This is a genomic window from Borborobacter xinjiangensis, assembly GCF_047739745.1.
GTDB lineage: Bacteria > Pseudomonadota > Alphaproteobacteria > Rhizobiales > Rhizobiaceae > Pseudaminobacter.
In genome coordinates this window covers 332,975-390,645 of record NZ_JBLLVA010000002.1, presented here as the reverse complement: position 1 = coordinate 390,645, position 57,671 = coordinate 332,975, and the positions used below count along the sequence as shown (strand labels likewise).

Here is a 57,671-nt window from a genome sequence, read left to right as displayed (position 1 = left end):
GGCAAGCGGCAAATGCCGGCGTGCCGGTTGTCCTGCATGAGATGCGACCCGTTCGCGGCACCGATGCGCACAAGACCGACGGGCTTGCCGAACTGGTCTGCTCCAATTCATTTCGTTCCGATGATGCCAAAGCCAATGCGGTTGGGCTTCTCCACGCCGAAATGCGCCTTGCAGGCTCGCTTATCATGAGCGCAGCGGACGCCAACCAGGTGCCGGCGGGCGGCGCGCTGGCCGTCGATCGCGATGGCTTTTCTGCTGCCGTCACCGCGCGGCTCGAAGCGCATCCGCTTGTCACCATCGTCCGGGAGGAACTGACCGGCCTGCCCCCGAGGGAATGGCGCCAGGCCATCCTCGCTACCGGTCCGCTCACCGCGCCTTCTCTCGCCGACGCAATCGCGCATGAAACCGGCGCGGACGCGCTGGCATTCTTCGACGCAATCGCACCGGTCGTGCATTTCGACACGATCGACATGAATATCTGCTGGTTTCAGTCGCGATACGACAAGATCGGCCCGGGTGGCACCGGCAAGGACTATATCAACTGTCCGATGGACAAGGCCCAGTACGAAGCATTTGTGCAGGCCCTTATCGACGGTGGCAAGACTGAGTTCAAGCAATGGGAAGGCACGCCCTATTTCGACGGCTGCCTGCCTGTCGAGATCATGGCGGAGCGTGGCGTCGAGACGCTGCGGCACGGGCCGATGAAACCGATGGGCCTGACGAATGCGCACAATCCGTCAGTGAAGGCTTACGCAGTCGTTCAGTTGCGTCAGGACAATGCGCTGGGCACGCTCTACAATATGGTCGGCTTCCAGACCAAGCTGAAGCATGCCGAGCAAGTGCGCATCTTCCGGATGATTCCCGGATTGGAGAACGCCGATTTCGCACGGCTGGGTGGTCTGCATCGCAATACCTACATCAATTCGCCGACGCTGCTCGACGGAACACTTCAGCTTAGAAGCCGAAAGGGGTTGCGTTTTGCCGGCCAGATCACCGGTTGCGAGGGTTATGTCGAATCCGCAGCGATCGGTTTACTGGCGGGGCGCTTTGCCGCGGCTGAACTTCTGGGGCAGGAAGCGGTTCCACCGCCAATGACCACCGCTTTTGGTGCGCTCCTCAACCACATTACCGGTGGCCACATCGTATCGGAGGATGAGCCGGGAAAGCGTTCCTTCCAGCCGATGAACATCAATTTCGGCTTGTTTCCCTCGGTCGAGACGCCGAAATCCGAAGGAAAGCGGTTGCGCGGAAAAGACAAGATCGTTGCCAAACGCCATGCGATAACCGCCCGGGCACTGGGTGATTGCCGGGCATGGCTCGGCGCCTTGCATGAAATCCAGGCGGCGGAATAGTCAGGATCGATCGGCTCGGACCGGGCGCTGCTCCCAGCCTCTCGAAGCATGCCGAAACAGAACCCACTGCCGAATGACGGCCGGAAGCTCAGGCGTCCTCGTGAACGCACCCGCTCGTGCTAGCGCTATTCTCTTCAGATAGGGTCCGGTTAGCGCCGTCGGCAGATATGCCGGGCGCAGAGTGGCCGGCAAGTTAAAGGCGTCCTTCTCGAACGCGGCGAGATGCTCCTGCGCCAGCGCAATCATCGCACCGACGAGTTGCGCCGCCCCTGCTCCTGCCTCGCCCTTCGAATATTCTTCCGGCGAGGAGCCGACGGCGGTGAGTATTTCTCTCGGAATGTAGCATTGGCCGCGCGACCGATGGATGGGCAGCAGTCTGAGCAGGCCGGTTATGGCTTGCGCGCATCCGGCATGGCCCGCAAGGTTCGCGAATTCGGGGGCGGCCTCCGCCTCCAGAATCAACGAGGCGAGCTGGATCAGAGCCGCAGCCGTTTCGCCGCAGTAGCCTTCCAGATCGTTTCGCGATGGCATCGGATCATCGTAGAGATCGAAAATCCGCGCATCGAGGTAGTTGAGGAAGGCCTCCTGCGGCAAATGGCAGGCGGTAATCGTCTCGATCACCGCCTCTGCGACCGGATGACCGGCGGCTGCCTGCCGAGTGCCAGCGGAAATCACGTCGCGCCACCATTGCAGCCGCACCTCACCCGGCAGGGCCTCGCGGATGCGGTCGCGTACTCCGGCGATCTCGGCATTGAACGCATAAAGAGCAAAGAGCGCTGCCCGCTTTTCTTCCGGCGCGTAGAGAACCGAAAGATAGCGGTCGCGGTCGGCGGCGCGAACCGCCTCCATGACAATCGTAGCGTTGTCGTCCATGTCAGTCGACGGCGATCAGGGCCGCAGCGACCGCGCGGTCTTCGGCAAGAAGGACATTGTAGGTTCGCACCGCCGCTCCCGTCGACATCGGGTCAGACGAAATTCCGGCATCTTTCAACGCCTTGCGAAGCGACTGCGGCAAGGGACGCAGTTCCTTTCCCGTGCCGACAAGCAGAATTTCGATGTCGCCCGCTTCCGCCAGCACCCGGTCGAAATCCGGTACGTCCAGCGCCGAAGGGTCCGCCGGCTTCCAGCCATGAATGCCGGACGGCAGGCAAAGGATCGAGCCCTTGTGCGACATATCGGCAAAACGAAAGCCGCCGTTGCCATAGGCGTCGACCGGAGCGCGACCGGGAAAATGCGCGTCGTGGATGACGATCCCGGCCGCCATGTGCAGTCTACGACTTCGACGGCTGCGCCGAGGTCGGCACCGTCGCATCGGTGTTCTTGTCGAACATGTCCGGCCGAAGCTTGAACAGGATCAGCAGCGGCCCGGCCACGAATATCGACGAATAGGTACCGACGATCACGCCGAACAGCATGGCGAGCATGAACGAGCTGATGACTTCCCCGCCGAACAGATAGAGTGCAACGAGTGCAAACAGCGTCGTCAAGCCAGTCAGGAATGTCCGCGACAGCGTCTGGTTCAGCGAAAGATTGAGCAGATCGACGATCGACATCTTCTTGTATCGTCGCAAATTCTCACGCACGCGGTCGTAGATGACGACCGTGTCGTTGATTGAATAGCCGACCACCGTAAGAACCGCCGCGATGCTGGACAGGTTGAATTCGAGACCGACGATCACATAAAGCCCAACCATCATGATCACGTCGTGCAGCGTCGAAATAATCGCGCCAAGCGCGAACTGCCATTCGAAACGGAACCAGATGTAGATCAGCATGGCCAGCATTGAGGCGATGACGCCGAGCGTGCCGGACATCGCCAGTTCGGCCGACACGGTCGGGCCCACAACTTCCACGCGGCGGAATTCATAATCCGCGTCCAGCGCCCCGCGCACCTTCTCGATAACCGTCTGTTCGGCGTTGTCGCCGCCTTCGGCCTGCCCCTCGACGCGGATCATCAGTTCGCGGCCATCGCCGAACTCCTGAACCTGCACATCGCCGATATTGACCTCGCTCAATCGGGCGCGAACGTCGCCGGCGTCCGCCGGGCCGTTCTTGGCCTGCACCTCGATCATCGAGCCGCCCTTGAAGTCGATGCCGTAGTTCATGTCGACGGTGACGAAGAGCACCGCGATCAGCACCGAGGCAGCCCCCGAGAGCGCAAAGGCCAGCTTGCGCCAGCGCATGATGTTGAGCTTGGGGTCGAGCGGCAGATAGTGAACGAAACCAGCCGGCAGGTCTGTCGGGCGCGAGCGCTTCAGCCATATGGCAATCAGCCAGCGCGTCAGGGTAAAGGCGGTGAAAACCGTGGTGATGATACCGATGGCGAGCGTAACGGCAAAGCCCCTGATCGGCCCGGTACCCATATAGAACAGGATCACGGCGGCGATCAGCGTCGTCAGGTTGGCGTCGACGACGGTAGCCAATGCGCGCTGGAAGCCCGAATCGAGCGACTGCACCAGGGATCGTCCTTGCGCTCGCTCCTCGCGAACACGCTCAAAGATGATGACGTTGGAATCGACCGCCATGCCCATCGTCAGCACGATGCCGGCGATGCCTGGCAGCGTGAGCGTGGCGCCGAGCGCAGTGAGGATCGCGATGATCATCGACACGTTGGCGGCAAGCCCGATGCTCGCCAGCACGCCGAGCCGGCCATAGGCGAGCAGCATGAAGGCGAAAACCAGCGCGGCGGCAATCGCCGAGGCGAATGCACCGGCGGAAATCGAATCCGCGCCAAGGCTTGGGCCCACCGTGCGTTCTTCAATGATGGTCAGATCGGCCGGCAGCGCGCCGGCACGCAAAAGCACAGCCAGATCGTTGGCGCTCTCGGTGGTGAAATTGCCGGAAATCTGCCCGGTGCCGCCGATGATCGGCTCTCGGATCTGGGGCGCGGAAATCACCTGGTTGTCGAGAATGATGGCAAAGAGCCGCCCGACATTCTGCTGGGTAGCCTGGCCGAACCGGGCCGCCCCTTTGGCGTCGAAGCGGAATGAAACGACGGGTTCGCTGGTCTGCTGGTTGAAGGTCGCCTGGGCGTCGACCAGGTTCTCGCCGGCGACGATGACGCGGTCCTCGATCAGGTACGGCACAGGCGGGTCGTCCTGCGAATAAAGGACCGAAGTTCCGACCGGCGGCCTGCCCTCGATCGCCTCCTGCACCGGCACGCTCTGATCGACCATCTGGAAGGTCAGCTTCGCCGTCTGGCCGAGAATATCCTTCAGCCGCTGCGGGTCCTGGAGACCGGGCACCTGCACGAGAATGCGGTCGGCGCCCTGGCGCTGGATGATCGGTTCGGTCGTGCCGAGTTCGTTGACGCGCCGCCCCACCACTTCGATCGACTGGGTGACCGCGGTGCTGACGCGATAATCGATGCCCTCCTCGGTCAGCGTATAACGCAGCAATCCCGGTTCCGGCTCGGCCAAGGTCGTTTCGATCACCGAGCCTGCGCCGAACAGGCTGGAAGAGACCGGCGCCGTCAACGAGGCAAGCGCAGTCTTGGCCTTGTCGACTTCGTTTGCCTCGCGAATACGAACCTGAATGGTCTTGCCGCTGCCGGTCAGCCCGGTATAGCCGATCTTGGCGTCCCTCAGCAGCGTGCGGATATCGTCACGCGTGGTCGCCAGACGTTCGTTGATAAGGTCCTGCCGATCGATCGCCAGCAGGATGTGCGAGCCACCCTGCAGGTCGAGCCCGAGCGTCATGGCGCGGTTGGGAAGCCAATCGGGCAGCGCATCGCGCGTCGATTGCGAAAGCAGATTGGGGAACGAGAACAGTACCCCCAAAGCGACGATCGCCCAGATCGTTATGGTTTTCCAGCGCGAAAAATAAAGCATGGCGTCTCGTCGCTTCAGCGGAGCCCGCAGGCTCCGCGGAAAAAGTTCTATTTCTTTGTGTTCTGGTTGGCGACCGGCTCGCCCTTCACACGCACATCGGCGATCGTGGAACGCAACGCCGTCACCTTCAAGCCGTTGCCGAGATCGATCTCGAGTTCATTGTCGTCGATGACCTTGGTCACCTTGCCGACGAAGCCGCCGCCGGTGACCACCGTATCGCCACGACGCACTGCCGCCAGCATCTCGCCGCGCTTCTTCAGCTGCGTGCGTTGTGGCCGGATGATGAGAAAATACATTATCACGAAAATCAGTACGAACGGCAGAATGCTTATCAGCATGTCCGGACTGGTGCCCGTCGCTTGTGCGTATGCCGGTGTCACAAACATCAAAAACTCCTGAAATGGCGGAAGAGGTCTGCGTAGAGACCGTGAAGTTGGGCGGAATATAGTCGGTAAAGCCTCCTTTGCAACTGCGCAAGCGGCTTCCTTGGCTGCTTTTCCGCCCGGTTTGCGCGTGTTAGAGCGATCGCACGGATAATTGTGACGAATGCGGAATACCCGATGACCGAAAAGACGATCGAAACCCTTACCCGGAAACTCGATCTGCTGATCGATGCAATCAGCCGTTTGGCTCCTCCAATGCCGCCCCGCACCGACCTCAACCTGGCGGATTGCTTCGTGTGGGCTGCCGATCCGGGCATGCTTGAGCCGGTTCGCCACGTCAATCGCGTCGACATCGGGCTGATCCGTGGCGTCGATCGGGTGCGCGACATTCTGCGTGACAATACGGAGCGATTCGCGGCCGGCCTGCCCGCCAACAACGTGCTGTTGTGGGGCGCGCGGGGCATGGGCAAATCGTCATTGGTGAAAGCTGTTCATGCCTCGATCAATCACCAGCGGAAAGTCGAAGCGCCGCTGAAGCTCATCGAAATCCACCGCGAGGACATCAACACCCTGCCGAAGTTGATGGCTATCCTCAAGGCCGCCCCCTTTCGCTTCATTCTGTTTTGCGACGACCTTTCGTTCGACAATGACGATACCTCGTATAAATCCCTGAAGGCAGCGCTCGAAGGCGGCGTCGAAGGCCGGCCGGCAAATGTGATATTCTATGCCACGTCGAACCGCAGGCACCTTCTGCCCCGCGATATGATCGAGAACGAACGCTCAACCGCGATCAATCCATCCGAGGCGGTGGAGGAAAAAGTCTCACTTTCCGATCGTTTCGGCCTATGGCTAGGCTTTCACAAATGCTCGCAGGATGAATATCTGGACATGATCGACGGCTATGTGCGTTATCACCGACTGGCCATCGAGCCCGACACCTTGCGCGCTGAAGCGTTGGAATGGGCCACAACCCGCGGCAGCCGCTCTGGACGCGTCGCGTGGCAATTCATCCAGGACTTGGCGGGAAGGCTCGGCCAGCCGCTGAAAGAATAATGGTGAATGGTGAATGGTGAATGGTGAATGGTCGCACGACCATCACCATTCGCAAGAGGATGTTCTCTTCGCAGCTCGCCGTTCGCCACTACTCCAGATAGGTCGTGGGGTTTACCGGCGAGGAATTCTTGCGAACTTCGAAATGCAGCTTCGGAGAATCGGTGCTGCCGCTCATGCCCGAACGGGCGATCTCCTGCCCTCGCTTGACCTTCTCGCCGCGACTGACTTTCAACTCGCTGGCGTGGCCGTAGACTGTCACCAGACCGTTCTCGTGCCGCACCAGAACGGTATTGCCAAATTCCTTCAGTCCGTCACCGGCATAGATGACGACACCGTTTTCGGCCGCCTTGACCGGCGTGCCTTCCGGCACCTGGATGTCGATACCGTCATTCGACTTGCCGCCACCCTTGCCGTAAGCAGAAATGATGCGGCCACGAACCGGCCAGCGCATACGGTCGATCCCTGTCGAATTCGGGGTCGCGGCGGTGTTTTCCTGTTCGGCCTGTTCGATAACCTTGGTGGCCTTCCTCGGAGGCGTGTAGGCAGCGACCTTTTCGGCCTGCGGCGCCGGCTGTGTCTGCTGAGCCGGTTGCGCCGGCCCGGTCGCACCGGTCACGACAGGGTCTGACCCGGCGGCGGCGACAGTGGCAGCATTTCCTGAGGGGATTTGCAGTGTTTGCCCGATGCGAACCACGCCGTCCTGCAAACCATTTGCCGATTTGAGAGCCGCAACGGAAACTCCGGTGTTCCTGGCGATCCGCGTCAGCGTATCGCCGGCCTGAACCTTGTACGTGCCGGGAGCCGACGACCCTTGAACGCCCGGCTTTCCACCTTCCGTCTTCGGCGCCTGGGGCAGCACCGCTACATTGGCGTTCGGAGCTGTTGCAGGCACCGGCACCTTGTTGGCCGGCACATCGTAGCGTGTGCCGGTCGAGGATTTCGCATCGGCGACATTCGGGTTGCTGTCGGGCGCCGAAACCGGAGCCCTGCTGGAATAGACATAGGTCGGGATGATGACCTTCTGGCCGGCCTGCAAGCCGCTCTGCTCCGACAGACCGTTGACCTTCATCAGCACATTGGCCGGCACGCCGAAGCGCCGCGAAAGATTGTAGACCGTCTCGCCTTCCTTGGCGGTAATCTGCGTGCCTCCGGCGCGAGACCATCCTTCCGGATCGTTTTCGAGGCTTGCCATTGCCGGCTGCGGCGGGCGGGAAACCGTTCCGGTCACCGTCTGATCGAGACGATTTGCGGCAGCAACAGGTGCAAGTGCCGGTGCGGGTTCGGCGCTCCTGGAAGAGGCGGAAGAAACGGGCGCCAGTGCTGGCGCGGGCTCGTTGACCGGGGGCAGCGGCTGAGATGAAACGGGCGGAAGCGCGTTGCGGCTCACGGGAGTGGTTTGTGCCCTTTCCACCGGCGCGGCCGCAACCTGCGTATCACCCGGATAAGGTTGCTGCTGCTTGATGATCTGGCGTTGATTGGGCGTCGAGGCCGTGAAGAGGTCGTCGATGCCGCCACCGCCGAATCGCGTAGCCTGGGCACTGCACCCGGCCATCGTACCGGCGGCGATGAATATCATGGCGCTACGCGCCAGAGCACGTTTGTTCTTTGTCAAAATACTGAAACGCATCGCAATAACCCGCGTACACCCGCTACAAACTAGGGGTAATTAAAGCGCGTTAATGTTACTGGTCGGTTAAGGACGGGGATTTGCTTGCGCCTGATTGCAAGGCGTTTGAGCCGCGGCTTCGCGGAATTTTAGATGACGGCCGCCACGCCTCGCGCCATCGGCTGGAAGCGCACGGGACCGAGGTCCTCGCGCTCGAACCGGCTGCCGAGCTTGGTAAGCTTTGCCATCACCTGTTCGCCCTCGTCGGGACCGATCGGCGCGATCATGATGCCGCCGCTGGAGAGCTGATCGACGAAAACGCGCGGAAGGCCGTCGAATGACGCCCACACGACGATACGATCGAACGGCCCCTCGCCCGCAAGCCCGTTCGAACCGTCGGCCTGGCGAACGAACGCGTTGGTGATTCCGAGCGCCTCAAGACGCTGGCGCGCCAGTTCCGTCAATGTCTTGAAGCGCTCCACGGTGACGACGCGCGCGGCGAGCCTTGCCATTACCGCAGCCGTGTAACCGGAGCCCGTGCCGATTTCGAGCACGCGGCTTCCGGGTTCTATGGCGAGCGCGGCGATGACCGCAGCCTGCAGATCGGCGCCCTCTATCGTCTCGCCACATTCGATCGGCAGCATGCGCTCGGACCATGCCATCGCATTCCACTGAGCGGGAATGAAGGCGCGGCGCGGTGTCGCCTCGAATGCGGCGATCATGTCCTTGGGGATTATGCCGCGACCGCGCAGCCTCAGCAAAAATGCGGCAAAGCCTTCGCGGTCATCGACCGAAATATTCATGCAAGCGCCTTGGTCAGTTGGTCCCGAAGTTCATGAGCGGTCAGATCGAGCTTCAGCGGCGTGACAGAAATGAATTTGCTGCGGACCGCGTGAAGATCGCTGCCCTCTCTCAGTTCTTCCGTTTCGCGGCTGAAGCGCAGCCAGTAATATGGAAAGCCACGTCCGTCGGCCCGCTCGTCGATCCACAGGCCATGCGTCAGCCTGCCCTGACGGGTCACAAGAGTGTCCTCCACTTCTTCGGGCGGACAGTTCGGGAAATTGACGTTCAGGAACACGCCGTCAGGCAGATCTATCTTCAGCAGCCGCTCAAGCAACTCGGGCGCCAGCGTCTCGACAGTTTCCCACGAAACCAGCCGCGCGGCCCCCTTCACGTTGTAAGCCTGGCTGATCGCGATGGAGCGGATGCCGAGCAACGTGCCTTCCATGGCGCCGGCGATCGTGCCGGAATAGGTCACGTCGTCGGCGACGTTTGATCCGGAATTGACGCCGGAAAGGACAAGGTCCGGCGCGCCAGGAAGAACCTTCCGCACCCCCATGATAACGCAATCGGTCGGGGTGCCGCGCACGGCAAAGTGACGTTCATCGATCTGGCGAAGACGCAGCGGCTCCGACAATGACAGCGAATGCGAGAATCCCGACTGGTCGGTCTCGGGCGCGACCACCCAGACGTCGTCTGAAATGGTTCGGGCTATGCGTTCGAGAACAGCAAGACCTTCGGCATGGATACCATCGTCATTGGTCAACAGAATCCGCACATCGCCTCACTTGCGCTCGATCTTTTCCAGTCCGCCCATGTAAGGCCGCAACACTTCCGGAATGGTTACGCTGCCGTCCTCGTTCTGGTAGTTTTCCATAACGGCAATCAGCGCCCGACCCACCGCGACGCCCGAGCCGTTCAGCGTGTGGACGAAACGCGTTTGCTTGCCGGCATCGGGCCTATAACGGGCATCCATGCGCCGCGCCTGGAAATCGCCGCAGACCGAGCAGGACGAGATCTCGCGATAGGCATTCTGGCCTGGCAGCCAGACCTCGATGTCGTAGGTCTTGCGGGAGCCAAAACCCATATCCCCGGTGCACAGCGTGATGGTGCGGAACGGCAGGTCCAGACGTTTCAGCACCTCCTCGGCGCATTGGGTCATGCGCTCATGCTCGGCAAGCGAGCTCTCCGCATCGGTGATCGAAACCAGCTCGACCTTGTAGAACTGGTGCTGACGCAGCATTCCGCGCGTATCGCGTCCGGCCGATCCTGCCTCCGAGCGGAAGCAGGGCGTCAGCGCCGTCATGCGCAGCGGCAGGTCTTGTAGGGAGAGGATTTCTTCGCGCACCATATTGGTCAGCGAAACCTCCGCCGTCGGAATGAGCCCCAGCCGGCTCTCACCATGTGGGACGAAGAACAAATCCTCCTCGAACTTCGGCAGATTTCCCGTACCGAACAATGCTTCGTCGCGCACCAATAACGGCGGCTGCATTTCCGTGTAGCCGTGCTCGGTCGTGTGAAGGTCGAGCATGAACTGCCCGAGCGCACGTTCAAGCCTGGCCAACTGGCCCTTCAGTACGGTGAACCGGCTGCCGGACAGCTTCGCGGCCCGCTCGAAATCCATCAGGCCGAGCGCCTCGCCGATCTCGAAATGCTCCCTGGTCCAGTTCGAGCGCGGCGGAACGGTTCCGAACTTGCGCTTCTCGACATTGTCCTTTTCGTCGGCACCGACCGGGACATCGTCAAGCGGTATGTTGGGGATGACGGCAAGCGCGTCATCCAGCGCCTTGTCGAGCTCGCGCTCGCGCGCCTCGCCGTTCTGGATGAAGCTCTTGATCTCGGCCACTTCGCCCTTCAGCGTTTCGGCCAGCGCTGAATCTCCGGCGCGCATCGCGTTGCCGATTTCCCTGGAGGCGGCGTTGCGGCGCTCCTGCTTGACCTGAAGTTCGCCAAGATGAGCCCGACGTTCCTCATCTTTCAAAACGAGATCGTCTACGGTCGCCTGGGCCGATGCGGCCGAGTGCCCGCGCTTAACCAACGCTTCGACGAGTGAATTCGGATTCTCACGAATCCATTTGATATCAAGCATGAAAAAAGTCCGGTCGTGATGAGAGTACACTAACGGCCGCCGTGGCGGATCGAAAGGTGGTCAGCCGGCGGCATCTCCTTCGCCGGCACCCTGAGCGCGTTCGGCAGCCGCTACGGCGGCTTCCTTCCTTTCGCGTGCCAGGCGCTCCTTTTCGCGGTTCCGTTCGATCATCCGGGCGGTCCAGATTGAAATCTCGTAGAGAAGGATCGTGGGAAGGGCAAGACCGATCTGGCTGACCGGGTCGGGCGGAGTAAGCACCGCCGCGACCACGAAGGCAATGACGATCGCCCATTTGCGCTTGTCGACAAGCGCCTGCGACGACAGCAGCCCGACACGCGCCATCAAGGTCGTCACCACCGGCAATTGGAATACCAGGCCGAACGAGAAGATCAGCGTCATGATAAGGCTGAGATATTCCGAAACCTTGGGCAGCAGGGAAATCTGCACCTGGTCGCCGCCACCGGACTGCTGCATGGCGAGGAAGAACCACATCACCATGGGCGTGAAGAAGAAATAGACCAGCGAGGCGCCGAGCAGGAACAGGATCGGCGACGCGATCAGGAACGGCAAGAATGCGTTCCGCTCATTCTTGTAGAGACCCGGCGCGACGAATTTGTAGATCTGCGCGGCGATCAGCGGAAAGGCGATGACCAGGCCGCCAAACATCGCCAGCTTGATCTGCGTGAAGAAGAATTCCTGCGGTGCGGTGTAGATAAGCTCGACCTTTTGCGGATCGAGCCCTGCCCAGTTCGTCGCCCATTTGAACGGTATGACGAGCAGGTTGAACAATTGCTTGGCGAAGAAGAAGCAGACCAGAAAGGCGACGAAAAAGCCGCCGATTGCCCACATCAGGCGCGTACGCAGCTCGATCAGATGTTCGATCAGCGGCGCCGAGGATTTCTCGATTTCGTCGTCCTCTTGGCTCACTTCGGCGTTCCCGCTGCTTTCCGGGCCGCTGCCTTCTTAGGTTTCGCGGCGGCCGCCGGCTTTGCGGCAGACTTTGGCGCCGGCGCAGCCTTTGGCTTCGAGGCGGATGCCTGGGCTTTCGTGTCCACGGCCGCAACGTTGGTTGGCACGTCGGCAATCGCTGGTGTCGGTTCGGCCGCCGCCGGAAAGGTCGGGGCGGCGGGCATGGCTTCCGGCCCGGCAACGCCCGGCATCGCCGTGGCCCCATTTTTGAGCGGATCGGCCGCCACAGGCACCTTTGGCTGCGTCGCGGTTTCAAGTCCGGCGCGAACGTCGGCCGCCGCCTTTTCGAACGGGTTGAGCTGTTTCTTGATCTCGGCTGTCGGATTCAGGCTGCGCAACTCGTTTACCGACTTCTTGACGTCGTCGAGATCCGCTTCCTTAAGCGCCTCATTGAACTGCTTCTGGAAATCGCCGGCCATCACGCGCAGCTTCGCCGTCGTCTTGCCGAAGGTGCGCAACATGCGCGGCAAATCCTTCGGCCCCACGACCACGATCATGACGACCGCGATCACAAGCATTTCGGTCCAGCCGATATCGAACATGGCGATCCTTACTGACTAGCGGGGAAACAGCTCAGCTCTTGCTGGCCTTTTCCTTCGCCGCCTGCACGGTCTCGTCGGGCCGGTGCTCCACGGTCTTGCTGTCGACAGGCCTCGCCTCTTCGGCGTCCTCGTCCGACATGCCCTTCTTGAAGCTCTTGATGCCCTTGGCCATGTCGCCCATCAGTTCCGGGATTTTGCCGCGGCCGAACAGGAGCAGCACCACAACCAGAACGATGAGCCAGTGCCAAATCGAAAAGGAACCCATTGTAACTCTCTTTCGAATTATTTCCCGAGACTGATCTATGCGCTTTCGCGCGGCGTTTCAAACATAAGTACATCAGACTGTCGCAATGACAGCCAGATGTCACGCGCTTTGGCAGACAGGGCGCCTGCGCGCACGCGAGCGCGCACGGGCGTCTCGGCACCCGATACAGCAAGTTCCAGCAATTCCACAACGCCAAGATACCGGCGGGAGAGAATTCGCGCCTCGATTTGCCCTTCGCTTTCGCTGACTTCGAAGCCGGTCAGGCGCACAGCCACGGTCGCGCGGGCGCCCTCCTGCGATCCGCTCACCGGTATCTTTCCAACAGGTGTGTCGACCGCCTGAGCTTTCACCCGTCCGTGGAACACGTTCAACTCCGAGAAGAAAGCCGCCACGAACAGATTTGTTGGAGCCAGATAAAGGTCCTCGGCGCGCCCCACCTGCACCAGTTCGCCATCCTTGAGAAGCGCGATCCGGTCAGCCATGCGCATTGCCTCTTCCGCATCGTGCGTCACCACGATCGCGGTCGCCCGGCTTTCGCGCAGTATGGCCAGCGTTTCAGCCCGCACAGTGTCCTTCAGGCGCGAGTCGAGGCCGGAAAACGGCTCGTCCATCAGCAGCACCGCCGGACGCGGCGCCAGCGCACGCGCCAGAGCGACACGTTGCTGCTCGCCGCCTGAAAGCACATGCGGATAGGAAGCGGCATAGTGATCGAGCCCGACACGCGACAACGCGATCATCGCTTCACGGCTCGCCTCGTCGCCCGAAAGCGCGGTGAGGCCGAAGCGCACATTGTCGAGGATGGTCAGGTGCGGAAACAGCGCGAAATCCTGGAAAACCAGACCGATCGAGCGCTTCTCCGGCGGCAGGAATACCGAAGGCCCGGCAATCTCGCGGTCGTTCAGCAGCACGCGGCCGCTGGACTGGCTTTCAATACCGGCGGCGACCCTCAAAAGTGTCGTCTTGCCCGATCCCGAAGGCCCAAGCAGGCAAAGAACCTCGCCAGGCTCGGCGGCAAGCGTTATGCCGCGCAGCGTCTCGACACCCGCGCCGAATGCGTGGCGAATATCCTCGAACGCCAGACGCGCCGCAAAAGTGACGCCTGCGGTCACCCGGCTTGCCGTCTGCACATCTCCGTTCTTCACCTGGAAAGAGCCTCGCGGGTTCGAATTCCTGTCACGGTTGGGGCGCACCCTGCCCTCGTCAATCATCCGTGATGCGAGGTGTCAACAGTCCGAGTTCCTCAAGGTCGATATCGTTTAGCGGGTCCTCGTCGTCGCCGAGCAGATCGGGATCGGAAGGCGGTAGCGGAATCGAAAAATTCGAGGGCATCCGGACCGACAGCAGACCGGCCCCCTTCAATTCCTCGATGCCTGGCAAGTCGCGGATTTCCTCCAGCGAGAAATGGTCGAGGAAGATGTCGGTGGTGCCGTAGGTGACCGGCCGCCCCGGCGTGCGCCGTCTACCGCGCATGCGCACCCATTCGGTTTCCAGCAGCGTGTCGAGCGTTCCCTTGGACGTTTCCACTCCGCGGATTTCCTCGATTTCAGCGCGCGTTACCGGCTGATGATAGGCTATTATGGCAAGCACTTCGAGCGCGGCGCGCGACAGCTTCTTCGGCTGCACCGCATTGCGGCTCATCAGGAAGGCCAGATCACCGGCGGTGCGAAATGCCCAGGCATTGCCGATACGCACCAGATTGACGCCACGGCGCGCATAGTTTTGCCGAAGTTCAGCGAGTGCAGACGCAATGTCGGCGCCCTCCGGCAGGCGCGCGGCAAGCGCCTTTTCCGAAACCGGTTCGGCGCTGGCGAAGATGATCGCCTCGGCCATCCGGACGGTCTCGGAAAGATGCAGGCGCGCCGCCGGTTTTTTTTCGGCGAGGCTTTCGCCGGCGTTTCCGGCTGCGAACGGAACCACCGTTGCATTCGCGCTGTCATTCATGACGCACCTCGACGGTTTTCAAGGCCGCGGCCCGGCTGCGCAGGTAAAGCGGGGCGAAGGCTTCCTGCTGGCGCACGTCCATGCGGCCCTCACGCACCAGTTCCAGCGTCGCCGCGAAGGAACTGGCGATCGCCGTCGCACGCTCCTCCGGCGTGGACAGGTAGCTGATGAGGAACTGGTCCAGCGCGGTCCAATCGGCGAACTCGCCGACCATGCGGGTAAGTATCTCGCGCGCGTCCTTGAGCGACCAGACGCCGCGCTTGGCGATCTGCACATTGGTGACAGCCTGCCGCTGCCGCTGGATGGCGTAAGCCGTCAACAGGTCGTAGAGCGAGGCGGAATATTCGTTGCGCTTCTCCACGACCACGAGTTCGGGCATGCCGCGCGCAAACACATCGCGCCCCAGCCGGCTGCGATTGACGAGCCTGCTCGCCGCATCGCGCATTGCTTCCAGGCGCTTCAGGCGGAACTGCAGCACCGCGGCCAGCTCCTCGCCGCTCTCGCCTTCATCGCCAGGCTGCTTGGGGATCAGCAGCTTGGATTTCAGGAAAGCCAGCCACGCCGCCATGACGAGATAGTCGGCGGCGAGTTCCAGCCGCACGGCACGCGCGTTGTCGATGAACTCCAGATATTGCTCGGCAAGTGCCAGGATCGAGATGCGCGACAGGTCGACCTTCTGATTGCGCGCCAGGTGCAGCAGCAGATCAAGCGGTCCTTCGAAGCCGGCGACATCGATCAACAGCGACGGCTCGCTGAGCCCCCGCGAGTCATCGCCATCCGCCCAAAGGCGGTCCATCGGCGTGGCCTTCCCGGTCCGGCTCTCCAGTGCTTCCGCCAATCCGCTGCCTTCTCCTAGAGATCGACCTAAGCGGCCGCCTCGAAATAGTTTGCGAACTCCGCGCGGACTTCTGCCTCCTCGGCTTCATCGCGCTCCTTCACATAGATCAGCGCGAGTTCGGCGCGATCCAGCGCCTTGCCTTCGAGCACGGTGGTACGCGAGGCAATGCCCGCCATTTCCTCCATTACACCATTGCAGTGAAGAACCAGATCGCAGCCGGCCGCAAGAATCGAAGCCGCTTTCGACGGGAAATCCCCAGAAAGCGCCTTCATAGAGGTATCGTCGCTGACCAAAAGCCCATCGAAGCCGATCTCGCCGCGCACGATTTCCTCGATGACCTTCGCTGAAGTCGTGGCCGGATGGTCCGGATCGATAGCGGAATAGACGACATGCGCGGTCATCGCAATCGGCAGGTGATTGAGCGCCTTGAACGGGGCGAAGTCATGCGCTCGCAACTCTTCCATCGGTGTGTTGACGGTCGGCAGTTCGAAATGCGTGTCGGCAAGAGCCCGGCCATGGCCCGGAATATGCTTCATTACCGGCAGCACGCCCCCGGACAACAAGCCCTCCGCGGCCGCCTTGCCAAGCGCGGCAACGCTTTCGGGATCGGTGCCGTAGGCGCGCGAGCCGATGACGTCGCTGGCGCCTTCGACCGGTACATCGAGCATCGGCAGGCAGTCCGCAGTGATTCCAAGACGCAGAAGGTCGAAGGCGTGGAGCCGCGCGAGAAGCCATGCGGCGCGCAGCCCGGCATCGCGGTCGTTTCGGTAAAGCGCGCCCAGCTCGGCGCCAGCCGGATAATTGGGTGCGATCGGCGGCCGCAACCGCTGCACGCGCCCGCCCTCCTGATCGATGAACACGGGCGCTTGGGGTCGACCGACGCTGTCGCGCATGGAAGCGACCAGATCGCGTATCTGCTCTGGCTCGCCGATATTGCGTGCAAAGAGGATGAAGCCCCACGGCCGCTCATCAGCATAGAAGCGGATTTCGTCTGGAGTGAGCGTTTTCCCCGCACAGCCGAGGATCATGGATTTTGATTCGGTCATGACAGACAGATTAGAGCAAGGGAACGCTTGATGGAATCGGGTTCGCCGAGCCAAACGGCAAAGCCGGCGCGGTGGTGTGCGCCGGCTTTGTTCTACCCTGTTGCGAGTGCTATTTCGAGACGAAACAGTTGCCGCCAGCCGCCTTATAGCTTTCGCAAAGCTTGATCGCATCGTTGCGCGTTTCGGCCGGCACGCGAACCCGCCAGAACGTACCCTTGCCGGCGATCTCGGCCTTGACGATGTTTGCTGGATGCCCGTTCAGCACGCTGCCATAGCGACGCAGCAGGTCCTGATAGGATGACTGGGCGGCAGCTTCGCTGGGCTGCGAGGCAATCTGCATCGACCAGGCACCTCCAGCCGCGGCCGGAGCCAAAGCTGCGATCTTGTCGGCCTTTACTTCACCGACGATATCGACCGGCTGATCGGAAGGCCGGTTCGGCGCGACAGCTACGGACGACGGAGTCGTCGTCGACTGCGGATTCGCCGTCGCGGGAGCACCCGGTGCAGCGCCGGCCTCAGCCGGAACGGGCTCGCCGGCCGGCTGGGCTGCCGGTGTCGCCGAAGCGGCTTCGCCAGCTAGCGGAGGGACAGCGGCAGCGGCCGTGTCAACCACGCTTTCGGATGCGGTCGTTGCCGGGTCGATCTGGGAAGCCTGCTCGGTTGCGGCCGGAGCCGGATCCTCGCGCGGAACCAGCGTGCCATCGGACCTCACGACCATGGTACGGACCTTACGCGGCGCAACGGCCACGATCTCGGAGTTGGAATCGCCGGTTTCCCTCAGCACTTGCTCAATCCGATCTTCGGATTTGGCCGAAGGCGCCGGGGCATCCACTCCATCGTCGAACCCGGGCGCAGCCGCCAGATCGGCGGCCGGAGCCTCAGCATCTTCCTGCGCGGCCAAGTCGACCGGCTCCTCGGCCGTGGTCACCAATGTTTCCTGCTTCGGCTCGGAAGGCGAAGAGTTGCGCGACACCGTTTCATAGACCTTGTTGTCCTGGTTGGGGACGGTCGTGCCACCAGGATTTTCCGGCCTCACCTTGATCGGGTCGTCATCGGCCTTGACCAGCGCCGGTGCTCCGGAATCGGTTCCGCCGCCCAAGGCAAACACGCCGATACCACCCACGACGACCACCGCGCCGATAATACCGGCGATAAGCAGGTTGCGGCGCGAAGGCTGCCGCCGGGCTTCTGCGCGATCATAGGCTGGAACGTCCAGACCGTCATAGTCGTCGGGATCATAGCTGAAGTCGTCAACATGCTCTGCTTGCGAGCGGGCCGCGTAGCTTGCCGAAGAAGGCACATCGCCGCCGCCCTGGCCGCCGCGCATCTGCGACGCAAAACCGGTATGTGCCAATCCCGCGCCGGCCGTGCCCGCAGCGGCCGCGGCAACGGCGGCGGCGGCAACGTTAGGCACTTGGTAGGCTTCGCCCGCCGCCTGATAGGCGCCGTTTTCAGCGGCGAATTCCCGTTCGAACTGGGCCGCAAGTCGGTCATCTTCGTCGACCTGTTCCGTCGTAACAGGCGCCGGTGCAGGCGCAACCGGCTCGGGCGAGTTCATCTCATTCAGCAGGCTGGCGAACTCGGCATCGATGTCATCATAGGCAGGTGCGGCCGGCTCCTCCTCATAAGCCACCTCGGGAATGTCGAGGTCGTCAGCAAGCGCCACGGCCTGTTCCGGCACGTCGACGGTCTCGATGTCCGGGAAGTCCTCATAGGCCGCTGGCTGCTGCGCATTTTCCTGCGCGCCGAAAGCGCTTTCGTCCTGGTAGTTTTCGTCCTGATAGCCCTGCGAGCCATAGTCCGCGGCCGTATAGTCCTGGGCTCCATAATCTTGCGGCTGCGCTTCTTGAACTGCTTGCGCCTGCCAGGTTTCGGCGGGACGAGCAGGCTTGAATTCCGCTGTCAGCGCCGCGAGCTCCGCGTATGGGTCCTGCGGCTGCTCGTCAGGCAGTTCTTGGGGCTGCTCTGCCGGCACTGGCTGATCGGAATAGGCGGCGAGCTCGGGCTCCTGCGCCGCAGCCTCCTGGATCGAACCGGCAAATGCCGCATCGAAAGCGTCGTCGTCGAAATGGACGTCGGGCTCATCATGATGGGAGGCGACGTAGTTGTCGCCGGCATGCGAGGCGACTTCCTCGTGATTGTCAGGCGCAGCGTAGCTGGCGCTTTCCACGCGGTAGTTGCCGCGCGAATAGGAATGGTCCGACGGGATTTCAGCTACCGGCTCGACCTCGACCGCCGACAGCTCTTCAGACGGCTGCTCCTCATGAAAATTCTCGGCCGTAAGCTCCAGTTCGCCGTCGTCATGAGAAAAGTCTTCGACGGCCTGCGTCTCGGCGACAGGAGGTACCGGCGCCGCATGGATTGGCGCATTGCCGAGAAGAGCATTGAGCTCGTCCTCGAGATTTTCATCGATAGGCGCGGGCGAAGGTTCGCGCGTTTCTGCGACGTGCGCGGGCGAAAGTTCGTGAACCTCCGCCAAGCGGCTCTGAAGCTCATCTTCCAAGTCAGTTTCGATCAAGTCGGTTTCGATTGCCGGCTCGACATGGGCCGATCCCAACGGGATCGAGGTGAAATCGATATCCACTTCCGAAGGCGCGGATTCGAGATCGCCTGCGTAGCTGTCCTCGACCTCTACACGCGGGGCCTCGTCCTGATAGGAAGTCGACTCGTCCTGATCGGGTGTCGGCTCGATATTGGCGGCATCGAATTCCGCCACCGGAGCCGCCACCTCCTCCGCCGCCGGCACGGACTCGACCTCGTCCATAGCCGAGGGCTCGGTATCCTCGGCAGCCAGCCAGTCGCCGTCCAGATCGAAGTCCGTATCGAAAGGCGCGGCAGCCTCGCTCTCGGAAGCTTCAACCGGCCGATCCGAAACAATATCGTCGAGCCCGACTTCGGCATCCTGGGCGAAGATGGCTTCCGGCTCCTGCGCCGCAGCGAAAGCGAAATCATCCGAGTCGGACTCGGCGACCGGCTGCCCCTCGAAAGCGACGGCCTCTGTCTGAGCCGGCTCATCAGCAGGCCAGCTGGTCGCCGGAGCCTCAACGCCGGAAAGCTCATTTTCAAGAGACGCAGCGACGGCTTCGTCGAAAACGCCCGCAGCGGCTGCATCATCGAACACGGACGCGTCGTGCCGCGGCGAATCCACCTCTGATCCGGCAAAATCGCCCAGCAACTCCCTTTCGAGATCAATGCTGAAATCGTCCTCATCCGCGCCGACGGCTTGCTCCGCAGGAGCGGAATCGGCCTGCCGCTGCACCGGCTCGCGTGGATCGAATCCCATGATCCGGGTCAGCTCCGCGAACGGATCGTCCTCGGAAAAATGATCCTGATGGGCGGCTTTCAGCTGGGTTCTCTCTGCCATACTCGTTCCCGCTACTCGCACAATCGGACGCCACCTGGGGCGTCACGTAAGGGTTGGCCTTACCAGCGCAATGTGGGCAAAAGGTGACAGGTTCTCCCCGCTAAACTAGCGCATTTCCGTTGGAGCGTCGGCTCCGACAAGCGCCAGTCCGGATGTCAAAACATCGCTCACGGCCTGCACCAGCCCAAGTCTGGCATGCGTCAATTCTCGGTCGTTAACCTTAATAAAACGTAAGTCCGGATTTTCCGTGCCCCGGTTCCAGTGCGCATGGAAAGTCGAGGCGAGATCAAACAGGTAGAAAGCCAGGCGGTGCGGCTCCAGCGCGTGGGCGGCGGATTCGATGATGCGGGGATATTCCGCAAGCTTCTTGATAAGCCCGATCTCGCCCTCGTCCGTCAGCCGGCCAAGCGAATCCGCCAGCACTGTGCGATCGAACGAATCGCCACCCAGTTGCTCGGCAGCCTGCCGGAATACCGAATGGCACCGCGCCGAAGCATACTGCACGTAAAAGACCGGATTGTCCTTGGACTGTTCCGTGACCTTGGCGAAATCGAAATCCAGCGGCGCGTCGTTCTTGCGGTAGAGCATCATGAAGCGGATCGGATCGCGCCCCACCTCTTCCACCACTTCGCGCAGGGTGATGAACTCGCCGGAACGCTTGGACATGCGAACCGGCTGACCATCGCGGAAGAGCTTCACCAACTGGCAAAGCAGCACCGTCAGCTTCATCTTGCCGCCCGAAACAGCTCTTGCCAGCGCCTCCAGACGCTTCACATAGCCCCCGTGATCGGCACCCAGCACATAGATCGTGTCGTTAAAGCCCCGATCGAGCTTGTCCTTCAGATAGGCAACGTCGGCCGCGAAATAGGTGAAGGTTCCGTCGGATTTCACCAGCGGCCGGTCGATATCGTCGCCAACCTCCGTCGAGCGGAACAGGGTCTGTTCGCGATCTTCCCAGTCTTCCGGCTTTTGGCCTTTGGGCGGCGGCAGCTTGCCTTTGAAGACATGGCCCTTGAGCGTGAGGTCGGTGATGGCCGAGCGTATCGCGGCGGCATTGTCGGCATGCAACTGGCGTTCGGAAAAGAACACTTCATGGTGGACGTTCAGCAGCGCCAGATCCTCGCGGATCATCGCCATCATCGCGTCGATCGTGCGATTCTTGACGAGTTCGAGCGCTTCCTCCTCCGGCTTGAGCAGCAGACCGCGGCCGAACTCCTCGGCCAGCGCCTGGCCGACCGGCTCGAGATATTCGCCCGGATAAAGCCCCGGCGGAATCTCGCCGATGTCTTCGCCGAGCGCCTCGCGGTAGCGCAGCATGGCCGAGCGCGCCAGCACGTCGATCTGGGCCCCCGCGTCATTGATGTAGTATTCCTTGGTGACATCGTAGCCGGCAAAGTCGAGCAGATTGGCTAGCGCGTCGCCAACCACCGCGCCGCGGCAATGGCCGACATGCATTGGGCCGGTCGGATTGGCGGAAACATATTCGACATTGACTTTACGGCCCCGGCCGGTCGTCGAGCGGCCATAATCGCTGCCCTGGCTGAGCAATTGTTGCAGTCTGGTTTGCCAAAAATGGTCATTCAGCCGCAAGTTGACGAAGCCGGGGCCCGCCACCTCCGCACCAGAAACGTCAGGGTCAGCACGCAAGGCTTCGGCGATTTTTTCGGCCAGCGCGCGCGGATTCTGCCCGGTGGGCTTGGCCAGCACCATGGCCGCGTTGATGGCCAGATCGCCATGGCTGGCGTCGCGCGGCGGCTCCACCGCAATGCGCGACAGATCGACCTCTCCACCATCTTTGGCTTTCAATTCAAGCGCTTCAACGATCTTGATGATGCGCTCGTTGAAATCGGCGAAGACGTTCATGATGGCCACTCTGGATGTTCGAAACTTGTCGCCGATCCGGAACCGGCAAGCCGGTTGGCCTATCCCAAATCGGGCGTATGGTCAAACAGCCGCCGATGCTCCTTGAGCGCATAGGTATCCGTCATTCCGGCCAGGAAATCGGCGACATGCCGCGCCTTGATCCGTTCTTCGGCACGGTCCAGCCCCTCACGCCATCCGTCGGGCATTTCCCGCGGTTCGGCAAAATAGGCATCAAAGAGTTGCCTTACGATGAGTTCGGCGTCTGCGCGCACGCGCATTACCTCTTCATGCCGGTAAATGTTCTTGTAAAGAAAGGCCTTGAGCTCCTTCTCGGCCCTGGCCATGTTGTCCGAGAAGGTCACGATGACGGTGCCGGCCTCATGAATGTCGCGAACACTTTGCGGCTTCAGCGAGCCAAGTCTCGCAGATGCGGTCCTGATGACATCCTCGACCATTAGCGTGATCTGGCGGCGCATCAGCTCGTGCCCGCACCGGGCCGCATCGAGCGCCGGATAGCGTTCGCGCACCCCATGCAGGATGCCGGCCGGCAGCGAAACTTCCTCCAGCATGTCGAGCGTCAGCAGACCGGCCCGCAGACCGTCGTCTATGTCGTGGGTATTGTAGGCGATATCGTCGGCAATCGCCGCGCATTGCGCTTCGAGGCTGGCGAACTTGTCGAGTTCGAGGTCGTGCAGTTCGCAATAGTCGAGGATCGACTGCGGCACCCAGCCGTTTAGTCCCTCGCCCTTGGCGTCGGTCAAGGGACCATTGTGTTTGACCAGACCTTCAAGCGTCTCCCAGGTCAGGTTCAGCCCATCGAATTCGGCATAGCGGTTTTCCAGCCGCGTCACCACGCGCAACGACTGCGCATTGTGGTCGAAACCGCCCCATTCAGCCATCTTCTCGTTCAGCGCATCCTCGCCGGTATGACCGAAGGGGGTGTGGCCGAAATCATGGACCAGCGCGACGGCCTCGGCGAGATCTTCGTCGCAGCGAAGGGCGCGCGCCAGCGCGCGAGCAATCTGCGCCACTTCGATGGTGTGGGTCAGCCGCGTGCGGTAGTGATCCCCTTCATGCGCGATAAACACCTGCGTTTTGTGCTTCAAGCGCCGGAAGGCCGTGGAATGAATGATGCGGTCGCGATCGCGCTGGAACGGGGTGCGGGTCGGGCTCTCCGCCTCGGAAAACAGACGTCCGCGCGAAAGGGCGGGATCGCAGGCGTAGGCGGCACGTGGCCGGTAACCGAAGCCGATATCGCCGAGTTTTTCCGTCATGGCCGTGTAGATGCCGCCACAGTTGACTTGCCCCGTTGCGCTTCATACCTATGGTAACAACGCCAACGCAAGGTGACGCCCATGGGCGCGGATGCAAAGACTGCCATGAACGGTGTAGACCTTTCCGATGCCGCCGCAAAGCGGATCGCAAAGATCGTTGCCGGAGAACCCGGGAAGATAGCATTGCGCGTCTCGGTCGAAGGAGGCGGCTGTTCCGGCTTCTCATACAAATTCGACCTTGTCGACAAGCGCAATGACGACGACATCGCCATAGAAAAGGCCGGCGCGACCGTGCTGATCGACGATGTGTCGCTCGTCTATATGGGCGGCTCCGTAATCGACTTCGTCGACGATCTGATGGGCCAGTCATTTCAGGTCCGCAACCCGAACGCCGTGGCGTCCTGCGGCTGCGGTACGAGCTTCTCCATCTAACCAACTGCTACCGCGCCGGGTCCCTCAAGCAAGCTCCGGCTTTGCCGATCAAGCTTCCGCCGCCATCGCGGCCTCCTTGGCGCTGGTATTGTCGACCGTCGCGCCATTGAAGTAGGCATTGAGCAGCACGGCAGAAATCGAAGCCAGCAGGATGCCCGACTCGATCAGCGGGTGGATGGCATGTGGCAGCCACATCTTGAACTCGGGCGCTACCATCGGGATCATTCCGAAGCCAATCGACACCGCCACGATGAACAGATTGTTGCGGCTGGTCTTGAAATCCACCTTTGCCAGGATGCGGATGCCGGTAGCCGCCACCATCCCGAACATGACCAGCCCCGCGCCGCCAAGCACGAAGATAGGCAGCGCCTCAACGAGGGCGCCCATCTTCGGGACAAGGCCGAGCCCAATCATGATCAGGCCGCCCGCCACACACACGAACCGGCTCTTCACGCCCGTCACACCCACGAGTCCGACATTTTGCGAAAAGCTCGTATAGGGGAAGGTGTTGAAGATACCGCCGATCACGGTTCCCAGCCCATCAGTGCGAAGGCCGGCAGACAGCATCGGCTGGGTGATATGCTTATCCGTCATTTCGCCCAGCGCGAGGAACATGCCGGTCGATTCGATCATCACCACGATCATCACCAGCGTCATGGTGACGATCAGAACCGGATCAAAGATGGGCGCGCCGAAGCGGAAGGGCTCGATCACCGCAAACCATTCGGCAGACGCGACCTTGTCGAAATGCATCATTCCGAATGATGCGGCGACAATGCCGCCAACGACGATGCCGAGCAGCACCGCGATATTGGCGAAGAAACCATGCGACGTGCGCGCAATCAGCAGGATGACCACCAGCACCAGCGCCGAAATCGCGATATGTGACAGGGGCGCATAGGCGGCATTTTGCATTTTCGGCGCAAGCGCCAGCCCCTCAGGCAGCGGCGGCAAGGTCGAGCCGGCGGCGCCGGAGAGATCCTTCACGGCCGACAGCCATGCAGCATGCTCGGGATTGACGATCAAGGGCGCGGTCGGCCCGACCGGATTGCCGAAAATCCAGTTGATGCCGATCCGCATGAGCGTCACGCCGATCACCAGGATGATTGTGCCGGTCACGACCGGCGGAAAATAGCGAAGCATGCGGCTGACCAAGGGTGCCATGACCATGGCGATGACGCCGGCGCCGATGATCGCTCCGAAGATCATGCGCGCGCCGTCGACGCCTGGATTGGCATTAGCCATCGCAACCATCGGCCCGACGGCGGCAAACGTCACCCCCATCATGACCGGCAGCTTGATGCCGAACCATTGGGTTGCGCCGTAAGCCTGGATCAGCGTAACAAGACCACATACGAAGAGGTCGGCAGAGATCAGGAATGCCACCTGCTCGGCATCGAGCTGTAGCGCACGCCCGACGATCAGCGGCACGGCAATGGCGCCGGCATACATGACCAGCACATGCTGAATGCCGAGTGCCGCAAGCCTTCCGAATGGAAGGACCTGGTCGCAAGGATGTACGGTGGATGACATTGGCTGGCTCCTCCCTCTGTCATATTCCTGCGGCAGGTTCCCGGTGCGGCAGGGTGGTTGAGGATGGCGTTTCCGAGTTTGCGGCGCTATCAAGAATTGTTTGAAGGACTCAAGAGATTTTCGTGAAGATTGTTACCTGGAACATCAATGGCGTCAAAGCCCGCCTCGGCAACCTGCTGACCTGGTTGAAGGCCAGCGATCCCGATATCGTCTGCCTGCAGGAGATCAAGTCGGTCGACGACCAGTTCCCGCGCGCCGAGATCGAAGCGCTCGGCTATCATGTCGAAACGCACGGCCAGAAGGGTTTCAACGGCGTCGCCATCCTTTCGAAAATCCGCTTTGACGAAGTCAATCGGGGCCTTCCCGGCGATGATGGAGACGAACAGGCGCGTTTCATCGAGGGTGTATTCTCGACCGACCAAGGCGTGCTTCGCGTCGTCTCCCTCTACCTGCCCAACGGCAATCCGATCGACACCGAGAAATTTTCCTACAAGCTGTCCTGGATGACGCGGCTCGAAAAATGGGCGGAACAGCGACTGCTGCTGGAGGAGCCGCTGCTGCTGTGCGGCGACTATAACGTCATCCCCGAACCGATCGATGCCCGCAATCCGGAAGCCTGGCTCGACGACGCCCTGTTCCAGCCGGAGAGCCGCCAGGCATTCCGGCGCCTCCTGAACCTTGGCTTCACCGAGGCTATTCGCGCTGTCACCGATGCTCCCGATACCTACACTTTCTGGGACTACCAAGCAGGTGCCTGGCAGAAAAACAACGGCATCCGCATTGATTTCCTGCTGCTATCGCCGGAAGCCGCGAACCGATTTGCTTCCGCGTCGATCGAAAAACATGTGCGGGCATGGGAAAAGCCGTCCGATCACGTTCCCGTGGCGGCGGAACTCGGATTCGAGGCGGCTTAAGCGTTAATCGTGGCGCGATAATGGAGAACGCGCTAAAATTCAGCGATGCGGATGGCTTCATCCTGCCTGCTCGCCATCGCGATGCTCGCCTCGTCGCACATCGCCGCTGTCGCCGATTGCCAGTGTCTTGCCAACGGCCGCAAATATCATCACGGAGAGGTCGCTTGCCTGAAACTGCCGACGGGCGACCAGTTGGCGCGTTGCGATATGGTGCTCAACAACTCGGCCTGGAAAAAGGTCTCGGACGGCTGCCCGCAAGCGGAGGCGGTGCGATCCTCACAGGCGCCGCCCGGATATCGTAGCGGGTTAACCGCCCCAATCGCAGCGCCGCTGCAGGTGACTGTCAAGAAAGGCTAAAGCGCTCGCTGAATTGGGAAAGCTCCCCCTCGCGATCTCGCATAAAGCGGAAGCCCGCTCCTAGCCGCCCTCGCCCTTGGTCAGGATGTCCTGGGCCAATGCTATGGCGGTCCGGCGGTCCGCCTCGGCGGCGAGCGCAAAGGCCTCCTCCTGCATATTGCGGATCCAGGGCTGGTCAGCAGGTGCTGCACGTTCAAGTGCTGCCGTCATCATGGCCAGGCCGCGAACCACTTTGCCGGATTGGAACAGCATATTGCCAAGGGTGGCCTGCGCGCCGGCATGGCCTTTTTCGGCGGCGAGCTGGAACCATCGGCCTGCCTGGCGCACGCTTGCCTTCACGCCGCCTTCACCCTTCAGGAACATCTTGCCCATTTCGAACTGGGCGTTCGGATTGCGGTAAGTGGCCGCGGCGCGCATATAATATTCCTGCGCGGCCACGGTGTCGGCCCGCACCGGACTGTCCGGAATGCCTCTTTTCAGATAGCCACCGAGCGCCACCAGCGCGTCGGATACGTAGCTTTCCTCGGGACTGCCGACCTCGACATCCTGCTCTACGATCTCGTTGAAGAACTTGAACGCCTCGAAGTCGTTGCGGGGCACGCCATCGCCTTCGGCATACATGCGCGCAAGCTTCCACGTCGCGCCGATCTGGCCGTTTTCCGCAGCATAGCGATAGGCTTCGACAGCCTGGTCCTTGTGGCCGCTCTTGTAAGCGGTGAAACCGAACTGGAACACCGCCCAGGGATTGGACTCAGCTTTCACCTCGCCCTTGTCGTCGAACACCTTGTCGTCGAAAGCCGATGCGCCCCCGACAGTGCCGAGGGTCGCGGCCGCGACGAGGGCCGAAAGGATCGTTGTTCTCACGGCGTCAAATGTCCGCATAGCAGTGTGTTTCTTTCGCCCCGCCCGGATGCGTCACGGCACCATGGCGGGCAGGCCCGACCGATTGTCCATATTTCCAGATTGCGCCGGACTGATAATCAGTCTCACGCGGTTTCCATTTTTTCGCGCGGGCGGCCAGTTCCTTGTCGGAAAGCGCCACCTCCAGCGTGCCTTCCTCGGCATCTATGGTGATCACATCACCGTCTTCGAGAAGGCCGATCGGACCGCCCACCGCCGCTTCCGGGCCGACATGGCCGATACAGAAGCCGCGCGTGGCGCCCGAAAAACGCCCATCGGTGATCAGGGCCACCTTGGAGCCCATGCCTTGACCATAAAGCGCGGCAGTCGTCGACAGCATTTCGCGCATGCCGGGGCCGCCCCTGGGGCCCTCATAGCGGATGACGAGAACCTCGCCTTCCCTGTACTCACGCTTGGCCACTGCCTCGAAACATTCCTCTTCCGAATCGAAGCAACGCGCCGGACCCGAAAACTGCAACGCCGACATGCCTGCCACCTTCACGATCGCGCCATCCGGGGCCAGGTTGCCCCTGAGGCCGACAACGCCACCAGTCGCAGTGATCGGCTTATTGGCCGGGCGCACCACGTCCTGATGTTCGTTCCAGGTAACGTGCTCCATATTTTCGGCCAAAGTGCGGCCGGTTACAGTAAGACAATCGCCATGAAGATAGCCGTGGTCGAGCATCGTCTTCATCAAGAGCGGAATGCCGCCGACCTCGAACATGTCCTTGGCTACGTATTTCCCGCCAGGCTTCAGGTCGGCGATGTAGGGCGTGCGGGCAAAAATCTCGGCGACGTCGAACAGATCAAACTCAATGCCGCATTCATGCGCAATCGCCGGCAGATGCAGCGCCGCATTGGTCGAGCCGCCGGTGGCCGACACGACAGCCGCCGCATTTTCCAGCGCCTTGCGGGTGACAATGTCGCGCGGGCGGATGTTCTTGGCGATCAGTTCCATGACCTTTTCGCCGGAGGCGAAATTGAAACGATCGCGCATCTCGTAGGATGCTGGAGCGCCGCACGAATAAGGCAACGCCAACCCGATCGCCTCGGCGACCGTGGCCATCGTGTTCGCGGTGAACTGCGCCCCGCAGGAGCCGGCCGAGGGACAGGCCACCTGCTCGATCTCGAGCAGGTCCTCGTCCGATATCGATCCGACGGAATGCTGGCCGACGGCCTCGAACACGTCCTGAACGGTTATCTGGCGCCCGCGATAGCTGCCGGGCAGGATCGAGCCGCCATAGATGAAGATCGATGGCACGTTGAGCCGTACCATCGCCATCATCATGCCCGGCAGGGACTTGTCGCAACCGGCGAGCCCCACCAGAGCGTCATAGCAGTGACCGCGCATGGTCAGTTCGACGGAATCGGCGATCACCTCGCGCGAAACCAGCGAGGACTTCATGCCCTGATGGCCCATCGCGATGCCGTCGGTGACCGTTATGGTGCAGAATTCCCGCGGCGTGCCGTTGGCGGCGGCAACGCCCTTCTTGACCGCTTGGGCCTGCCGCATCAGCGAAATATTGCAGGGGGCCGCCTCGTTCCAGCAACTGGCCACGCCCACCAGAGGCTGCGCGATCTCGGCGGCCGACAGACCCATGGCATAGAGATAGGAACGGTGTGGCGCACGCGCCGGCCCTTCGGTCACATGACGGCTTGGAAGCTTCGCCTTTGAGATTACCTTGGAGTCCATTCTTTCCCCAACCGCGTCGAACGCGGCATCTGCACCGGCGCCGCCATAGCGCGCCTCGTACCCTTCGAGGTGCTCTGCGTTTATGGCGGCATCGGGGCGGATTGTGCCCGCCCTCTTGTAGCTCATTGCTTCCTAAAGGAGTGTTGCAGAATCGTCACAAATCAGCAGCAGACGTAAACCATCGCGAAATGCTCGGAACATTCTGCGAGATGTTACGGAGCCGAACAGAAAAAGCCGCCCCCGCAGGAACGGCTTCCTTAAGTTCATCTGACAAGGCGTGTTAGAATCTGACCTTGATAGCGCCTGAAACCGCGGTAACCAGGTCGTTTCCGAAGCTGTAACTCACTGCATTGGCCGGGTCGCCACCGGTAAAGCTGGACTCTCCGCTGGTCCAGAGTCCAAGCGATCCGCCAAGCCGAACCTCAACATGTTCGTTTGGCTTGTAGGAGCCGCCCACAGCGAAATTCCAGAGATCCGTTTGGTAACCGGACGACGTCGAGGTGCCCCGGTCCCACGTTACTGACACAGCGCCGGAAAGCGTATCGGTGAAGCTGTGGCCGATGCCGCCCGTAACCGTCCAGCCGTCGCGATAAAGCGGGTCGAAGCTGGTGGTCCTCGACACGGCGCCGGTCACCGGATTGATCACGCCGTTGATCGGGATGATCCCGAGCTTGCTCCACTCCTGCCACTTGACCGAACCGAAGGCGAGCCAGCCAGGCGCGATTCCGCTCTGCACCTTGAGTTCCAATGCCTGGGGAACTTCTGTCGAGGCCGATACGGGGAAGACGCCGAGAAACGCGCCATTCGATGGGCCCGTCGGCCCCACGGCAAAGCCGGTGGTGTTCACTGTTCCGCTGAGATTATCGTACTTGTATCGTGAACTGTAGACCAAACTGGCGCGGAATGCGATTTCGGGAATCTCGTACGCTACACCCGCACGCCAACTGACCGCCTCATCCGACAGGGCGAACACCCCAAGGCCCGGATTGTGCAAAACCAATGGCGGTAGTCCACCTGGCCGGGGAAGCGCGAAGGTCTGCAAGGTCTCGCGCGATTGGAACGCCTCGACTTCTTGGTATGAAACGCCACCGATCAGGCGAAAGCTGCCTTTCTCAAGCGGAATTTTGTACGAACAAGTGAGGCCCAGATCGCGGGTATCGACCTTGAACTCCACACTCGTCGGAGAATAGGCTTTGCCTCTCCCGTAGTCGGCATCGGCACCGTATGGCTCGGTGTAGGTCGCCAAGCAATCGACGGGTTCAAAAACATTGGCCTTTATGCCGAAACGCGGCACCGTATAGCTGTCGTCGACCTTGACGCGGGCCGTCGCCGCCCCGGAGCCATCTAGCCGCCGCACATTCTCCAACTCCCTGTGCGGGGCGACATGCGTTACGCCCGCCTCGGTCGCGAACCGGCTCTCGTCAAACAATAGGTCGATATTGACGCCGCCACGGTCGAAGCCGCCGGCATTCGCCAAGGATGTCATGGTCGTAGCCAGCGCCAGTGTGGCGCAGCCGGCCCCCAGCAGCGACTTCAGACACAAAGCATTCATGGAGTTCGTCTCCCCCGGAAAAACACTGAGGTACAAGCTAGAGCGATTTGAGGGACGTCGCGCAACTGCCATTTTGCGCCCCGCGCTTCCTGGAAGTCGGCGCACGATTCGGAGTTGTACCCTCGCTTCGCGGAGGCCCCAAAAATGCCCTGATTGAGAGCGCGAAAGATCGAAACTCCAGCCGAAAATAGACGGCAAAAGCCGCAAATCAGGCATTTCCGCGCCTGACCAGCCCGAATGTCACATTATGGCAACAATGGATCAAAAAATGGGCACGGCAGAAGTGTGACGCTACGTCAAGCTCACTTTTCGGCAGAAAACAGCCGGTGAAATGCCATTCAGAATCAGCCAAACGACGTAGCGGACGGAATGCGTACCGCTAAACAATCTCATCCAAAGCGCCGGAGCGCCCCGCCACCAATCAGCCGCGCGCCTCACCCTGCGTCGCGAAGCCGGGCCAGCGCGACGTTCAGCTTCTCTTGCGTCTCCTGATAGTCGGAGAGTTTTTCGCGTTCGGCAGCGACGATCTCGGCGGCCGCATTGGCGACGAACTTGTCGTTCGACAGTTTCTTGTGAATGCGCGCGACCTCTTCGGTGACCTTCGCCAGCTCCTTTTGCAAGCGGGCAGCCTCGGCTTCGAGATTGATCAGGCTGCCAAGCGGCAGGCATGCCGTCGCTTCACCGATGACGATCTGTGCCGATCCCTTCGGAGCAGTTTCTGCAAAACTGACCGCCTCGATGCGCGCCAGACGCCGGACCGCCGAATCGTGGCGCTGGAATCGCTCGCGCGTCAGCGCATTGGCATCCACCACCACCAGAGGCGCCATTGCAGCCGGTGGCACGTTCATTTCTGAACGCAGCGAGCGGATGCCGGACACAAGATCAACCAGCCAGTTGATCTCCGCGGCCGCTTCCGCATCCTCGAAGGACGGTTCCGGCCAGGCCGCGTGACACAGGAGCGTCGAGCGCTCCTGCCCTTCGCCCGCCGTGAGGGCCCACAGTTCCTCGGTCATGAACGGCATGAACGGATGCAGCAGCTTGTAAATTTCGTCCAGCACAAAGGCCGCGACGGCACGGCTCTCGACCTTGGCTTCTTCATCCTCGCCCATGAAAACGGGCTTCAGCAGTTCGAGGTACCAATCGCAGAACAGGTTCCAGACGAACCTGTACGCAGCCCCGGCCGCCTCGTTGAAGCGGTAGGTGGTGAGCCCTTCCGTCACCTCGCTTGTGGCGCGCGACAATTCCGTGAGAATCCAGCGGTTGACGGTGAGCTTGGCGTCCTGCAGCCAGAATTCGTCATTGCGCGCAACGCCGTTCATTTGTGCGAAGCGTGTGGCGTTCCACAGCTTGGTGCCGAAGTTGCGGTAGCCGGCGATGCGGGCGGGGTCGAGCTTCACGTCCCTGCCCTGCGCGGCCATGATCGAAAGCGTGAAGCGAAGCGCATCCGCCCCATATTCGTCGATCAGCTCCAGCGGGTCGATGACGTTGCCTTTCGACTTCGACATCTTCGCGCCGTGCTTGTCGCGCACCAGCGCATGCACATAGACGGTGTGAAACGGCTCCTCGTCCATGAAGTGCAGGCCCATCATCATCATGCGGGCAACCCAGAAGAAGATGATGTCGAAGCCGGTCACCAGGACATCGGTCTGGTAATAGGTCTTCAATTCCGGCGTCTTGTCCGGCCAGCCGAGCGTCGAGAACGGCCAGAGCGCGGACGAAAACCAGGTATCGAGCACGTCTTCGTCGCGGGTGAGGATTTCTCCCGGCTTGAAGTTCTCAAGCTTGTCCTCGACCCAGGCCTTCCAGGGACCGGGATTGGCAAGGTAGTGCTCGACCGCAGCGTCGAGCGCCGCCTCTTCCGTCTTGGCCACGAATATGTGCCCGTCGGGCCCGTACCATGCAGGAATCTGATGTCCCCACCAGAGCTGGCGTGAAATGCACCAGGGCTGGATGTTCTCCATCCAGTCGAAATAGGTCTTTTCCCAGTTCTTCGGCACGAAGTTCGTGCGGCCGTCACGCACCGACGCGATAGCGGGTCGGGCAAGTTCGGCGGCATTGACATACCACTGATCGGTGAGGAACGGCTCGATCGGCACGCCGCTGCGGTCGCCATGCGGAACAGCATGACGGTGAGGCTCGATCTTGTCGAGGAAACTGCCTTCCTCCATGATCTGGATGACCAGCTTGCGCGCATCGAAACGATCCAGCCCATGAAGCTGGTTCCACAGGTTTTCGAGCGCCGGCGTCTTCTCGATGCCTTCGGCAAACTCGTCATTGTCATTGATGTTGATGGCGCCTGAGGCGGTCAGCACATTGATTGCCGGCAGCTTGTGGCGCTTGCCGACTTCGAAATCGTTGAAATCATGGGCCGGAGTGATCTTGACCGCTCCGGTTCCTTTTTCCGGATCGGAATATTCATCGGCGACGACAGGAATGCGCCTGCCGACAATCGGCAGAACGACTTGCTTGCCGACGAGGTGTTTGTAGCGATCGTCGTCGGGATGAACCGCGACGCCCGTATCGCCGAGCATGGTTTCTGGCCGCGTCGTCGCAACGGTGATGAATGTCGCCGGATTTTCCGGGTCGTAGGCGACATCCGCGACGGGATAGCGGAAGTGCCACAAATTGCCGTTGATTTCGTGCTGCTCGACCTCAAGGTCGGAAATAGCCGTCAGCAGCTTGGGGTCCCAGTTCACAAGGCGCTTGTCCTTGTAGATCAGCCCATCATTGTAGAGCGTGACGAAGACTTCGAGGACAGCCTGGGACAGGCCCTCGTCCATGGTAAAGCGCTCGCGGCTCCAGTCGCAGGATGCACCGAGCCGCTTCAACTGGTTGAAAATCGCCCCACCGGACTCGGCCTTCCACTCCCAGATTTTTTCGACAAAATCTTCACGGGTGAGATCGCGGCGATGGACCTGCTTTTCCATGAGCCGGCGCTCGACAACCATCTGCGTGGCGATGCCGGCATGGTCCATGCCCGGTTGCCACAACACGTTCTTGCCGCGCATGCGCTCGAACCGCACAAGAATGTCTTGCAAAGTGTTGTTGAGCGCATGGCCCATATGCAACGAGCCGGTGACGTTGGGCGGCGGAATGACAATCGCGAAGGCATCGGCGCCCGGCTTCGAGCCCGCGCCGGCGCGAAAAGCTTCCGCTTCCTCCCAGCGCTTTGCGATTTTCGGCTCGACGGTCTGGGCGTCGTATGTCTTCTCAAGCATGGGAAATTCGATCCGTATGTCCGGAATTTGGTCGTTTGGGTGTAAATCGGAAGCATTAGGCCGAGTCAACCGCGCCAAGCTCTCCGGGGCGATCCTGCGACCGATATGCGGCTCATTTGAGAAGCGGCAACATAAAACAAAAGGCCCGCCGGAAGCGGCGAGCCTTTCGGGAAATCAGGCCGAACCGGCCCTCGATCAGTCGTCGCGATAGACCTTCTCGCGACGTTCATGCCGCTCCTGCGCTTCTATCGACAAGGTCGCGATCGGCCGCGCGTCCAAGCGCTTGATCGCGATCGGCTCGCCGGTTTCCTCGCAGAACCCGTAGGTGCCCTCGTCGATGCGCTGTAGCGCTGAGTCGATCTTAGAGATCAGCTTGCGCTGCCGGTCGCGTGCCCGCAGTTCGATTGAACGGTCCGTCTCGGAAGAGGCCCGATCGGCAAGATCGGGGTGATTGGCATTTTCTTGTTGGAGGATTTCGAGAGTTTCGCGCGCCTCGCGCAGAATGTCATTTTTCCAAGTGACCAGCTTGTGTCGGAAGTAGGCCTTTTGCCGATCGTTCATAAACGGCTCATCTTCCGTGGGAACGTAATCAGCGTCAACGAGCTCGTTCATTTCGACTCACCCCATTAACTCGTTTTTGGCGCCTATATATTCACCGGCCTTCGAGCGCACAAGCTCATTTGACACATCGCTCACGCAATTGTCAGTAGAAACACGAACACCGGTTCGCGCGACTGGCCGAGGAGCTCGCCGCCCCTGCAGCGGTTGCGCTCACCCGCCGCCATCGATAAATCCTTGCAGAGAGAACGGCCGGGTGGGAGCCGTTCCGAGGGGGCATTGGCGTATGAGCAGGCTCTTCCTTCTACGACACGCAAAGGCCGGATGGGCATCGCCGGGTATGCGCGACTTCGATCGTCCGCTTGACGAGTCGGGTGTCAGGGATGCGGAAGCGGTCGGCTTTGCGATGCGCGTCCATGGATACGTTCCCAGCCTCAGCCTCTGTTCCAACGCAATAAGGGCACGCCAGACGCTGGAGGGCATTGCCGCCATCGCCGACACGGGCCGGGTCGTCTATCTCGATAGTCTCTACAGCGAAGATGCGTCGGGCTACCTGAAGATCATTTGGGAATCGAGCTCGGCCGGCTCGCTTTTGGTCATCGGCCACAATCCAATGATGGAAGACCTCGCAATGGCGCTGGCAAGCGATGGTGATACTGCTGCTCGCGCAACGCTGAATGCCGGCTTTCCGACATCGGGCCTGGCGGTCATCAGCTTTCAGGGAGGGCTTGCGAACGCCGTTCCGGGCAACGGCTTCCTGGACGCATTCCTGACACCGGCTGGATAGGAGCGCCGCCATTTCAAATCCGGTCGGGATTGCCTATATCCGGAACTGTAATGGGCCAAGGGGAAGCGTTTGGCGTCTCTGACGACTTTCACCGACGAGGCGCGGATCGCGCTTGACACGATTTCGGAACGCGCAGCGGGGCTCTTTTCACCCTCGGTGCGCGTCGGTGTCACTGGCCTTTCTCGCGCAGGCAAGACGGTTTTCATCTCCGCTTTCGTGCACAACCTTATCCATGGCGGGCGCCTGCCGCTGTTCGACGCCCAGAAGTCCGGGCGCATCGCCCGCGCCTTTCTGGAAGAGCAGCCGGACGATGCGGTGCCGCGCTTTCAATACGAGGACCACATCGCCGCGCTGGTGAACGAGCGCACATGGCCGGATTCCACAAGAGCGATTTCTGAACTGCGCCTGACGATTGAGTATGAATCGGCCTCGGGCTGGAACCGGCTGCTTTCAAGCGGCAGGCTGTCTGTGGATATTGTCGATTATCCGGGCGAATGGCTGCTCGACCTGCCCCTGCTTGGCAAATCCTTTCAGGAGTTCTCACAGGCTTCCTTCGAAATGGCCGAATTGCCAGCGCGATACGATCTTTCGCGCGTATGGCGCGAGCTTGCACGCTCCGTCGATCCGAATGCCGACGCCGACGAGATGAAGGCGCGCAGCCTGTTTGAAAGTTTTGCCGCTTACCTGAAGGCCTGCAAGCTCGACGACCGAGCCTTGTCGACCCTGCCGCCGGGGCGCTTCCTGATGCCGGGCGATCTGGAAGGCTCGCCCGCACTGACCTTCGCACCATTGCCCGGACTTTCCCGCACTCCCCGGCCGGGCTCACTGCAGGCGATGATGGAGCGGCGCTACGAGGCCTATAAGACCCATGTGGTCAAGCCGTTCTTCCGCGAGCACATAGCACGGCTCGACCGCCAGATCGTGCTGATCGACGCCATGCAGGCGCTCAACGCCGGCGCAGGCGCCATCACTGACCTCGAACACGCCGTGACCGAGATACTCGGCTGCTTCCGCCCCGGTCGCGGAAGCCTGTTGACCGGCCTCTTCGCACGACGCATTGATCGCATACTGGTCGCCGCCACCAAGGCCGACCACCTGCATCACGAAAGCCACGACCGCCTTCAGGCGATCGTCAGGCGGCTGACGCAACGCGCCGCCGCGCGTGCTAATCTGTCGGGCGCCGAAGTCGACGTTCTGGCCATGGCAGCCGTCCGCGCAACGCGCGAGGGAACCGTCAAGCAAGGACGCGAGACGCTGCCGGTCATTATCGGCACACCGCTGCAGGGCGAGACCATAGGCACGCAAACATTCGACGGAAAAACCGAAACCGCTATATTCCCTGGTGACTTACCTGCGAAAGCCGATCTGGTTTTTGAAGGCGGAACCGGCAAGTTCCTCTCGGACAGGAGCGACCCCACCATACGTTTTGTGCGCTTCCGTCCGCCGAAACTCGAACGCACAGCGGAGGGAGTGACGCTTTCGCTGCCCCATATCCGCCTTGATCGGGCTTTGCAGTTCCTGATCGGAGATCATCTCGCATGAGTGGCCCCCGCAAGCCTGCTGCCTTCCGCATTGAGCCGGAAAGCGACAAGACGCCGCCCGATGCACCTCGCAAGCCGCGCGCGATCAACGCCGAGATCGCGATCGTGACACCAGCGGAAATCGACGTCTTCGAAGAAACAGACATCGTGGCGGATGAGCCGCCACCGGCGACGCCCTCAAGACGAGGCTCGAAGCTTGGCGCCATCTTCCTCGGTGCGGCCGGCATTCTCGTGTCCCTCGCCATCGGCCTTTGGACCGACCGGCTGGTGCGCGACCTGTTTCAGCGCGCCGATTGGCTGGGCTGGCTGGCGGTCGGCGTGGCAGTAATCGCAGCGGCGGCTCTTGCAATCATTCTGCTGCGGGAAATGCTGGCGCTTCGGCGGCTGGCCTCCGTCGAGGCCTTGAGGAACAAGGCCGCCGATGCCATGGCTCACGACGATCCGAAGGCAGCGCGTTCCGTCGCCGATGAGCTTTCCGCGCTGGTAGCACAACAGCCGGAAACCGCCGCTGGACGCCGGGCTCTGGCGGACCTGCGTGACGATATCATCGACGGGGCGGATCTCGTTCGCCTGGCCGAAACCGAGATCCTGGCCCCGCTCGACCAGCGCGCCAAGATACTCATTCTCGACGCGGCCAAGCGGGTTTCGCTGGTGACGGCTGTCAGCCCCCGCGCGCTCGTCGATATCGCCTACGTGCTTTTTGAAGCTGGCCGACTGATTCGTCGCCTGTCGGAACTCTATGGTGGGCGACCTGGCACCCTCGGTTTCTTCCGCCTCGCTCGCAGCGTGCTGGCCCATCTGGCGGTCACCGGATCGATTGCCGTCGGCGACAGCTTCGTGCATCAGATCGTCGGTCACGGCCTCGCCGCCCGCCTTTCGGCCAAGTTGGGGGAAGGCGTGGTCAACGGCATGATGACGGCGAGGATAGGCATCGCTGCCATGGAAACCGTGCGTCCCCTACCCTTTGCCGCGTTGAAGCGCCCGGGAATGGCGGATTTCCTGTCGGCGCTCACCTCGTTCGCGGCAAGGAAGGCGCCAAAAGCAACAGAGGCCAAGCGCCGGACCGATACGTGAAAGCAGTAGCACGTCTGGACGCCCAAAGTGACGAAGCATTAACCAATCTTGTTCATGGTTCGAAAAAATCGTAACCAGTCCCTCCTTGTTGTGCCGGGTGTCCATACATGAAACGCGCGTTCCTGCTTTCCGTGCTGCCGCTCCTGGCGCTTACCTCCACCGGAATGGCCGATACCGTCAACGGGCCGCAACGCGACAAGAAGTTCTTCGAGAGCGTGGAAGGCGATTGGGTCGGCCCCGGCGAGATCGTCGCCGGCAAGTACAAGGGCACCAAGTTCAACTGCACCTTCACTGGCGCGACGCCCTCGGGCAAGGTCGGCATGACACTGGACGGTGGCTGCCGCGTCGGCGTTTTCACGCAGAAAATGTCGGCAACCGTCACCCATAACGGCAGCAAAGGCTATCGCGGCACCTTCCTGGACGGCGCTGCCGGCAAGGGCCTCGATATCGTGTCCGGCAATGTCGTGGATGGCCAGAAAGTCGTACTGTCGCTCAACCGCAAGCAGTTGAAAGGCGTCATGCAGGCCCGCATTCCCGATGCGAACACGATGACGGTGACTGTTTCGGTTCGCGTTGACAAGCAGATGGTGCCGGTGATCGGCATGAATTTGAAGCGCGTCGATGGCGGCGCTGTCGGAACCGTAGCCCGCAAATAAAGGGCTCGAAACTGCGCAGCGACAACGGACTACGACAACCCCCGCTTCGGGGGTTTTCCTTGTTGGCTACAACACCTATTTTGCAGACTACCGCCGCTGAGTGCGAACTCGGCGCGACTATACGTGGCCCTGATCGGAATCGAACCGAAACAGGGCGGTGCGTCGATGAATAGTGCTATGGCGTCCGTTGCGCGGTCCAAAGAGGATCCGCGGCGCCATAAAGTCAGGATAACGCGCATGGCGGAAGCGGCTTCGGGCGGCGAACTGGTCCAGGTGGTGGCGCTGCTTGCAGCCGGTGTCATAGCGGTTCCAATATTCAGGCGCGTCGGCCTCGGCTCGATCCTCGGCTACCTGGCGGCGGGACTGGTGATCGGACCGTTCGGCCTCGCCATCTTCTCCGATCCTGCCGCGATCCTGCATGTCGCCGAACTTGGCGTGGTGATGTTCCTGTTCATTATCGGGCTCGAAATGCGCCCGTCGCGCCTGTGGGGTTTGCGGCGCCAGATATTCGGGCTCGGCATTCTACAGGTCGGTATATGCGCGCTGCTGTTGACCAGTATCGGCATCGCGACCGGCTTTCCCGTGGCCGCTTCCTTCGTAGCCGGAGCTGGCTTCGTACTCACCTCCACCGCAATTGTCATGCAACTGCTCGAGGAACGCGGCGAGGCCTCGGCTCCAAACGGCCAGCGCATCATTTCCATTCTGCTCCTGGAAGACCTGGCGATCGTGCCGCTTCTGGCGCTGGTGGCGTTCCTGGCGCCTGGCCACACCGAATCGAGCTGGAGCGAACGCCTGACGGATATCGGCATCGGTCTTGCCGCCATAGTTGGCCTGGTGATTGCCGGACGTTATCTGCTCAACCCGTTGTTTCGCATTCTGGCCGATTCACGTGCCCGCGAAGTGATGACGGCGGCCGCCCTTCTGGTCGTTCTGGGATCGGCGCTTGCCATGCAGCTTAGCGGGCTGTCCATGGCGATGGGTGCATTCCTTGCCGGCGTGCTCCTGTCGGAATCGACCTTTCGCCACCAGCTTGAGGCCGACATAGAGCCGTTTCGCGGCGTGCTGCTCGGGCTCTTCTTTCTCGCGGTCGGCATGTCACTCGACCTCAGCGTCGTGGCTGCCAATTGGCTGACCGTCGCGTTTTACGTGGTCGCCTATATGACAGTGAAAGCGCTTGGCATCTATTTCGTCGCGCGCTTCCTGAAATCGAACCATGCCGAGGCGCTGGAGCGCGCGGTGGTCATGGCGCAGGGCGGCGAATTCGCTTTCGTGCTTTACTCTTCTGCCCTCGCCGTCGGCATAATCGACGGAAACGAAAATGCGATACTGACGGCGATCGTCATCATGTCGATGATGCTCACCCCACTCACCATCATCGGCCTGCGCTATGTGATGCCGCGAGAGGAGCAGACGCTTGACGGCGTCGATGTTGCGGAAGACCTCAACGGCAGCGTACTCATGATCGGCTTTGGCCGCTTCGGCCAGATCGCCAGTCAGCCGCTGCTGTTGCGCGGCATCGACGTTTCCATCATCGACAACGACGTCGAGATGATCCAGGCCGCCGCCAATTTCGGCTTCAAGGTCTATTACGGCGACGGCACCCGCCTCGACATACTTCAAGCGGCAGGCGCCGGCCGCGCACGCGCCGTGCTGATCTGCGTCGACAAGGGCGACGTCGCCGTGCGGATCGCGCAACTGATGCGCGCCGAATATCCCCTGGTCCCGGTTCTCGCGCGTGCCTTTGACCGCGGCATCGCCATGGACCTCATCCAGTCAGAAGTATCGTACCAGATACGCGAAACCTTCGAATCAGCCCTTGTCATCGGCAAAACGACACTGGAAACACTGGGCGTGGATCAGGATGAGGCCGCCGAAGTCATTGAGGACGTGCGCCAGCGCGACGCCGCTCGGCTGGATGCTCAGCTCGCCGGGGGCCTGCAGGCCGGGCGCGGCTTCTTCAAGGGCAACATGCCGGTGCCGGCGCCCTTGACGCCGCCAAGACGCCCCGGCCGCGCCGCCAACGAGGAGACCGCGAGCGCGCTCGAACAATCGGCAAGCAGAGAAGGAGATCGGATTTGATTGAGAAATGCGACGCGCGCGCGGCGGAAATCGTTGCCTTCTGGCGCAATGCCGGCCCGGATCGTTGGTTCACCAAGGACGAGAAATTCGACGCGGAGTTCCGTTCCGGCTTCCTGGAATGGCACCTTTCGGCGGCGCGCCGCGAGCTCGATGAATGGCTCGGCCACCCGGAAAGTGCCCTCGCCCTCATCCTTTTGCTCGATCAGTTTCCCCGCAACTGCTTTCGCGGCACCGCTCACATGTTCGCCACCGACCCGCTGGCGCGCCACTTCGCGCGCCAGGCGATCGCGGCCGGGCACGACAAGGCGGTGGCCCCCGAATTGCGCGTCTTCTTCTACCTACCGCTGGAGCATTCGGAAAATATCAGCGACCAGTACGACTCCGTCGAACTGACCCGATCCTTGCCGGAAGAGTACATGAAGTACGCCATCGAACATCGCGATATCATTCAACGTTTCGGGCGCTTCCCGCATCGCAATCGCGCACTCGGTCGTGAAACGACGGCGGAGGAACAGGCGTTCCTCGATGCGGGCGGCTTCGCCGGCTAGGCCTTCCACCAATCTCGGCCGGAGGGAAGCTTCTCGATTCCGGCGTGATCGATCTCGGCCAGGCGTTCCGATACCGCCTGGCCTCTGACGAAAAGGTCCGGTGCAACCTCATTCAGCGGCACCAGAACGAAAGCGCGATCCAGCATCCGCGGATGCGGCACCTCAAGCCCGCGCTCGTTTACCACGCGGTCTCCGAACACCAGCACATCGATATCGATCAGGCGTGGCCCCCACCGCTCCTGGCGCACACGCTTGAGCGTACGTTCTGCGTGCAGGCATTTATCGAGCAGATCGTGCGGCGACAGGCTGGTCGAAAGCACGGCGACGGCGTTCAGAAAGTCCGGCTGATCGAGTTTGCCCCAGGGTGGAGTGCGATAAAGCGAGGAGACTTTGATAACCGCAATCTGCGCATCCGCATCGAGCATGCGCAGCGCCGCTGCCATTGAGCTTGCCGGATCGCCGAGATTCCCGCCGAGGCTCAAATAGACGCGCTCACCATTGTCTGGGGTCGGATTCACGGTCACGTCGCCGAATTTCCTGCTTCACGCGCCAGGATGGCATCGGCAACCGCGAGCGCATCGGCATTCATCGCGACGTTGTGGACACGAAACAGCTCCGCCCCCTTTAACCGCAAGGCAACACTGGTGGCGGCAGTTGCGGCGTCGCGCGCCTCCGATTCCTTGCCCGACACATAGCCGACGAAACGCTTGCGCGAGGTGCCGATCAGCCACGGGAAACCCAACGCATGAAGCTCGCGGAAACGCGCCATGAGCTGGAGATTTTCCTCTGAATCCTTGGCGAAACCGAAACCTGGATCAAGGACGATCTGTGCCTCTGCAACGCCTGCCTCGCGGGCCAGCAACAGTGATTTTTCGAGGAACCGAAATTGATCGACGATGACGTCCGGGTCTTTCTCGCGCTCACGACCGGTATGCATGATGACCAGTCCCGCGCCGGTCTCGGCGGCTATCTTTCCGATGCCCGGCTCCCGCTGCAGGCCCCAGACGTCGTTGACGATATGGGCGCCGGCGGCAACGGCCAGCCTCGCCGTCTCCTCGCGGTAAGTATCGACGGAAATCAACGTATCGCCAGCCTCGGCCAGCGTCTTGATGATCGGCAGTACGCGTGCCTGCTCTTCTTCCGCGGAAACCGGCGTCGCACCCGGTCGGGTCGACTCGCCGCCGATATCGATGATCGAAGCGCCCTCGGCGATCATTCGCCGCGCCTGCTCGATGGCGCGCTCGGGCGCGTCGAACAGACCGCCATCCGAAAAACTGTCGGGCGTTACGTTGAGAATACCCATGACCAGCGCCTTCGCGCCAAGGTCGAGAAAGCGCCCGTGCGCCAATTGCCATCGTCTGGTCATGGTAGATTGCTCTTGTGATTGCGACTCGGCGCCACCAAAAATCAACACATCCCGCCCAAGATTGTCCAGCCGGAGATTGTCGGTTGCGCTACCTCCTCCAGTAAGGCAAGGCATGGCAAGAGGCTATATGATGAAATCTACCCTGCTTGCCGTCATTTTCATAGGCTGCGCTACCCTGCCCGCCGGTGCTGCCGAGCTGTCGAAGACCTACAGTTATTTTTCCATCGGCGGCAACACACTGGATGAAATCGAAGCCGAGTTGGCCAGGCGTGGCCCGAATGTCAAAAACTCCGGCAAACGCCACCCCGGCGCGACCCAGATGGAGTTTGTGGCGCGGCTTGGCTACAGCGAGGGTGCGGGTTCTTGCCAGATCGTCCAGGCCAATGTGACCGTCAAGGCCAAGATGATCCTGCCGCGGTGGCGACGGCCGGGCAAGGCGAAGCAGGACGTTCGGCTGATCTGGGACACGCTTTCCGCCGACATCAAGCGGCATGAAGAGAGCCATGTCGTCATTGCCAAGAACTATGCCCGGGAGATCGAGCAGACCTTGAAGAAGACGGGACGACAGGCAGACTGCCAGGTGGCCGCCGCCAAGGCGAAGCAGACGACGGCAACGATCCTTGCCAAGCATGACCGCGCGCAACAGCAATTTGACCGCGTGGAAGGCATCAACTTCGAGAGCCGCATCATGCGGCTTCTGAAATATCGGCTGGAACAGATCGATGCTGGGCGGCTGACAAGCCGCTAGCACGCGAGCAGCTATCCTTGACGTTCGGGAACCTGGACGACCAGGCCGTCAAGTTCGTCACGCACCTTTATCTGGCAGGAAAGCCGCGAATTGGGGCGAACGTCGTAGGCGAAATCAAGCATATCCTCTTCCATCGGGGCCGGTTCGCCGACCACGCCGGTCCAGTCCTCGTCGACATAGACATGGCAGGTCGCGCAGGCACAGGCGCCGCCGCATTCCGCTTCGATGCCCGGCACGGCGTTGCGAATGGCATTCTCCATTACGGTCGAACCATTCTCGGCTTCGACGTCGAAACGGTTGCCGTCGAAGGCGACGAAGGTAAGCTTGGTCATCACAGCCCCTGAACGATACACACCGCCGAGATAATCACTCCGCCGTGCAAGTCAACTGCGGCGCAATCGCGCCTCCTTGTGACGCAATCGAGAGAGTTTTTGAAACAGTTCAACGGCTGACGGCTGCGACAAAGTCCCTGACGTCGTCGATGAGAGCAACCATGCGCCTCAGCACGGTTTCGTCCTGGGGCTGCGCCTCGATTTCATCGGCGCAAGCGGCAATCGCGAAAGCGCCCACGCCGCGAGCGGATCCCTTGAGGCTGTGCGCAAGCCGCAGCCGCTCATTCGTGCTCATGCCGAATATCTGATCTCGGGCCTGGAGGACCTGCTGAACGAAAAGGCCAAGCACTTCCAGCTCGAGCGCGCGATCGCCCATCGTCTGCCGTGACAGGTGAGCCAGGTCGATCGGTCGTGCCTGCGCAGCGCCGCAACTCTCGCCGCCGGGCATTGCGAATGCGACCGCGTTTGTGTTTTGGGAAACCATCTCGACCTTCTTCCGGGACACCTGCACGAAATTGTCAGACTGATACAATCATGTGGACAACGCGTTAATGGAGGTGGCGCCTGATCGTCCGCAAAAGCGCCAAATTCGTGGACTTGTTAACCTTATGTTTAAAGTTTTACGCATCGCCCTGGATTCAAGTTTCCTTTACCCGGCTGTGCCACTACGATACGCAAAGTCCATAATCAGCCTCACGTGCGGGCATTTTTTTGCCAGTTTTCTGGCGGCCCGCAATGCTAGTACAGGGTAACGGCGACCATGGCGAAAAAAAGCTCGACGACACGCAATCTCGACAGCGAAGTCGCGCGGGAGCTTGAGGAAGCTCTCGATTTCGACCTCTCGGCGGAAGCCGGCGACCTCGACATCGCCGCCTCCATGGAAGATCTGGAAGCGCAGATTTCGCAGGCTGCCGACGAACTCGCACGCGAAGGTCGCGGCGAAAAGCCCGCAGAGGCGAGCGCTGCCGATACCGTCGCCGAGGCCAAGCCCGCCACTGAGCCCAAACCCGCTACCCCTGCCCCGGCGAACAAGCCTGAGACGAAGTCGGAACTACGGCCGCTTGAGCCGCAACCGGCAAAACCTGGCGGCTTTTCCCCGGCTGCCAGCGGCTTTTCCCCGGCCAATGACGACCAGCAGAAAGACTATCGGGCGCTGCTGAGCGGCATAAACCGCCGCTCGTCCAACGGCATCTACTGGGCTGTCGCCGCTCTTTCCGTTCTGTGGCTGGCAGGCGGTATCCTGCTTGCCAATATGCTGTTTGGGCCGGCGATCGCACAAATCGGCTCGGCCGATCAGATCCTGGCTCACCCCTATCTGATCCTGCTTGGCGTCGCCACCCTCACGCCGATCATCCTTTTCTGGGCTTTCGCGGTGATGATCCGCCGTGCGCAGGACATGCGTCTTGCCGCGCAGTCGATGACCGAGGTCGCGTTCCGTCTGGCAGAGCCTGAAAGTCTCGCCCAGGAGCGCGTCATGCTGGTCGGCCAGGCCGTTCGCCGCGAAGTCGCGGCGATGGGCGAAGGCATTGAGAGGACGCTCGCGCGCGCCGTCGAATTGGAAACGCTGGTTCACACCGAGGTCAACCAGATCGAGCGTTCCTATTCCGAGAACGAGGCTCGCATCCGCTCCCTGGTGGATGGTCTCGGCAGCGAACGCGAAGCGGTGGTCACCCACGCCGAGCGCGTGCGCGCCTCCATCACCGGCGCACATGAAACACTGCGCGACGAGCTGGGCTCGGCCGGCGAGATAATCCGCGAGAACATCCTCAATGCGTCGACCAAGCTGTCGATGACGATCACCAATTCGGGCGACGCGCTGATCGACCGCATCCATGAAAGCGGCTCCTCGATTTTCGATTCGATCGACCAGCGACTGGATACGATCGGCGACCGCATCACCACTTCCGGCGAGGCTTTCGCCAGCCTTCTCGATACGCGCATCGCCAAGCTGACGCAGACCACGGACGACATGACGCGTTCGCTCTCCGACCTTCTGGAGGATCGCACCTCCGGCATGGTTTCGCTGCTCGGCGGTGCGACCCACAAGCTCAATGAGGAGTTCGACGCAAGCCTGAAGGGCATCGAACGGACATTGGCGGAGCGGGGCCAGAGCCTGATCAGCGAGTTCCAGACCCGAGCCGAGGCGCTCGACACGGGCACGCAGAAGCTCAACGCCGCCCTGGAGGCGCGTGCGCGCCAGATCAACGAAACGCTGGTCGAGCGCACCCGCGAAATCGCCACGACATTCACTGACGGCCACAACAGCCTCTCGACCATGATCGAGGATGGTCGCGCCAAGATCGGCGCGGAGATGGACAACATCATCCTGTCCACCTCAACCATGCTCGAGGGACGCGCCAGCGATTTTGCCGGTAGGCTTGAATCCGCCCGCGATGCAGTCTCCCGCGCCTTCGAGGAGGATATCCAGAAACTCACCGATGCACGTCAGGGCATCGACGAAGCCGTCGGCGCACATGCGCAGAAATTTGCCGAAACCGGCGAGCGGATAGCCGCAACGCTGCAGGCCGACCTCGCCAAGTTCGAGGAAAGCCGCGCGGGAATCGACGAGGCCGTCAGCCTGCAGGTGCTGAAGCTCGCCGAAGGCCGGACGCTGATTTCGCAGGCACTCGACGAGGATCTGCGCAAGATCAATGAATCGCGCGCGACGATCGACGCCTCCCTCGGAGACCATCTGGAGCGGCTGGCCGAGGGCCGCGCGGGGCTGGCCCGCGCGCTTGACGAAGACTCCCAGAAGCTCATCCAGACTCGTGTTCATATTGATGAAATGGTCGCGAGCCATGTCGGCAAACTCGCTGAAGGACGCAACATCCTCAGCCGCGCCTTGGAAGCCGATCTCGGCAAGCTTGCCGAGAGCCGCAGCGCCGTGGATGATCTGGTGGCAAGTCAGGTCGAGAAACTGGCGGAAGGCCGCGATGTGCTTTCGCGCGCTTTGGCAGCCGATTTGAGCAAGATCGACGCGCGCCGCGCGGATATCGACGGGCTCATCGACGGGCAGATCGAGAAGCTCGATCAGGGCCGCGACCGGCTGACGCGCGCGCTGGAGGACGATCTCGCCAAGCTTGCTGAAAGCCGCAGCAATATCGACAATCTGGTGGCAAGCCAGGTCGAGAAGCTCGCCGAAGGCCGTGATCTGCTTTCACGCGCCTTGGCGGAGGACCTGAACAAGATCGAGGACAGCCGTTCCAGCATCGACACACTGGTCGATGGCCAGATCGAAAAGCTCGATCAGGGCCGCGAGCGCCTGACGCGCGCCTTGGAAGACGATCTTGCCAAACTGGCGCAGAGCCGTGCGAGCATCGACGGTCTCGTCGCCGGCCAGGTCGAAAAGCTGGCCGAAGGGCGCGACATCCTCAAGCGGGCCTTGGAAGCCGATCTCACCAAGCTTGCCGAAGCCCGCGCTGGCATCGACGGCGTCGTTGTCGATCATGTCGAGAAGCTGGCGCAGGGCCGCGATGTGCTGTCGCGCGCGCTCGAAGCCGACATGGCGAACATCGAAAACCTCATCGCCGCGCAGGCCGAGAAGCTCGTCGAAGGCCGCAAAGCGCTGTCAAATGCCTTGGAAGCGGATGTCTCCAGCCTCGAAGGCCTCGTGGCCGGCCAGGCGCAGAAGCTCGGCGAAGGCCGCAATGTGCTCACCCAGGCGCTGGAAGCCGACATCGCCAACATCGAGAATCTGATCGCCAGCCAGAACGAGCGATTGGCCGAAGGTCGCGCCATGCTGGCGCGGACGCTCGAGGAAGATTTGCAGAAACTGGCCGAAAGCCGCTCCGGTATCGACGGTCTCGTCGCTGGTCAGGTCGAAAAGCTGGCCGAGGGCCGCGATATCCTCCGGCGGGCGCTCGAAGCCGACCTGCAGAAGCTTTCCGACACCCGTGCCGGCATCGACGACCTCGTCGCAGCGCAGGTCGACAAGATTGCCGAAGGTCGCAACGTGCTTTCGCAGGCTCTCGCCGCCGATCTGCAGAAGGTCACCGACAGTCGCTCCGAGGTCGACAAGATCGTTGCCGCTCATATCGGCAAAATTGCCGAGGGCCGCGATATGCTGTCGCGCGCGCTCGACGAGGACCTGGGCAAACTCGCCGAAACCCGCCGCGAGATCGACGAAGCCGTTTCCGGCCACATCGAAGCGATTGCCGGCAAGCGTTCCGACATTACCGAGGCGCTTGCAGCCGACGTTGCCAAGATCGAAGAGACTTTCCGTCACCAGACCGGCGTCATCGAAGAGCGCACCGGCACGATGGAACGAGCACTGTCGACCGGCGTCGACAATGTCCGCCTCGTGCTCGAAAAGAGCGCGGTGTTCGTGGCCGGCGCATTGCGCGAGAAGGTGCTGGAAGTCACCGCCGCCCTCAACGAGGAAGCAGGCCGCGCCTTCACCGATGCCGACCGCCGGATCGCCGAGCGTGCCGAACAGACCTCGGCGGCGCTTCTTGCGCGCGCCGGCGACATCACTCGTGCCTTCGAGGAAGCCGACAGCCGACTGGCAGGCCGTGCTGAGGAGACCTCAGGTGCGCTGATTGCCCGCGCCGAGGAGACGGCCGAGACGCTCGCCGCGCGCGCCGGCGAGATCGCCCGCACCTTCGACGACGCCGATCAGAAACTCGTTGCAAGGGCAGTGGAAACAGCCAATTCGCTGGCAGAGCGTGCCGGCGACATCTTGCGCAACTTCGACACCGCAGACGAACGCCTCAGCTTGCGGATCAGCGAATCTGCTGATGCGCTCGCCGCGCGTGCTGCCGAGCTTGGCCGCATCTTCGATGCCGCCGACCAGCAATTCGTCTCGCGCATTGCCGATGGCGCAACCACGCTGGGCTCGCGCGCCGTCGAGATCGTGCGCAATTTCGAGGCAGCCGATGAACGGCTCGCCGCCCGTGTCGGCGAAACGGCTGATGCACTGGCCGGACGCGCCGCGGAGATCGTGCGTCATTTCGAAGTGGCTGACGAACGGCTCGCCGCCCGTGTCGACGAAACGGCTGGTGCGCTGGCTGGACGCGCCGCAGAGATCGTGCGTCATTTCGAGGTGGCCGACGAACGGCTCACCGCACGCGTTAGCGAAACGGCCGATACGCTCAGCGGGCGCGCCGCCGAAATCGGCCGTGTCTTCGAAAGCGTGGACGAGCGTGTCGCCGCACGCGCTCAACAGACCGCAAGCGAACTGGAACAGCGCGCCCGCACCATCGAGGAGACGCTTGCCGGCGCCGACCAGCGTTTGGCGGCGGGTGTCGACGCTGTCGCCACGCGCGTCGACGAGCATGTCACCAACGCTGAAAATCGACTCGCGGCAAGCGCCGACACCGTCGGTCAGAAGCTGCAGGAGCAGATTTCGCAGGCCGAGGCGCAGCTTGTGTCGCGGGCCAACGTCATTTCCGAAACCTTCACCGCTGTTGGCCAGCATATCGGCCAAAGCACCAACGAGGCTGCCCGCACCATTGGCGCGAATACGCGCGAACTCAATGCGATGCTGGCGGAACGTTCGAGCGAGATCACCAGAATTCTCGACGAGACGGCGCGCCCGTTGGTGGAGCGCTTCTCCGAAAGCGGAAACGAGCTGCAGAAAAACCTCGAACAGGCGACCGAACGGGCAGCCGAACGACTGCGCTCGGAAAATGCCGCTCTGGTCAACGCGCTGGCGACACGCACGGCAGAAACATTGTCGGCGGTCGAGGGCGCGCGCAATACCCTTGCCGAGAGTGTCAGCGAACTCATCGGCGGCCTTGGCGCCTCCAGTTCGAAGCTCAACGAGCTTATCGAGAAGGCGGCGGCAAACCTGGCCAATGTCGATGATCGCCTGACCGGCAGCACCCAGAGCTTTGCGGCGACCACCGAAAAGGCCGCCCAGACCTTCGCAAGCTCGGCGCGGCTCGTCGATTCCAACACGACACGTCTGACCGAACTGTCGTCGAACACGCTGAAGGAAGTGGCTTCCATCGCCAGCCGTTTCGACGAGCACAGCCGGCTGCTTTCGAGCGCATCCGAACTGCTCGGCTCGGCGCAGAGCAATCTGGAACATACGCTCGAACGCCAGTCCTCGCTGGAGGACCTTGCTGTCGGACTGGTCAAGAAGTCCGAGGATCTGGAACGCATCATGCGTTCGTTTGAAGACCTCGTCGGCAAGGCTCTCGACAAGGCCGAAGACCGTACCATGGCTTCGACGGACAAGATCCGCACGGCTATTGCCGAGGTCGTGGAAGCCGCCACCAAGCGGTTTGCCGATGCGACGGAAGACATGCGGCGTACCGCCAGTTCCATCAAGACCGAGCTCGACGACACGCGCGCCGAGTTGAAGAAGGGCGTGCTGGACATGCCCGAGGAAGCCAAGCAGTCGACCAAGGCCATGCGCCGGGCGGTTACCGAGCAAATCAATGCGCTGAAGGAACTGTCGGATATTGTTGCCAAATCCGGCCGCACGATCGATGTGTCGGAACGTTCGGCGCAGCCGCAGTCCCGTTCGGCCGCACCGCAGCCGCAACCGGCGGAACGCCGTGGACCGGCGACAGGCGCCGCACTGCGCGGCACGCTGGGTACGGAACCGGCATCTCGCCCCGCAGCCCAGGCGGGCGGCTGGGTGCGCGACCTGCTCACCGGAGCGTCGCGGGATGAAAGCGCGCAGCAGGCCGCCGTTGCCGAGACCCCTCGTCGGCCCGCCTCGAACACACGGTCGCCCGCTCACGTGGTCGAGTCGCTGAACTCACTGTCGGTCGACATTGCCCGCGCCATCGATCACGAAGCCTCGATCGAGCTGTGGGATCGCTATCGCCGCGGCGAGCGCGATGTGTTCACCCGCCGCTTGTACACCCTCAAGGGCCAGCAGACTTTCGACGAAATCCGCCGCAAATATCAGTCGGATGGCGAATTCCATGCCGCCGTCGACCGCTACTGCGATGATTTCGAGACGCTGCTGAAAGATATCTCGCGCACCGACCACGACAATGTCATGTCCCGGACCTATCTGGCGTCCGATACCGGCAAGGTCTACACGATGCTCGCCCATGCAAGCGGGCGCCTGAGGTAAGCGCAGCCAGGAGAAATAAGAAAGGCGGGGGCTTCCCCGCCTTTTTTGTGCGCTCAACCCGCAAGGGCAGAATGAAGCCTGCCCACAGGCGGTAGGCTACTGCTGCAACCCGCTCCCCTCAAGCGGAGCCGGCCAGCGCCTTCCGGAACTATCCAGAGTTTCCCTGCCCAGGCTGGAACCACTTGTGCGCGACTGGAATCGTGTTGCTTCCGACATTCCGTACTTCCCGGCCTGCGAACGGCTTAACTGAAGAACGATCCCGCCGCGCCTGGATTCATCAAACAAAAAGGGCGCCGCAGGCGCCCTTCTCGTGTCGAACTTCGTGAGAGCTCGTCAAACTTACTGCGGGAGCTTGTCGTCGACGCCCTTCACGTAGAAATTCATGCTAAGCACCGTGGCGTTGTCGGCAACCTCGCCCGGCTTCAGCCATTCCGTTCCATCCTGCTTGGTGATCGGCCCGGTGAACGGGTTGAAATCGCCGGACTTGATCTTGGCCTCCGTTTCCTCGGCCAGCTTTTTCACATCGTCAGGCATGTTGGTGTAAGGCGCCATTACGACGTGGCCTTCCTTCATGCCACCCCAGACGTCCTGTTGCTTCCAGCTACCGTCGATCACCGCCTGAATGCGGCTGATGTAGTACGGGCCCCAATCGTCGACGATGGAGGTCAATTGCGTCTCGGGACCGAACTTGATCATGTCCGACGCCTGGCCGAATGCCTTGATGCCTCGTTCTGTGGCAACCTGCATCGGAGCGGTGGAGTCAGTATGCTGGGTGATGATATCCACGCCCTGGTCCACCAGTGCCTTGGCCGCGTCTGCCTCCTTGCCGGCGTCGAACCAGGTATTGGCCCACACCACCTTGACCTTGAAATCCGGATTGACCGTCTGCGCGCCCAGCACGAAGGCATTGATGCCCATCACCACTTCCGGGATCGGGAAGGAGGCGATATAGCCGGCAACGCCTGCCTTGGACATCTTGGCCGCAATCACACCCTGCACGTAGCGGCCCTCGTGGAACTTGGAGTTATAGGTCGAGACGTTCGGATGATCGCGCTTGTAGCCGGTGGCGTGCTCGAACTTGACGTCCGGGAACTTGCCCGCGACCTTGTTGATGGCATCCATGAAGCCGAAGGACGTACCGAAGATGATGTTGCAGCCCGAGCGAGCGAAGCGCTCGACGGCGCGCTCGGCATCGGCGCCTTCCGGCACGCTTTCCAGATAAGCCGTCTCGACTTCGTCGCCGAACTTCTTCTGAACGTCGAGAACCCCCTGGTGATGCTGGTAGGAGTAGCCGAAGTCACCAATCGGGCCGACATAGATCCAACAGGCCTTGACCTTTGCCTCGGCGCCCATGGTGCCGAACGACAGCGCGGCAGCAGCCGCTGCAATCGACAAAATGGTCTTCTTCATTTCGTGGTGTCCTTTTCCCAAGTTATGGGGGCTTATCCAGTGTTCTTACTGTCAGCGATCAGGCACAAACGGCTGCCCCAGAGATGCCGGTGTGTTCATCATTGTCAGTCGCCTGTTCCGCGAGATTAGAACAAGAACCACGATAGTTGCCAGATAGGGAAGCGAAGAAAGTAGCTGCGAAGGTATGCCGAAGCCGAACGCCTGTGCGTGGAGCTGACCGATCGTCACGCCACCGAACAGATAGGCGCCGGCAAGCACCCGCCACGGCCGCCAGGAAGCGAAGACGACGAGCGCGAGCGCGATCCAGCCGCGCCCGGCGGTCATGTTCTCCACCCATTGCGGCGTATAGACCAGCGACAGATAGGCGCCGGCAAGCCCGGCGCAGGCACCGCCGAAGACGACTGCCGCATAGCGGATGAGGATGACGCGGATGCCGAGCGCGTGCGCCGAGCCGTGGCTGTCGCCGACCGAACGCAGCGTCAGGCCGGCTCGCGTGCGGAAAAGGAACCAGGCAACGCCCGCGGTAAGCAGAATCGAGACATAGAAGAGCGGATCCTGCCCGAAGATCAGACGGCCAATCAATGGCAGGTCGGTCAGGTATGGAATGTCGAGGTTGCCGAGCTTCACGCCAGGAAGTCCGACGAAGCTCTCGCCCAGCATCCCGGACGTGCCGAGCCCGAGAAGGGTCAGCGCCAGGCCCGTCGCCACCTGGTTGGTGACCAGCGTCAGCGTCAGGAAGGCAAACAGCAGCGAAAACACGGCGCCGACCGCAATGGCGGCGAATACGCCGAGCCATGGCGACCCGGTGGTCAGCGCGACACCGAACCCGGTCACCGCGCCCATGACCATCATGCCCTCGACGCCGAGATTGAGCACGCCCGAGCGCTCGGCCACAAGTTCGCCGATCGAGGCGATCAAAAGCGGCGTGGCCGCCGTCGCGATGGTGAGGAGGATAGATTCAAGCATTCCCATGGGACGTCTCCCCTATTACTGCGGGACGCCCCGCTACGAGACGAATGCGATAGTGGATGAGTGTGTCGCAGGCGAGCACGAAGAACAGGATCATGCCCTGGAACGCCCGCACGACCTTGTCCGACACGCCGACGGAAATCTGCGCCGCCTCGCCGCCGAGATAGGTCAGCGCCAGTATCATGCCGGCGGCAATGATGCCGAGCGGATTAAGCCGTCCCAGAAAGGCAACGATGATCGCGGTAAAGCCGTATCCGGGCGAGATTGCGGGGCGAAGCTGCCCTATTGCTCCCGAAACTTCGGAGATGCCGGCGAGCCCGGCAAGCCCGCCCGATACCAGGAAGGCGAACATGATCATGTTTCCGCGAAAGAACCCGGCAAAGCGGCCAGCGCGCGGGCTCTGGCCCATGATCTTGACTTCGAAGCCCTTCAAGGTGCGCGACAGAAGGAACCACAGGCCGAGCGCCGCCAAGATGGCGAAGACGAATCCCCAATGGGCGCGCCCGGAGCTCGACCAGATTTCCGGCAGGATGGCGTATTCATGAAAGCTGCGCGTTTCCGGGAAATTCATGCCTTGCGGGTTACGCCAGGGCCCGCGCACCAGCCAGTCGAGGAATAGCTGCGCCACGTAGACCAGCATCAGGCTGGTCAGGATTTCGTTGGTGTTGAATTTGACCTTGAGATAGCCGGGAATTGCCGCATAAGCGGCGCCGCCGGCAATACCCATCATGATCATCAGCGGCAGCACATACCAGGTCTGGAAGCCGGGCAGCATCACCGGCAGTACCGACCCGGCGATCGCTCCCATGATGAACTGGCCTTCGGCGCCGATATTCCAGTTGTTGGACAGAAAACAGACGGAGAGCCCCACCGCGATCAGGATCAGCGGAGCAGCCTTGATGGCGAGTTCGTGCAGGGACCAGACCTCGCGTAGCGGGTCGATGAAATAATAGTAGAGCGTGGATACCGGATTCTTTCCGATGACGGCAAACAGCACCGCACCGGCAAGGACCGTGAGGATCAGTGCCAGGAATGGTGAGATCGCACTGAACAGCGCCGAGCGCTGCGGCCGTTTGATAAGTTCGACACGCATCACGCTCTCCCCCCGGCCACGGACGCCAATGCCGGTTGCTCGGCTGCCGGCGCCGAGGTGTCGGCTCCGCCCATCAGCAAGCCGATCTGTTCGCGGGTGGCTTCGGCGGCCGGTATCGGGGCGGAGAGTTCGCCATTGTGCATGACGGCGATGGCATCGGAAATTTCGAACAATTCGTCCAGATCCTGGCTGATAACGAGAACCGCCGAGCCGCTGCGCGCCAGTTCGATCAGCGCCTGCCGGATATGCGCGGCGGCGCCTGCGTCCACACCCCATGTCGGCTGGTTGACCACCATAACCGAAGGCCGGCGGTCGAGCTCGCGGCCGATGATGAACTTCTGCAGATTGCCGCCCGAAAGCGAAGCCGCCTCCGGATCGGGTGCGCTCTTGCGGACGTCCATGATCTTGATGATCCGTTGCGCCGCGGCTGCGATCACCGAGGTGCGCACCACGCCGCCCGAGCCCAGATAAGCCTTGCGGTCGGTCGCGTGACGCGACAGGAGCAGGTTCTCCGAAAGCGTCATGTTCGGCGCAGCCCCATGGCCAAGGCGCTCCTCGGGCACGAAGGCGGCACCGAGCAGCCGCCTGCCGGTTATGGACAGGCGCCCGGCGTTCTGACCGCGGATTCGCACCACATCAGCACTGGCCTGCTGGGCCTCGCCGGACAGGGCCTCGAACAACTCGCCCTGGCCGTTGCCGGCGACCCCCGCGATACCGAGTATTTCACCGCCCTTGACGTTCAGCCAGATGTTCTTGAGTGGCGTGGAGAACGGCCCGGCCGGCTTGCGGCTCAGCCCGCACACGCTGAGCAATTCCGCCGCGCCCTCGAGCGAAACCGGAGTGCGCGTCGCGGTTTTCACCTCGCTGCCGACCATCATGCGCGCAAGCGACGAGGCGGTTTCTTCACGCGGATCGCAATGCCCGACCACCTTGCCGTGACGCAGCACGGTGGCGCGGCTGCACATGCGCTTGACCTCTTCCAGCCGGTGCGAAATGTAAAGGATCGATTTGCCTTCCGAACGCAGACGCTCCAGGGTCTCGAAAAGCTTGTCCGCCTCCTGAGGCGTGAGCACCGACGTCGGCTCATCGAGAATGATGAGCTCGGGCGTCTGAAGCAGGCAGCGGATGATCTCGATGCGTTGGCGCTCGCCGACCGAAAGGTCTCCCACCAGGGAATAGGGGTCGAGCGGCAGGCCGTAGCTGTAGGCCAGCGCCTTGGCCTTGGCCGCGATCGTGGCGATGGGCGTGTCGTCATCCAGCGAGAGCGCGATGTTTTCGGCGGCTGTCAGCGCGTCGAACAGCGAGAAATGCTGGAACACCATGCCGATGCCGAGCTTTCGCGCGACATGCGGATTTGCAATCCGCACCGGCTGACCGTCCCATCTTATCTCGCCCGAGTTCGGCTGCAGCGAACCGAACAGCATCTTGACGAGGGTGGACTTGCCCGCGCCGTTCTCGCCCAGAAGCGCGTGTATCTCGCCCTTGCCGACGGTGAGATCAACGCCATCGCAGGCCTTGAGCGTGCCAAAGATTTTCGTGAGGCCGCGCACCTCTAACAAGCATGCGGACTCGCCACTGTGATTTTCGCTCACAGCTCCTCCCGTACCGATCTGGTCGTGTCAAATGTTCCCGTAAATATCGTAGGCGCGTCCGGGTCGTAAGGCAAAGCAGTAGTAGCCTTGAAAGAGCTTCAAGAATTCGGCGAAAAGCTTACGGTATCAGAATACTCGTTCCGGTCGTGCGACGACCCTCGAGATCAGCGTGGGCGGCTGCCGCTTCAGCCAACGCGTAACGCTGGTTGATCCTGATGTCGACGACACCTTTCGACACCACGTCGAACAGCGCGTCGGCCGACGATTCAAGATCCTCGCGCTTGGCAATATAGACGTAGAGCGACGGACGTGTGGCGAACAGCGATCCCTTTTGCGACAACAAGGCCATGTTGAAAGGCGGAATTGGCCCTGATGACTGGCCGAAGCTGACGAACATTCCGCGCGGACGCAGGCAGTCGAGCGAGCCGGGAAACGTGTCCTTCCCGACCGAGTCATAGACGACGTCGCAAAGCCTGCCGCCAGTGATTTCCTTCACTTCGGACACGAAGTCCTTGTCGCGGTAGTTGATGAGGTGGTCGAAGCCGTGGGCTCTGGCCAACGCGATCTTGTCGGCGGAACCAGCGGTGCCGATCACGGTTGCACCGAGATGTTTCGCCCACTGGCCGAGAATGAGCCCCACGCCGCCGGCCGCCGCATGGCAGAGGATCGTATCGCCCGGTTTGACCTTGAAGGTACGCCCAAGCAGATATTCAGCGGTCATTCCTTTCAGCATCATGGCGGCGGCCTGTTCGTCGCTGACGCCTTGCGGGATTTTCACAAGCCGGTCGGCAGCAATCAGGCGCTCCTCGCAATAGGCGCCGAGCGGCGTGGTATAGGCGACCCGTTCGCCCGGCTTCAGCCAGTCGACGCCGGCGCCGGTTTCCACCACCAGGCCAGCCGCTTCGCCACCCGGCGTCAGCGGCAGGCCCGCCGGCGCCGGATAAAGGCCGCTGCGATAGTAGGTATCGAGGAAGTTGAGGCCTATTGCCGTGTGGCGGATCAACACTTGCCCCGCCTCAGGGCGGCCGGTAGCGACCTCCTCATATGTCAGCACTTCCGGCCCGCCATGGGCATGGACACGAACCGCTTTCGACATGATCAGACTTTCTTCGCGCCGAGATTGGGAAACAGCTGCATGACGCCGCCGATAAAGAACAGATAGGTTCCGGTCACTGCGATGCCGATCTTGACGATGTCGCTCGCCTCCATGGTCTGGATGAGCGCGATCACGCCGAACAGGCACCAGGCAAGAAAGACTGCCAGGTTGAGTTCGCGCAATCGCACCACGCGCACTGGATGAAGAAAGCTCATCGGCACGAATGTCATGATCGCGGCAATGACCACCACTGCGAACGACACCCATTCGCCCGGCTGGGTCACGAAAAGCGTGAAGACGATCATGTTCCAGACGACAGGGAAGCCTTTGAAGAAGTTCTCCTTCGTCTTCATGCCGGTGTCGGCATAGTAGATTGCGCTGGAGACGACGATCAGCGCGGCCGACAGGAACGACAGCCCCTCGCCCATGAATCCGCGCTGATAGAGCGCAAACGCCGGGATGAGCACATAGGTGACATAGTCGATTATGTTGTCGAGCAGTTCACCCGACCATGTCGGCAGGACGTCCTTCACCTCAAGCTTGCGGGCGATCGGCCCGTCGATGCCGTCGACGAACAATGCCAGACCGAGCCACCAGAACATCGCCGTCCAGCGCTGTTCGCTCGCCGCGACAAGCGACAGAAACGCAAGGAACGATCCCGATGCGGTGAGAAGATGGACCGAAAAGGCCTTCGCTTGAGGCCATGTAACTTTCTTGCGTTTCACGCGCTGCGCCAGTCCAGCTTGCCGATATCGGCCGCAACCGGCGAACGCGCCGGAGCAGACGATTTCCGCTTCCATAGCCCGGCCCCGAATTCGGCCATCGAACGCCCCCTCTGCGGTCAGGTGGACCCAAAAAGGGCCAAATCCCGAATGGGGAGAGTATGGCACTCCCGCAGCGCGTTGGACAACGCTTTGTCCCTTGTTTTTCAACAGCGTTTGTCGCCATGCCGGTCGAATGGGATGAAACGCCACGTTGCCCGAGGGCGTCGGCCC

47 protein-coding genes (1 of these 47 cut by a window edge) are annotated in these 57,671 nt (G+C 61.7%); 13 read left to right on the top strand and 34 right to left on the bottom strand.

The features are described 5' to 3' along the window. Positions 1 to 1,352 carry the 3' portion of a methylenetetrahydrofolate--tRNA-(uracil(54)-C(5))-methyltransferase (FADH(2)-oxidizing) TrmFO gene (gene trmFO, locus ACLKMW_RS04180; protein ID WP_415723111.1) on the top strand. The gene continues 55 nt to the left of window position 1, outside the view, so the window shows 1,352 of its 1,407 coding nt (coding positions 56-1,407); the start codon falls outside the window, past its left edge; its stop codon occupies positions 1,350 to 1,352. On the opposite strand, the gene ACLKMW_RS04175 is transcribed toward trmFO, so the two are convergent. The 4 genes from ACLKMW_RS04175 to yajC are packed head-to-tail and all read right to left on the bottom strand — an operon-like array spanning position 1,353 to position 5,568. Then, complete coding sequence (locus tag ACLKMW_RS04175; RefSeq protein WP_415723110.1) at positions 1,353 to 2,225, bottom strand: phytoene/squalene synthase family protein; 873 nt, start codon at positions 2,223 to 2,225, stop codon at positions 1,353 to 1,355. A 1-nt stretch (position 2,226) separates the two neighbouring features. Next, positions 2,227 to 2,616 (bottom strand): Mth938-like domain-containing protein, encoded by a 390-nt coding sequence (locus ACLKMW_RS04170; protein ID WP_415723109.1) that lies wholly within the window; start codon positions 2,614 to 2,616, stop codon positions 2,227 to 2,229. 7 nt (positions 2,617 to 2,623) lie between these two features. Then, the gene (gene secDF, locus ACLKMW_RS04165) at positions 2,624 to 5,182 is read right to left on the bottom strand and encodes a protein translocase subunit SecDF (protein ID WP_415723108.1); all 2,559 of its coding nucleotides are present in this window, start codon (positions 5,180 to 5,182) and stop codon (positions 2,624 to 2,626) included. 47 nt (positions 5,183 to 5,229) lie between these two features. Continuing rightward, positions 5,230 to 5,568, bottom strand: a complete 339-nt coding sequence (gene yajC / locus ACLKMW_RS04160) for a preprotein translocase subunit YajC (protein WP_415723107.1) — start codon at positions 5,566 to 5,568, stop codon at positions 5,230 to 5,232. A 174-nt stretch (positions 5,569 to 5,742) separates the two neighbouring features. On the opposite strand from yajC, the gene ACLKMW_RS04155 reads away from it, so the two are divergent. Then, the gene (locus ACLKMW_RS04155; protein WP_415723106.1) at positions 5,743 to 6,618 is read left to right on the top strand and encodes an ATP-binding protein; all 876 of its coding nucleotides are present in this window, start codon (positions 5,743 to 5,745) and stop codon (positions 6,616 to 6,618) included. 88 nt (positions 6,619 to 6,706) lie between these two features. Here ACLKMW_RS04155 and ACLKMW_RS04150 read toward each other — a convergent pair whose 3' ends face one another. The 14 genes from ACLKMW_RS04150 to ACLKMW_RS04085 form a co-directional block, all read right to left on the bottom strand. Further along, on the bottom strand, positions 6,707 to 8,194 hold the full coding sequence (locus tag ACLKMW_RS04150) for a peptidoglycan DD-metalloendopeptidase family protein (protein ID WP_415723105.1): 1,488 nt from the start codon (positions 8,192 to 8,194) through the stop codon (positions 6,707 to 6,709). Between the two features lie 179 nt (positions 8,195 to 8,373). Further along, complete coding sequence (locus ACLKMW_RS04145; protein ID WP_415723104.1) at positions 8,374 to 9,027, bottom strand: protein-L-isoaspartate(D-aspartate) O-methyltransferase; 654 nt, start codon at positions 9,025 to 9,027, stop codon at positions 8,374 to 8,376. After that, entirely contained in the window at positions 9,024 to 9,782 is a 759-nt protein-coding gene (gene surE / locus ACLKMW_RS04140; protein ID WP_415723103.1) for a 5'/3'-nucleotidase SurE, read from the bottom strand. Before surE ends, ACLKMW_RS04145 begins: the two co-directional genes overlap by 4 nt. Before the next feature lie 6 nt (positions 9,783 to 9,788). Beyond that, positions 9,789 to 11,093 (bottom strand): serine--tRNA ligase, encoded by a 1,305-nt coding sequence (serS, locus tag ACLKMW_RS04135; protein ID WP_415723102.1) that lies wholly within the window; start codon positions 11,091 to 11,093, stop codon positions 9,789 to 9,791. 60 nt (positions 11,094 to 11,153) lie between these two features. After that, positions 11,154 to 12,020 carry a twin-arginine translocase subunit TatC gene (gene tatC, locus ACLKMW_RS04130; RefSeq protein WP_415723101.1) on the bottom strand — a complete coding sequence of 289 codons (867 nt, stop codon included), beginning with the start codon at positions 12,018 to 12,020 and terminating at the stop codon, positions 11,154 to 11,156. Further along, on the bottom strand, positions 12,017 to 12,604 hold the full coding sequence (tatB, locus tag ACLKMW_RS04125) for a Sec-independent protein translocase protein TatB (protein ID WP_415723100.1): 588 nt from the start codon (positions 12,602 to 12,604) through the stop codon (positions 12,017 to 12,019). Before tatB ends, tatC begins: the two co-directional genes overlap by 4 nt. Positions 12,605 to 12,635: 31 nt before the next feature. Then, a complete protein-coding gene (locus tag ACLKMW_RS04120; RefSeq protein ID WP_415723099.1) occupies positions 12,636 to 12,869 on the bottom strand; it encodes a twin-arginine translocase TatA/TatE family subunit in 234 nt (77 codons plus the stop codon). Between the two features lie 35 nt (positions 12,870 to 12,904). After that, positions 12,905 to 14,011, bottom strand: coding sequence for an ABC transporter ATP-binding protein (locus tag ACLKMW_RS04115; protein WP_415723098.1), 1,107 nt, complete (start codon positions 14,009 to 14,011; stop codon positions 12,905 to 12,907). A gap of 58 nt (positions 14,012 to 14,069) precedes the next feature. Then, positions 14,070 to 14,810 (bottom strand): SMC-Scp complex subunit ScpB, encoded by a 741-nt coding sequence (scpB, locus tag ACLKMW_RS04110; RefSeq protein WP_415723097.1) that lies wholly within the window; start codon positions 14,808 to 14,810, stop codon positions 14,070 to 14,072. Beyond that, positions 14,803 to 15,606: a segregation and condensation protein A gene (locus tag ACLKMW_RS04105; RefSeq protein WP_415723195.1), complete on the bottom strand. Its 804-nt coding sequence runs from the start codon at positions 15,604 to 15,606 to the stop codon at positions 14,803 to 14,805. Before ACLKMW_RS04105 ends, scpB begins: the two co-directional genes overlap by 8 nt. Positions 15,607 to 15,674: 68 nt before the next feature. Continuing rightward, positions 15,675 to 16,694, bottom strand: a complete 1,020-nt coding sequence (nagZ, locus tag ACLKMW_RS04100) for a beta-N-acetylhexosaminidase (protein ID WP_415723096.1) — start codon at positions 16,692 to 16,694, stop codon at positions 15,675 to 15,677. 109 nt (positions 16,695 to 16,803) lie between these two features. After that, positions 16,804 to 20,058 carry an SPOR domain-containing protein gene (locus ACLKMW_RS04095; RefSeq protein ID WP_415723095.1) on the bottom strand — a complete coding sequence of 1,085 codons (3,255 nt, stop codon included), beginning with the start codon at positions 20,056 to 20,058 and terminating at the stop codon, positions 16,804 to 16,806. Between the two features lie 105 nt (positions 20,059 to 20,163). Continuing rightward, positions 20,164 to 21,921 carry an arginine--tRNA ligase gene (gene argS, locus ACLKMW_RS04090; RefSeq protein ID WP_415723094.1) on the bottom strand — a complete coding sequence of 586 codons (1,758 nt, stop codon included), beginning with the start codon at positions 21,919 to 21,921 and terminating at the stop codon, positions 20,164 to 20,166. A gap of 59 nt (positions 21,922 to 21,980) precedes the next feature. After that, positions 21,981 to 23,195 (bottom strand): deoxyguanosinetriphosphate triphosphohydrolase, encoded by a 1,215-nt coding sequence (locus ACLKMW_RS04085; protein WP_415723093.1) that lies wholly within the window; start codon positions 23,193 to 23,195, stop codon positions 21,981 to 21,983. Positions 23,196 to 23,300: 105 nt separating this feature from the next. Here ACLKMW_RS04085 and erpA point away from each other — a divergent pair, with 105 nt between their 5' ends. Then, on the top strand, positions 23,301 to 23,627 hold the full coding sequence (erpA, locus tag ACLKMW_RS04080; protein ID WP_415723194.1) for an iron-sulfur cluster insertion protein ErpA: 327 nt from the start codon (positions 23,301 to 23,303) through the stop codon (positions 23,625 to 23,627). A 48-nt stretch (positions 23,628 to 23,675) separates the two neighbouring features. On the opposite strand, the gene ACLKMW_RS04075 is transcribed toward erpA, so the two are convergent. Further along, entirely contained in the window at positions 23,676 to 25,160 is a 1,485-nt protein-coding gene (locus ACLKMW_RS04075) for a nucleobase:cation symporter-2 family protein (protein ID WP_415723092.1), read from the bottom strand. A 122-nt stretch (positions 25,161 to 25,282) separates the two neighbouring features. Here ACLKMW_RS04075 and xth point away from each other — a divergent pair, with 122 nt between their 5' ends. Beyond that, positions 25,283 to 26,074 carry an exodeoxyribonuclease III gene (gene xth / locus ACLKMW_RS04070; protein ID WP_415723091.1) on the top strand — a complete coding sequence of 264 codons (792 nt, stop codon included), beginning with the start codon at positions 25,283 to 25,285 and terminating at the stop codon, positions 26,072 to 26,074. A 51-nt stretch (positions 26,075 to 26,125) separates the two neighbouring features. Further along, positions 26,126 to 26,431 (top strand): hypothetical protein, encoded by a 306-nt coding sequence (locus tag ACLKMW_RS04065; protein WP_415723090.1) that lies wholly within the window; start codon positions 26,126 to 26,128, stop codon positions 26,429 to 26,431. A gap of 60 nt (positions 26,432 to 26,491) precedes the next feature. Here ACLKMW_RS04065 and ACLKMW_RS04060 read toward each other — a convergent pair whose 3' ends face one another. The 5 genes from ACLKMW_RS04060 to dksA all read right to left on the bottom strand — a co-directional run bounded on the left by ACLKMW_RS04060 (position 26,492) and on the right by dksA (position 34,406). Further along, positions 26,492 to 27,313, bottom strand: a complete 822-nt coding sequence (locus ACLKMW_RS04060) for a tetratricopeptide repeat protein (protein ID WP_415723089.1) — start codon at positions 27,311 to 27,313, stop codon at positions 26,492 to 26,494. Next, positions 27,300 to 29,024: a dihydroxy-acid dehydratase gene (gene ilvD / locus ACLKMW_RS04055; RefSeq protein ID WP_415723193.1), complete on the bottom strand. Its 1,725-nt coding sequence runs from the start codon at positions 29,022 to 29,024 to the stop codon at positions 27,300 to 27,302. The genes ACLKMW_RS04060 and ilvD overlap by 14 nt, the downstream gene beginning before the upstream one ends. 280 nt (positions 29,025 to 29,304) lie before the next feature. Then, positions 29,305 to 30,792 carry an outer membrane protein transport protein gene (locus tag ACLKMW_RS04050; protein ID WP_415723088.1) on the bottom strand — a complete coding sequence of 496 codons (1,488 nt, stop codon included), beginning with the start codon at positions 30,790 to 30,792 and terminating at the stop codon, positions 29,305 to 29,307. Positions 30,793 to 31,010: 218 nt separating this feature from the next. Further along, positions 31,011 to 33,794 (bottom strand): valine--tRNA ligase, encoded by a 2,784-nt coding sequence (locus ACLKMW_RS04045; protein ID WP_415723087.1) that lies wholly within the window; start codon positions 33,792 to 33,794, stop codon positions 31,011 to 31,013. A 195-nt stretch (positions 33,795 to 33,989) separates the two neighbouring features. Next, positions 33,990 to 34,406, bottom strand: coding sequence for an RNA polymerase-binding protein DksA (gene dksA / locus ACLKMW_RS04040; protein WP_415723086.1), 417 nt, complete (start codon positions 34,404 to 34,406; stop codon positions 33,990 to 33,992). Between the two features lie 232 nt (positions 34,407 to 34,638). Here dksA and ACLKMW_RS04035 point away from each other — a divergent pair, with 232 nt between their 5' ends. The 6 genes from ACLKMW_RS04035 to ACLKMW_RS04010 all read left to right on the top strand — a co-directional run bounded on the left by ACLKMW_RS04035 (position 34,639) and on the right by ACLKMW_RS04010 (position 41,037). Next, a complete protein-coding gene (locus ACLKMW_RS04035; protein WP_415723085.1) occupies positions 34,639 to 35,139 on the top strand; it encodes a SixA phosphatase family protein in 501 nt (166 codons plus the stop codon). Positions 35,140 to 35,208: 69 nt separating this feature from the next. After that, complete coding sequence (locus ACLKMW_RS04030) at positions 35,209 to 36,681, top strand: YcjX family GTP-binding protein (protein WP_415723084.1); 1,473 nt, start codon at positions 35,209 to 35,211, stop codon at positions 36,679 to 36,681. Then, a complete protein-coding gene (locus ACLKMW_RS04025) occupies positions 36,678 to 37,754 on the top strand; it encodes a YcjF family protein (RefSeq protein ID WP_415723083.1) in 1,077 nt (358 codons plus the stop codon). The genes ACLKMW_RS04030 and ACLKMW_RS04025 overlap by 4 nt, the downstream gene beginning before the upstream one ends. A 107-nt stretch (positions 37,755 to 37,861) precedes the next feature. Beyond that, on the top strand, positions 37,862 to 38,410 hold the full coding sequence (locus ACLKMW_RS04020; protein WP_415723082.1) for a hypothetical protein: 549 nt from the start codon (positions 37,862 to 37,864) through the stop codon (positions 38,408 to 38,410). 237 nt (positions 38,411 to 38,647) lie between these two features. Then, positions 38,648 to 40,489, top strand: coding sequence for a monovalent cation:proton antiporter-2 (CPA2) family protein (locus tag ACLKMW_RS04015; RefSeq protein WP_415723081.1), 1,842 nt, complete (start codon positions 38,648 to 38,650; stop codon positions 40,487 to 40,489). Further along, positions 40,489 to 41,037 carry a DUF924 family protein gene (locus ACLKMW_RS04010; protein WP_415723192.1) on the top strand — a complete coding sequence of 183 codons (549 nt, stop codon included), beginning with the start codon at positions 40,489 to 40,491 and terminating at the stop codon, positions 41,035 to 41,037. The genes ACLKMW_RS04015 and ACLKMW_RS04010 overlap by 1 nt, the downstream gene beginning before the upstream one ends. On the opposite strand, the gene folK is transcribed toward ACLKMW_RS04010, so the two are convergent. Next, on the bottom strand, positions 41,034 to 41,561 hold the full coding sequence (gene folK, locus ACLKMW_RS04005) for a 2-amino-4-hydroxy-6-hydroxymethyldihydropteridine diphosphokinase (RefSeq protein ID WP_415723080.1): 528 nt from the start codon (positions 41,559 to 41,561) through the stop codon (positions 41,034 to 41,036). The genes ACLKMW_RS04010 and folK overlap by 4 nt on opposite strands. Further along, positions 41,558 to 42,403, bottom strand: coding sequence for a dihydropteroate synthase (folP, locus tag ACLKMW_RS04000; protein ID WP_415723079.1), 846 nt, complete (start codon positions 42,401 to 42,403; stop codon positions 41,558 to 41,560). The genes folK and folP overlap by 4 nt, the downstream gene beginning before the upstream one ends. Positions 42,404 to 42,530: 127 nt before the next feature. On the opposite strand from folP, the gene ACLKMW_RS03995 reads away from it, so the two are divergent. Beyond that, positions 42,531 to 43,151 (top strand): DUF922 domain-containing Zn-dependent protease, encoded by a 621-nt coding sequence (locus ACLKMW_RS03995; RefSeq protein WP_415723078.1) that lies wholly within the window; start codon positions 42,531 to 42,533, stop codon positions 43,149 to 43,151. 11 nt (positions 43,152 to 43,162) lie between these two features. On the opposite strand, the gene ACLKMW_RS03990 is transcribed toward ACLKMW_RS03995, so the two are convergent. Continuing rightward, entirely contained in the window at positions 43,163 to 43,483 is a 321-nt protein-coding gene (locus ACLKMW_RS03990; RefSeq protein WP_415723077.1) for a 2Fe-2S iron-sulfur cluster-binding protein, read from the bottom strand. Between the two features lie 109 nt (positions 43,484 to 43,592). Then, positions 43,593 to 43,967 carry an Hpt domain-containing protein gene (locus ACLKMW_RS03985; protein ID WP_415723076.1) on the bottom strand — a complete coding sequence of 125 codons (375 nt, stop codon included), beginning with the start codon at positions 43,965 to 43,967 and terminating at the stop codon, positions 43,593 to 43,595. Positions 43,968 to 44,243: 276 nt separating this feature from the next. On the opposite strand from ACLKMW_RS03985, the gene ACLKMW_RS03980 reads away from it, so the two are divergent. Continuing rightward, on the top strand, positions 44,244 to 50,516 hold the full coding sequence (locus ACLKMW_RS03980) for a kinesin (protein WP_415723075.1): 6,273 nt from the start codon (positions 44,244 to 44,246) through the stop codon (positions 50,514 to 50,516). Positions 50,517 to 50,855: 339 nt separating this feature from the next. Here ACLKMW_RS03980 and ACLKMW_RS03975 read toward each other — a convergent pair whose 3' ends face one another. The 6 genes from ACLKMW_RS03975 to pcsA all read right to left on the bottom strand — a co-directional run bounded on the left by ACLKMW_RS03975 (position 50,856) and on the right by pcsA (position 57,401). Then, positions 50,856 to 51,926 (bottom strand): BMP family ABC transporter substrate-binding protein, encoded by a 1,071-nt coding sequence (locus ACLKMW_RS03975; RefSeq protein ID WP_415723073.1) that lies wholly within the window; start codon positions 51,924 to 51,926, stop codon positions 50,856 to 50,858. A gap of 51 nt (positions 51,927 to 51,977) precedes the next feature. Then, positions 51,978 to 52,892, bottom strand: coding sequence for an ABC transporter permease (locus ACLKMW_RS03970; RefSeq protein ID WP_415723191.1), 915 nt, complete (start codon positions 52,890 to 52,892; stop codon positions 51,978 to 51,980). Further along, the gene (locus tag ACLKMW_RS03965; RefSeq protein WP_415723072.1) at positions 52,885 to 53,988 is read right to left on the bottom strand and encodes an ABC transporter permease; all 1,104 of its coding nucleotides are present in this window, start codon (positions 53,986 to 53,988) and stop codon (positions 52,885 to 52,887) included. Before ACLKMW_RS03965 ends, ACLKMW_RS03970 begins: the two co-directional genes overlap by 8 nt. Next, complete coding sequence (locus tag ACLKMW_RS03960) at positions 53,988 to 55,580, bottom strand: ABC transporter ATP-binding protein (RefSeq protein ID WP_415723071.1); 1,593 nt, start codon at positions 55,578 to 55,580, stop codon at positions 53,988 to 53,990. Before ACLKMW_RS03960 ends, ACLKMW_RS03965 begins: the two co-directional genes overlap by 1 nt. Before the next feature lie 118 nt (positions 55,581 to 55,698). Then, entirely contained in the window at positions 55,699 to 56,676 is a 978-nt protein-coding gene (locus tag ACLKMW_RS03955; protein WP_415723070.1) for a quinone oxidoreductase family protein, read from the bottom strand. Positions 56,677 to 56,678: 2 nt separating this feature from the next. Beyond that, positions 56,679 to 57,401, bottom strand: a complete 723-nt coding sequence (gene pcsA, locus ACLKMW_RS03950) for a phosphatidylcholine synthase (protein WP_415723069.1) — start codon at positions 57,399 to 57,401, stop codon at positions 56,679 to 56,681. Positions 57,402 to 57,671 lie beyond the last annotated feature (270 nt).

Excerpts from the sequence above, each read along its gene's own strand:
- ACLKMW_RS04175 (WP_415723110.1), bottom strand. The coding sequence starts at position 2,225 with ATGGACGACAACGCTACGATTGTCATGGAGGCGGTTCGCGCCGCCGAC.
- ACLKMW_RS04170 (WP_415723109.1), bottom strand. The coding sequence starts at position 2,616 with ATGGCGGCCGGGATCGTCATCCACGACGCGCATTTTCCCGGTCGCGCT.
- secDF (WP_415723108.1), bottom strand. The coding sequence starts at position 5,182 with ATGCTTTATTTTTCGCGCTGGAAAACCATAACGATCTGGGCGATCGTC.
- yajC (WP_415723107.1), bottom strand. The coding sequence starts at position 5,568 with ATGTTTGTGACACCGGCATACGCACAAGCGACGGGCACCAGTCCGGAC.
- ACLKMW_RS04155 (WP_415723106.1), top strand. The coding sequence starts at position 5,743 with ATGACCGAAAAGACGATCGAAACCCTTACCCGGAAACTCGATCTGCTG.
- ACLKMW_RS04150 (WP_415723105.1), bottom strand. The coding sequence starts at position 8,194 with ATGATATTCATCGCCGCCGGTACGATGGCCGGGTGCAGTGCCCAGGCT.
- ACLKMW_RS04145 (WP_415723104.1), bottom strand. The coding sequence starts at position 9,027 with ATGAATATTTCGGTCGATGACCGCGAAGGCTTTGCCGCATTTTTGCTG.
- serS (WP_415723102.1), bottom strand. The coding sequence starts at position 11,093 with ATGCTTGATATCAAATGGATTCGTGAGAATCCGAATTCACTCGTCGAA.
- tatB (WP_415723100.1), bottom strand. The coding sequence starts at position 12,604 with ATGTTCGATATCGGCTGGACCGAAATGCTTGTGATCGCGGTCGTCATG.
- ACLKMW_RS04120 (WP_415723099.1), bottom strand. The coding sequence starts at position 12,869 with ATGGGTTCCTTTTCGATTTGGCACTGGCTCATCGTTCTGGTTGTGGTG.
- scpB (WP_415723097.1), bottom strand. The coding sequence starts at position 14,810 with ATGAATGACAGCGCGAATGCAACGGTGGTTCCGTTCGCAGCCGGAAAC.
- ACLKMW_RS04105 (WP_415723195.1), bottom strand. The coding sequence starts at position 15,606 with ATGGACCGCCTTTGGGCGGATGGCGATGACTCGCGGGGGCTCAGCGAG.
- nagZ (WP_415723096.1), bottom strand. The coding sequence starts at position 16,694 with ATGACCGAATCAAAATCCATGATCCTCGGCTGTGCGGGGAAAACGCTC.
- ACLKMW_RS04095 (WP_415723095.1), bottom strand. The coding sequence starts at position 20,058 with ATGGCAGAGAGAACCCAGCTGAAAGCCGCCCATCAGGATCATTTTTCC.
- argS (WP_415723094.1), bottom strand. The coding sequence starts at position 21,921 with ATGAACGTCTTCGCCGATTTCAACGAGCGCATCATCAAGATCGTTGAA.
- ACLKMW_RS04085 (WP_415723093.1), bottom strand. The coding sequence starts at position 23,195 with ATGACGGAAAAACTCGGCGATATCGGCTTCGGTTACCGGCCACGTGCC.
- erpA (WP_415723194.1), top strand. The coding sequence starts at position 23,301 with ATGAACGGTGTAGACCTTTCCGATGCCGCCGCAAAGCGGATCGCAAAG.
- ACLKMW_RS04075 (WP_415723092.1), bottom strand. The coding sequence starts at position 25,160 with ATGTCATCCACCGTACATCCTTGCGACCAGGTCCTTCCATTCGGAAGG.
- ACLKMW_RS04065 (WP_415723090.1), top strand. The coding sequence starts at position 26,126 with ATGGCTTCATCCTGCCTGCTCGCCATCGCGATGCTCGCCTCGTCGCAC.
- ACLKMW_RS04060 (WP_415723089.1), bottom strand. The coding sequence starts at position 27,313 with ATGCGGACATTTGACGCCGTGAGAACAACGATCCTTTCGGCCCTCGTC.
- ilvD (WP_415723193.1), bottom strand. The coding sequence starts at position 29,024 with ATGGACTCCAAGGTAATCTCAAAGGCGAAGCTTCCAAGCCGTCATGTG.
- ACLKMW_RS04050 (WP_415723088.1), bottom strand. The coding sequence starts at position 30,792 with ATGCCTGATTTGCGGCTTTTGCCGTCTATTTTCGGCTGGAGTTTCGAT.
- ACLKMW_RS04045 (WP_415723087.1), bottom strand. The coding sequence starts at position 33,794 with ATGCTTGAGAAGACATACGACGCCCAGACCGTCGAGCCGAAAATCGCA.
- dksA (WP_415723086.1), bottom strand. The coding sequence starts at position 34,406 with ATGAACGAGCTCGTTGACGCTGATTACGTTCCCACGGAAGATGAGCCG.
- ACLKMW_RS04035 (WP_415723085.1), top strand. The coding sequence starts at position 34,639 with ATGAGCAGGCTCTTCCTTCTACGACACGCAAAGGCCGGATGGGCATCG.
- ACLKMW_RS04025 (WP_415723083.1), top strand. The coding sequence starts at position 36,678 with ATGAGTGGCCCCCGCAAGCCTGCTGCCTTCCGCATTGAGCCGGAAAGC.
- ACLKMW_RS04020 (WP_415723082.1), top strand. The coding sequence starts at position 37,862 with ATGAAACGCGCGTTCCTGCTTTCCGTGCTGCCGCTCCTGGCGCTTACC.
- ACLKMW_RS04015 (WP_415723081.1), top strand. The coding sequence starts at position 38,648 with ATGGCGGAAGCGGCTTCGGGCGGCGAACTGGTCCAGGTGGTGGCGCTG.
- folP (WP_415723079.1), bottom strand. The coding sequence starts at position 42,403 with ATGACCAGACGATGGCAATTGGCGCACGGGCGCTTTCTCGACCTTGGC.
- ACLKMW_RS03995 (WP_415723078.1), top strand. The coding sequence starts at position 42,531 with ATGATGAAATCTACCCTGCTTGCCGTCATTTTCATAGGCTGCGCTACC.
- ACLKMW_RS03990 (WP_415723077.1), bottom strand. The coding sequence starts at position 43,483 with ATGACCAAGCTTACCTTCGTCGCCTTCGACGGCAACCGTTTCGACGTC.
- ACLKMW_RS03985 (WP_415723076.1), bottom strand. The coding sequence starts at position 43,967 with ATGGTTTCCCAAAACACAAACGCGGTCGCATTCGCAATGCCCGGCGGC.
- ACLKMW_RS03980 (WP_415723075.1), top strand. The coding sequence starts at position 44,244 with ATGGCGAAAAAAAGCTCGACGACACGCAATCTCGACAGCGAAGTCGCG.
- ACLKMW_RS03975 (WP_415723073.1), bottom strand. The coding sequence starts at position 51,926 with ATGAAGAAGACCATTTTGTCGATTGCAGCGGCTGCTGCCGCGCTGTCG.
- ACLKMW_RS03970 (WP_415723191.1), bottom strand. The coding sequence starts at position 52,892 with ATGCTTGAATCTATCCTCCTCACCATCGCGACGGCGGCCACGCCGCTT.
- ACLKMW_RS03965 (WP_415723072.1), bottom strand. The coding sequence starts at position 53,988 with ATGCGTGTCGAACTTATCAAACGGCCGCAGCGCTCGGCGCTGTTCAGT.
- ACLKMW_RS03955 (WP_415723070.1), bottom strand. The coding sequence starts at position 56,676 with ATGTCGAAAGCGGTTCGTGTCCATGCCCATGGCGGGCCGGAAGTGCTG.